This window comes from Phytobacter sp. SCO41 (genome assembly GCF_003073275.1).
GTDB lineage: Bacteria > Pseudomonadota > Gammaproteobacteria > Enterobacterales > Enterobacteriaceae > Phytobacter > Phytobacter diazotrophicus.
Genome location: NZ_CP027225.1, coordinates 4,830,932 through 4,887,867, shown reverse-complemented (window position 1 = coordinate 4,887,867; position 56,936 = coordinate 4,830,932). Strand labels below are relative to the sequence as shown.

Sequence of the window (56,936 nt, the reverse complement as noted above, 5' to 3'; positions counted from 1 at the left end):
TGAGATTTCCCATCGTGATTTCGAGCACGAACGGATGGCGATGATCGTCGAAGCGATACAGGAGCCCACCGCTGTGGAGGGAGAAGCCGCCGCACTGCCCGAAACGCCTTCGCAAGCGGTTAACGAGGGCTAAGGAATGGGTGTATTCAGATTTCCATCCGTGTTTTTTGTGGCTACAATGTGGCTACAAAATGAATGGGGGGATATATGGATTCTGTTATCCGATCGCGTATCGACAAAGAGTTGAAAGAACGAGCTGCTACCGTGCTGGAAGAGTGTGGACTGAGTTGGAGTGTGGCTATCCGCTTGTTTGCTGAGCAAATCGTAAAACATGAAGGGCTACCTTTTGAAGTAACCCGTAAACCGACTGCCCGTCTGCGAGTAGCAATGAACGAAGCAGATGAAATTATTACGCACCGGCATGGACGCTTTGAGAGTGCAGAGCAGCTTATGGACAGCCTGAATCATGGTAAAAAGCAAACGGACTAACTTGCCATTCCGATCTGATTACACCCGTTCTTTTATCAAAGCCTGGGAGCGCTATAACAAAGCCGGGCGGCGGGATATGAACGAAACTGCCGCCATCATGGCTATGGTTCTTTCCGGTAACCCGCTTCCTGCGCAATACAACGACCATGCACTGACCGGGAATATGCAAGGTTTCAGGGAGCTGCATATCGGTGGGGATTATTTGCTGGTCTATAAGCTTGAGTCCGAAAAGCACTTGATCGTGTTCACTGATTTGGGGACGCATGCCGAACTGTTCGAATAACAAACAACCTGAAACTACCTTAAACGTCAGCCATCATCCGACATATGATGTTCCCTCGATTGACTCTGGGTGAAAAGAAACCATGAGCGCTATTTCTGCTAATTTGTCCCGCTTTCGCGACGCTATCGTCACTTTTTCCGGTCGCAAAACGCCCGGTGAGTTACCTGCGGAATTTTTGCTGGCGCAGGAGGGAAACCTCGCGCAGTACTACATCCCTTTTGATGCGGTAAATACCCGTGCGCTGGTGGTACTGGTAGGGATAACACCGGGATATGTACAGTGGTATAACGCGGTGACGACAGCGCAGAAAGTGCTGCGTGAGGGCGGCGATGACGCGCTGGCGTTACGTGAGGCGAAAAAACACGGGGCCTTTAGCGGGCCGCTGCGTAATAACCTGGTCAAATTGCTGGATGGTATTGGCCTGGCACAGATGCTCTCGCTGGATTCCACGGCGCAGCTTTTTACCGACCATACCGGGTTGGTGCATTGCACGTCGCTGTATACCCAGCCGCTGTTTGTTAAAGGCGTCAATTACAACGGCACGCCGCATTTTTCCCGCTCCGCGTTATTGAGAGCGTCCATTGATGAAGGGTTTGCCCAGGAAGCGGCGGCGCTGAAAAAAGCGGTATTTATTCCGCTGGGGCCGGTGGCGACCGAAGGGGTAAACCTGCTGGCCAGTCGGGGCGTGCTGGACGAGGCGCGGATATTGTCGGGATTGCCGCATCCGTCCGGGGCCAATATGGAGCGGATTAGCTATTTTCTGGGGCTTAAAGCGCGCGATACGCTGTCGAGTCGCACCAATGCGGACCTGCTGGATCAGGCAAAAGCCAGTTTACTGGCGAAGGTCGGTAAACTGGCTTTTGTGTAGTATGACGTCAGGCTTTCAGCCCGGCAAAGGCGTCGCGGATTTCCTGTTCCGGCAGTTGAATGCCGATAAACACCAGCGTGCTGTGCGGCGGCTCGTCGCCCCACGGGCGGTCCCAGTCGGCGCTGTAAAGCCGCTGTACGCCCTGGAACAGCAGGCGGTTGGGCTCGCCATCAATCCACAACATGCCCTTATAGCGTAATAACTTGTCGGCAAACGACAGCAGCAGGTTTTCCATTACCCGGGAAACGTCGCTGATATCGACCGGATAATCCAGCTCCACCACAATCGATGAGACGTCGTTCTGCTTGTCCGCAATAAAGTGGAAGCGTGGTCCTGAGGTGATGTTCTCTTCCAGCATAAAACCGTTGGTGTTAAACAACTGGCCGAGATTGATATCGCCATGGGTGACGGTATAAATCGGCGCGCGGGCATTGATGCGGCCCAGACGTTCGCGCAGTTTTTCACTTTCACCGGCGACATCGGTTTTGGTCAACAGAATACGGTCGGCATAGCCCACCTGCGACTGGGCGATGGTGAACTGATTCATCTGCTCATCCGCATGGACGGCATCCACCAGCGCGATCACGCCATCTAACAGGTAACGCTGACAGAGGATCTCATGGGAAAAGAAGGTCTGGATAATCGGACCGGGATCGGCCATACCGGTGCACTCGATCACCAGGCGATCAAAGGCGACGTCACCGCGATCGAGGCTATCGAGTAAATCCAGCAGCGCGTCTTCCAGCTCGCTGGAACGGGTACAACAAATACAGCCGTTAGTGAGCGTTTTGATCTGCGTGGCGCGGTCGCCAATCAGTTGATCGTCAACCGAGACTTCACCGAATTCATTTTCGATAACGGCGATTTTGAAGCCGTGCTGCTCGTTGAGGATATGACGCAGCAGGGTGGTTTTGCCGGCGCCAAGAAAACCGGTTAACAGGGTGACAGCAATCGGTGTCATGTTCTCTCCTTTAGCAGCAGCGCACGCCACCTTCTCCACTTCCGCCGTAGCGCGCTTCCTGACGTTCGCGGAAAAACTCAGTGTACGTCATCCAGGGTTTATCCGGATGATTGGTTTTCATATGTTCGACGTAGTTGTCGTAATCCGGGATGCCAATCAGCATTTTTGCCGCCTGGCCGAGGTATTTTTTGGCCTGACCTAAGTTACCAAACATAACGCATCCTGATAAGAAAAAGCCCGGTGGCGCTACGCTTTACCGGGCCTACAGAACCTTGTAGGGCGGGTAAGCGCAGCACCACCCGCCGTTTTTTTAGTGATGTGAAGAGGTCTTCACGCCGCCTTCCGGTACCGGGACATACGGGGTTTCTTTGTCGGTACGCACGGTGTTGTTACGCACGTTCAACCAGGTTTTGATGCCGTAGAAGATGATGCTGTACACGACCACCAGGAACAGAATACTCAGACCTGCGTTGGTGTAGTTATTCACCACGATATGGTTCATGTTGGCAATCTGCTGTGCGGTCAGATCAGAGCCACCGGCAGCAATCTTCTCTTTGTACTGGTTAGCCATGTACAGGAAGCCTTCCAGTTGCGGGTTGGCGCTGAACAGTTTCAGACCCAGCGCCCAGGTAGTGCACAGCAGCAGCCACAGCGCAGGAACCACGGTGACCCAGATGTATTTGGTGCGCTGCATTTTCACCAGCACCACCGTACCCAGCATCAGCGCGACAGCCGCCAGCATCTGGTTAGAGATACCGAACAACGGCCACAGACTTTTCACGCCGCCCAGCGGGTCAACCACACCCTGATACAGCAGGTAGCCCCACAGCCCAACGCAACCTGCGGTACCGATAATACCGGCGACCAGTGAGTCGGTTTTCTTGAGGAACGGCACGAAGTTACCCAGCAGATCCTGCAGCATAAAGCGGCCAGCACGGGTACCGGCGTCCAGCGCAGTCAGGATGAACAGTGCTTCAAACAGGATACCGAAGTGGTACCAGAAGCCCATGTCCGCCATCGGCATGATTTTGTGGAACACGTGGGCGATACCCACAGCCAGCGTCGGTGCGCCGCCTGCGCGGTTCAGTACGGACGGTTCGCCGATATCTTTAGCCGTTTGCAGAATCTGCTCAGGGGAGATAACAAAGCCCCAGGAGCTTACCGTTGCCGCCGCGTGCGCGGTGACATCTTTCAACTGCGCCAGAATCATCGGTGCGTTGTCGCCGCCCAGCTCATGCAGGTTCGGCATTGTGATGCCAAGGCCAGCAGGCGGGGTGTTCATTGCAAAGTAGAGACCCGGTTCAATGATGGATGCCGCAACCAGCGCCATCACCGCAACGAAGGACTCCATCAGCATGGCGCCGTAACCGATAAAACGCGCGTCGGTTTCATTCGCCAGCAGTTTCGGCGTGGTACCGGAAGCGATCAGCGCATGGAAGCCAGAGACCGCGCCACAGGCGATGGTGATAAACAGGAACGGGAACAGCGCACCTTTCCACAGCGGGCCGGTACCGTCGATGTACTGCGTGACCGCAGGCATTTTCAGTTCCGGGTTGAGGATAACAATACCCAGCGCCAGACCCACGATAACGCCGATTTTCAGGAAAGTTGCCAGATAGTCACGCGGTGCGAGGATCAGCCATACCGGCAGTAGCGCAGAGATGAAGGCATAACCAATCAGCGCGAAGGTGATGGTGGTGTCTTTGAAGGTCAGCGCCGGGCCCCAGTACGGGTCGTGGGCGATGATGCCGCCGAAGTAGATGGAGGCCACCAGCAGCACGATACCAATGACCGACACTTCACCCACGCGGCCTGGGCGCAGGAATCGCATGTAGATACCCATGAACAGGGCAATCGGTACAGTGGAGCAAACGGTGAACACGCCCCACGGGCTTTCTGCGAGGGCTTTTACCACGATCAGCGCCAGCACGGCGAGGATGATGATCATGATTAAGAAGCAGCCAAACAGGGCGATAGTCCCTGGCACGCGGCCCATCTCTTCTTTCACCATCTCACCCAGAGAGGCGCCGTTACGGCGTGAAGAGATAAACAGCACCATAAAGTCTTGCACCGCACCTGCCAGCACAACGCCTGCCAGCAGCCACAGGGTACCCGGCAGGTAGCCCATTTGCGCTGCCAGCACCGGGCCGACCAGCGGACCAGCGCCTGCGATAGCGGCAAAGTGGTGACCAAACAGGACGTAACGGTTGGTGGGTACGTAGTTCAGGCCATCATTATTAATAACAGCCGGGGTAGAACGTGTCGGATCGAGCTTCATCACCTTTTGCGCGATGTACAAGCTGTAGTAGCGATACGCCACGAGGTAAACAGAAACGGAAGCGACCACGATCCACAGCGCACTGACGTGCTCACCGCGTCGTAAAGCAATGACGGATAAGCAGAAGGCGCCGAGGATGCCGAGGAGCACCCAGGGTATATGTTTGAATAGCTTTTTAGTATCCATGTCAGACCTGATTATCAAGAAAAATGAAATCGGAGTTGATGTGTTAAAAGACGGCCTTGCTGGTGACGATCATGGCAAATTACAAGCGTAAAAAGGGCGCGATCTGATTGAGTGGTATGAATAGCGGGGTAAGCGGTCAGCTAAGCGGATAAGCGGTTTTATACGGCGCTAAGCGGCTGAAAATATGTGATAAGGATCACGTGGAGCCGCGGGCTCGCAGGCGTTGATAAAAAGGGCCTGCGAGCAAACGGTCAGATCACGATATAGCAGTAGGGAGTATTTTCGATAGGGGCCAACAGTACGTGCTTCTCTCTGCTTTTGGTCTGGTAATATTTATCCTGGAGGTAATTATCAATCAGTGCGTCTAACCGCTCAGCGTCAATGGTTCGCGTAATACCTAAGGTCCAGAAGCTGCGCAGATCGATCTCAGAACGCCTTATTTTTGCTGATTTTTCAAGGTCGAGGATCATATTTCTGACGCAACTGGTGGGGTCAATATTTTGCTTTATTTCCAGAGCGATGTAGCTATCCACCGTCCAGCCTTTTTTCCTCAGCAAGAAGTCAGTGCGCAGTGAATCGCGCTGCGGATTCATGCGTTTGTCGCACTCCAGGCTGATCTCGCGCCACCATTCATGGTCGGTGGAAGCCAGCAGGTTAGCGAACTCAATTTGCATCCAGATTTCCCAGCCAGAGATATGGTACTGGTCGATTATATTCAATTTTTGCTGGATATCCTGGCGAGTGAAAAACAAATGTAACAGAGTTGATAAATGATCAAAATCGCGGTTAATCACTTTTAAGTCCTTGAGTTAAAAGAGCTAACCTATTAAAGCAGTGAGTCGCTTAAGGGGGAAGATTATTCTTAATGTCGTCGGGGATTTTCCATATTTCTGGTTGTTTAACTGAAATTTTTAGCGAAACGTATTATTCCATGCTCGTTTATTTCCTTTATATCGACGTTTTAGACTAAATACTGTGGATGCTTACTGTTTTCTCGACGTTCGTCTTTAGACAAATGCTCAATACGATCCACCATAAAGTTTTCTCTGGTCAAGCCGAAAAACTGTTACCTGGCTAATGGAAGATAGAAAACATGTTGAATCGTATGAAACTTGTCACCAGTTTACTTTTTGTACTGGGACTTTTTGGTCTTTTGCAGCTCACATCTGGCGGCTTATTCTTTAACGCACTTAAGCACGACAAAGAAAACTTCACTGTGTTGCAGACTATTCGTCAGCAGCAATCCACGCTCAACGCCAGTTGGGTGGCGCTTTTGCAGACGCGTAACACGCTCAACCGCGCCGGGATCCGTTACATGATGGATCAGAACCAGATTGGTAGCGGTGCAACGGTGAACGATCTGATGCAGATCGCCAGCAGCTCGTTAAAACAGGCGGAAACGCACTGGAAAGAGTATCAAGCTTTACCTCGCGATCCGCGCCAGAACGAGGCTGCGGCAGCGGAAATCAATCGTACTTATGATATTTACCACAATGCGCTGGCTGAGCTGATTCAGTTGCTGGGCGCAGGCAAAATCAACGAGTTCTTTGATCAGCCGACGCAGGGCTATCAGGACGCCTTTGAGAAGCCGTACCTTGACTACTTGCAGCAAAACGACCGTCTGTATGCTATCGCGGTCGAAGAGAGTAACGGCTCTTACTCCACTGCCGTATGGATAATTATTAGTGTCCTGTTGGTCGTACTGGTGGTGATTGTCGCTGTATGGCTGGGCATTAAGCGTGGTGTTATCGGTCCGATGAATCATCTGATTGAAAACATCCGCCATATTGCCGGTGGCGATCTGGAACAGACTATCGATGTGCACGGTAGCAACGAAATGGGCCAACTGGCCTCCAGCCTTCGTCATATGCAGGCTGAGCTGGTGCGTACCGTAGGCGATGTTCGTAACGGTGCCGATGCCATTTACAGCGGCGCAAGCGAAATCTCTGCAGGTAACAACGATCTCTCTTCCCGTACTGAACAGCAGGCTGCTTCGCTGGAAGAGACTGCCGCCAGTATGGAAGAACTGACCGCAACGGTGAAACAGAACGCCGAAAACGCCCGTCAGGCCAGTCATCTGGCGAAAAGCGCATCCGATACCGCGCAGAAAGGCGGTAAAGTGGTGGATAACGTTGTGCAGACAATGCGTGACATTACCGCCAGTTCGCAGAAAATTGCCGATATTATCAGCGTGATCGATGGCATTGCTTTCCAGACCAACATTCTGGCGCTGAACGCCGCGGTAGAAGCCGCACGTGCTGGCGAGCAGGGGCGTGGCTTTGCGGTGGTTGCTGGGGAGGTTCGTAACCTGGCCCAGCGCAGTGCGCAGGCGGCGCGTGAAATCAAGAGTCTGATTGAAGACTCTGTCGGTCGTGTTGAGCTGGGCTCTACGCTGGTGGAAAGCGCCGGTGAAACGATGGACGAGATTGTCAGTGCGGTAACCCGCGTCACCGACATCATGGGCGAAATCGCCTCTGCCTCCGATGAGCAGAGCCGTGGTATCGATCAGGTGGGTCTGGCTGTAGCAGAAATGGACCGTGTGACCCAGCAGAACGCCTCACTGGTAGAAGAATCTGCCGCTGCGGCTGCCGCGCTGGAAGAACAGGCCAGCCGTCTGACGCAGGCGGTTGCCGTGTTCCGTACCCGTCGCGTATCCCGCGAAGCACCGGTTGCGGCATCCACGCTGAAAACCCCATCTGCAAGCCCAATGCCGCGTAAAGCGGCGGTTGGCGACGAAAACTGGGAAACCTTCTGATAAACCTCGCGCCCTGCTGACGCGGGGCGCACTTTATCTTTTTTCATCGTGCTATCCTTGGTTTTTCCGCCCGGAGGAGCACTATGAATCTGACCGCCGTTTCTGCCCTTCACTACAGTAGCGAGCAGCTTTCTGCTTTTTTAGGGGAGTGCTTTGAAGGCTACCGTATTCCCATCTCGCTTACCCCTGAGCGTTTTGCGCTGCGTTTCGGCGCAGAAGATATTAGTCTGACCGACTCTTGTGTCTGGTGGGAAGGCGAAAAGCTTGTGGCTATTGCCCTTATCACCCGGCGTACCGAATCCGCGCGGCTGGCCGCCTTTGCCCTGCGCCCGGCATACAGGGGGAATGGGGTAAGTAAGCGGCTGTTGGTGCCCTTAATTGACAGGTTGAAGGCAAAGGGCGTTCAGCAGATATGGCTGGAGGTGCTTGCAGACAACCAGGCGGGGATCGGTCTGTATCGGTCAGTGGGTTTTGAGCAACAGCGGGTGCTGCGGGGCTATCAGGGCAATACGTTTACCGCTATTCCAGAGAACCTGTTGCGGGAGTGCAATCCTCTTGAGCTGCTCTGGCGCTCCGTGGCTGAGGTAAAGAACACGCTACCCTGGCAGCTTGATCCTCTTTGCGTCATTACCCTTCCTTGCCGGGCTTTTGAGTATCGTAAGCATGCGTATGCGGCCATTTCAACGCTGATGGATGCTCCGCAACTGCGCTTTCTTTATGTCGAGCCGGAGTACCGCCACAAAGGTTTTGCCCGTGAGATGCTGATCACCCTCAATCATCACTTCCCTGGATTAACGACCAGTGTGGCGGTGCCGGAATCCTTCACCCCGCTGTTTTCCTCAGCGGGGTATTGCACGATGAACATCAGTCAAATTGAAATGCGGGCGATGTTGTAATCGCCCGTTTGTTCGTTAGTTTTGCTTCGGATCGCTGATCGGTTGGCGAACCAGCACCACATAAGCAATGGCGCCCAATACTGTCACGCAGCCGCAGATAATCAGCGCCAGACGGAATGACTGGGTCGTATCGACGATAAACCCGGTGACGATCGGTGCAAATGAGGCGCAGATAAAGCTCGCGAAGTTCTGGATACTGCCTACTGAGGCGGTCATTCTTGATGCCACTGCGACGTGGATCAATCCCCAGCATGATGTGCCCGCAAAGTGGATGCAGAACAGCGCCATGCCAATCAGCAAGACGGCGGCCATGGAGGTTGTGGCCTCCGGTACGACGAAAGTAAAAGCGGCGGAGCAGAGCATCCCGGTGATGATACTGATTTTGCGGCTTTTGATCGGCGCCATGCCGCGCTTTACCAGCCAGTCGGTGACGTAACCGTTGGTCAGCATCCCGGCGGCGCCAAACAGGAAGGGGATCGCGGCCATCATGCCGGTACTTTTCAAATCGAGATTGTAAGAGGTTTGCAGATAGCCAGGCAGCCAGGCAAGGTAGAGCCAGGCGGTGTAGTTGATACCGCTAAAGCCAAGCATCATGCCCCACATGGTTCGGTTACGAAACAGGCTGCGCCATTCTGCGAAACTCAGCGGATCGCGTCGGGCATTGACACTACCGGCATTCAGATAGGCCTGTTCAACCCCGGTTAGCTGCAAATCTTCGCGGTTGCGATAGAGCATATACCAGCCAATAGCGAGAAAAATCCCCAGTACACCAATCACGATAAACATGCCGCGCCAGCCGATCATTAGCATCATTGCAGCAAGAATGGGCGGGCTAATGGCGACGCCAATGGTCGATGCGGCGTTAAAGAAGCCCATCGGGCGGCCACGCTCTTTAATGTTGAACCAGTCGTTGATGACTTTGACGCCGCACGGATTCATTGGCGCTTCACCCAGTCCCATGCCGATACGTACCAGTACGAATTGAGTAAAACTGTGCACCATGCCGGAAAGCGCCTGGAAGAGCGACCAGAAAAACATGCCTAAGCCGAGCATGATACGCGGACCTTTGCGGTCAAGCAGAGGGCCACACGGGAGCTGTCCGATACCATAAGCCAGTGAAAAGACGGAAAGCAGGGCGCCAATTTCGGTTGCACTTAGCCCTAACTCCTGGCGAATGGTTAAATTCGCGACCGATAATGAGCTTCTGTCGAGATAATTGATAACCGCAGCAAAAAATAATAAAAGCATCGCTGTGGTTTGGATTCGCTTAATTCGGGCGCTACGTTTTAATAAGCCATCTGGCGGAACAGGAATATCCGCTTCGGTTGTTTTATCAAACGTTGTCCGTGGGTCGAGGGTAATATCGTTTTTTTCCACGCCTGACTCCAAAATGTTACTTATCTCTCTTCGCGCTTTATCAGTGAAGGAGAAAATATCAATCCCGATGCCAGATTAATAAATCTGACACCACTCACTTACATCCAGTTAATTCAGTCGACTTAATCAAAGGATAGGAGCGGTGTTATTTTTAGTGCTTTGCCTTTTAGCAGAAGCGTGCTCCCGATTGAAATTTGCTGTTTTTAATTGGTACTTAATAGTGAGCGGCAAGGGATTGCTGAATAGAACGGATCATGGATTCTTTAGCGGTATGCAGATGGTTGCGCAACGCACATGTGGCATCAAGATCGCTGCGGCAAAGCAGGGCGCTGAGGATGGTCATATGTTCATCAATGGCGATGATATTGCGCTGCTTCAGGTCACTTTCATCCCACTGATAATGAAAATGGAAGATAACGGATATGATTTCAAGTGATTGATTAAAAAAGATATTATCGGCAGCGGAAAGCAATAACGCGTGAAAATCCCGATCCAGTTGCGAAAACATGCGAAAGCTATCGCCGATACTATCGCGCAGCATACGGTGGCGTTCGAGCAGCGTTTTAGCACTCAGCCAGCGAGGGTCATCTGCGGGCAGATTCAGGAAATGCTGCAGGGCATGGGTTTCCAGCATCTCCCGCAGTTCAAAAAGCTGTTCGGCGTAGCGCTGGTCGAACTGTTTCATGCTCCATTGGCCGCGTTTTTCATTCTCAATGAGATTATAACGGCCAAATTTGAGCAAATATTCCCGTACCACCACCGGGCTGACACCTGCCGCACGCGCCAGTTGTAGCTCGGAAAAAGATTCGCCTGCGCGCAGCTGCCGCTGGTTAATCATGGTGAAGAATGCTTGCTCAAAGAGACGATTCTGCTCGGCCAGCGGCGCGCTGATGCAGTTGAAGCCATCGTCCTGCGTCGGTTTGCGGATAATGCACCAGGCGCCTTCGGACTTGACCAGAACCCCGCACTCACACAGATGCGACAGCAGGTGCCGTACGGTTGTGCGGCTGATGTTATACATTTCTGCCAGCGCGTTTTGCGTGGGCAGCGGGGATGGAATATGACCACGCGCCATATCATCAATCACCTGGTTAATTACGTTATGGCGTAAGTTTTGCGAACGGCTCATCGTGTCTCCTGTTTTTTATTATTAAAAACCTATTTAAAACATTTTTATGGGCTGAGTTTCACAATTCAGCACGCCGGTTTCGTTTTGTTTCTGCTTTTCCCTGATATCTGGAGCAACAAGAAATACGGGAGAATGAATAATGACCACAATGAATACACTGGTATGCCAGGAACCAAAAGTAATGATTTGGAAAAAACGTGAAATTCCAATGCCTGGCGATAATGAAGCGTTAATAAAAATAAAAACAGTAGGGATATGTGGAACGGATATTCATGCCTGGGCAGGTAATCAGCCTTTTTTTAGTTATCCACGTGTTTTAGGCCACGAAATATGTGGCGAGATTGTTGGTCTGGGGAAAAATATAAACCATTTACATAATGGTCAGCAGGTTGCGGTTATTCCTTACGTTGCCTGTCGTAAATGCCCGGCCTGCCGTAGTGGGCGCACCAACTGCTGTGAGAACATCTCGGTGATCGGTGTGCATCAGGATGGCGGCTTTAGCGAGTTCCTGAGCGTGCCGGTGGCAAACCTGCTGGTGGCCGAGGGCATCGACCCGGAAGCCGCCGCATTGATTGAACCTTATGCGATCAGTGCCCATGCGGTGCGCCGTGCCGCGATCCAGCCAGGGGAACAGGTGCTGGTTGTGGGGGCGGGGCCAATCGGGCTGGGGGCGGCGGCTATTGCCAACGCCGATGGCGCGCAGGTGCTGGTTGCCGACACCAGCGCGGCCCGCCGTGCACATGTCGAAAAACATCTGGATCTGGTGACCCTCGATCCTTCCTCAGCAGATTTTGAAGCCCTTTTGCGCGCCGCCTTTGGCGGTTCGCTAGCGCAAAAAGTCATTGATGCAACGGGTAATCAGCAGGCGATGAATAACACGGTGAACCTGATTCGCCACGGCGGCAGCATCACCTTTGTGGGGCTATTTAAAGGGGATTTGCAGTTTTCCGATCCGGAATTCCACAAAAAAGAGACCACCATGATGGGTAGCCGTAACGCGACGGAGGAGGATTTTGCCAAAGTCGGGCGTTTGATGGCGGAAGGCAAGATCACCGCACAAATGATGCTGACACACCGCTATGCGTTTCACGCGCTGGCAGAAATCTACGAACAGCAGGTGATTAACAACCGCGAATTGATCAAAGGGGTTATTCATTTCTGAGTGCCTTTCGGCACTCAGGTGTTGTGGCTTGAGGCAGAGGCTGTCGCGGGGTATTCATCCGCCAGCGGAGGATAGGTTGCAAAGACAGGCAGCAATAACGATTGCTATTCAGCGCCCAGGGTATTTCGGGCGCATTTTTTTATCCTGCGGATTCAACGACTTTGATTTCCACCATCCCGATACCGAGTTTACGTGGAGAGTGGCCGAGAATATTCCCCTCATTGGTCGACTCGGGTTCCGGCGGCACAATTACCAGCGTATTGCTGCGTGTCGGGTTGTTGAAACGTAACGTGGTGGTGGAAACATCGTTGCCCAGCATCAGCGTTTGTTCCTCATCGCCTACTCTTACCGGAATAGGGCGGTTGGCGTTTGCACCATAGGCTTTTGCGGTGATCACCAGGTCAAAGGATGCTGGCAACGGGTCATTAAATTCAATTTCGACTTCGTTGCCGAGCTGCGCATTCGACCAGCGTCCCCAGCTTTCCGGGCGAGAAATACCGCTGAATTTTTTCACTTCCTCAGGCGCGCCTGCGACGTTGAAGACAAAGCTGTCGGCTTTGTAGCGGATGTCGTCATCGACAATTTTGAGCATATCCACATTTTGCTTGTAACGGTCGGTGCTGATGACGGTGTCTTTGAAGGCGGTTTTGCCTTTCCACTGATCTTTGTCGACCGCCTGGACTTTCTGTTCACCGCCAAGCTGCCCTTGCGATACACACCAGTCGGTGGAAAGCACCAGTTCCGGCGCCCACAGGCGGGCCATCTTGTAGCATTGATCAACCCAGACAAAGTTATCGCGGGGGGCGAAATCGGCGAGCTGGAAACGCAGCGGCGCAGAGTATTCGCTTTCCGGGATAGGTTCGATGCGTTTTGATGACACGCGTACCAGTAGTGGAAGGCGGAAATTACTGCCGGAGAAGGCGATCATCTTTTTATCGCGATCGATAGTGAAGTCTTTCATCTGTTTTGGGAAATTCCACAGACGAATGATATCGGGCTTCCAGGCGACGATTTTCTCTTTCATATTCAGGAACTCGCCGGAAAGCGACTGCCCGGACAGGCTGCTGCGCCCAAGGCCGAGGTAGTTATCGCCACCGAGAATGTCCAGCACCGTAGCGCCGTTATCCATGGTGCTGCGTTTCACGGCCAGCGTGTCCTGCTGTGGCTCATCGCCACGCAGAACGAAAAACAGGTTCTTACGATCCTCTTTGTTCAGGTATTTCCAGGCGGTGTTGTTCATGGCCAGATGATCGGAAGAGACCACAATGACCGTATCTTTAAACCAGGGCGAGGCTTTGATTTTGTTAATCAGCGCGGCAATATGCTGTTGGCTACAGGTTACGGCGCTAAACGACTGGTTTGGTTTACCGTCATAGCTATAGCTTTTACGGCTACAGGTTCGGGAGATAAAACCGTCCGGGTGGTGGGTATCGACAGTTAACGCAAACAATGAGAAACGTTGCCCGGAACGGGATAGCGCCTCGTACTTTTTCCACACTTCATCCAGCACGGTGTCGTCGTAAAAGCCCCAGTCATTGCGGTATTTAGGATCGCTTACTTCGCCTTTTAACTCTTCTGCGCCGACTAAATAGTCAAAGCCATGTGATTTAAGAAACACATCTTTACCGGCAAAGCGCAGGTTTGCGCCCTGAACAAAATAGTTCTGGTAGCCGGAGTTTTTCAGGATATCGCCAAGGCAGGTGTTCTGCGGGAAAAAGCTGGAAACGGACGCAGATGCGTTACCTTCAAACGGCGCAAACAGGGGGATACCGCACTGAGAGGCGACCATTCCGGCAATGGTGTAATCCGTACCGGGCAGTTGTTCCGTTTGCGAGAAATCCAGACCTTCTTCTTTTAATGCGCCCAGTTCAGGCGCCAGGCCGGGAAACGCCTCATCATCGAAATAGGTGCGTTCCAGACTCTCGCCGTAGATATAGACCAGGTTCAGCTTTGGATTGGGGATCTTTTTCGCCGGTTCGCGATAATATTCTGCGAAATCAGGATCGCCTTCACGAGACTGCGATTTTACGAGTTCAGTAATCTGATGAAATGCCGGGCTGGCGTCTACGGAGGCCAGTGCCATCAGCAGTGCCAGCAGGCTGTAACCGAAGTGATAAGGGCGGTGGCGCCGACGGCGTAGTATCCAGGCCAGCGCGCCAAAAACCGCCGTCAGGGCGAGAACCAGAACTGCGCCGGGCAGCAGATATTTGCGCACCCCCGCGCCCGTGAGGCTATTGGTCAGGGTGTAGATAACCGCATCATTGATCCCATCGCCTGTGAAGTAGTTACTGGCGTAGAGGGTGATGTTTAGCAGGACAAAGAAACCCAACACCAGCAATATTGCAGTGAACCACCAGGTATTACGGCCCGCTTTAGAGGCGTAAATCGCCACGGACGCGAGAAATAGAACAATAGAAAGTAACTCGGACAACCGTCATTCCTCTACGACACCAGCATCCTGCTGGCATAAATCCTTTGGGGATACAATTTAATTGCGATGTAACATAGCTGCAATTGTAGTGTCATCTTTATACAGATTTATTCGGAATTGGTTTAGAAAGATTTAAGTATGACCGCTGTCGCTTTCTTTATGGAGAGGGAAGGTACGCAGGTAAAAGGCAGGCGCCGCGTCTGGGCCCGTGGGGCGACAAACGCGACGTTTTTTAACTCAGGAGAGGAAGTTTACGCCCTGTTTCAGGACAATGTCACAGGCTTTGGTTTTCACTTTCTCCGCCAGCGGCGTGCTGCCAATATTGTTCAGATTGAGCTGCTCGCCGTTTTTGGTGTTTAACATTCCCTGCAGGCCTTCAAGATAGTTAGTGTCTTTCTGCTGTTCTGTCTGGGAATTCAGGCCAAGCTTATCCAGCACCTGATTTTTAATGTTATCCGTGTTAGTCAGTGAGGCGAGCTTATGTTTGGCACAGTAAGACATTACGCCTGCTGCATTATTCATGGTGCTTGAGCTGAGTGACTGGTTGCCACCGTTGAGCAGGCCCGTCAGTGAAGACAGGGACATACCACCTTGTTGCTGACCGCCAGAACCGCTCTGCTGGCTAAGCTGGCTGGCTGCGCTGGAAAGACTGTCCTGCCAGGAAGAGGCATAACTGGCGTGAGTGAAAAACGCGCCGCCGGCGAAGGCGACGCAGAGAAGGTGTTTAGCAAAGGACATGGCGTAATCCTGGGGTGGCCTGAAAGCGCACATTATACACCTGCCCGCGTCCGGATTAAGGAGTGGAAAACTCTCAATACTCTTTGCCGGTGACGCGGCTACGGTAGCTGTCCCAGTTAAAGATGACCCACAAACTGTTGCCCAGGCGCATCCTGTCCATGACACGCTCGCCCAATAGCTTGTTCATCTCTTCCAGATTGCTGTTGGTGAGCATACCTGTCGGGCGTTTTGAGGAAGATCGACGATCGACAATCTGATTAATGATCACTTTTTCGTAGCGTGATTCGGTTTGCATGCCGATCTCATCGATAACCAGCAGATCCACGCTGCTCAGATCGTTAAGCAGTTGTTCTTCGCTGTTATCACGGTTACCAAATGTCTCTTTCATGGCGGACATGATGTCAGCGACAGTGATAATCAACACGGATTTGCCGTGCAGTAGCAGTTCATTGCAGATAGCGGCCGCGAGGTGGTTTTTACCGGTACCCGGTTTGCCGGAGAAGATAAAGCTGGCAATATTTCCATCGAACTCAGCCACATACTGCCGCGCCTGGCTCAGTGCGCGCATCTGGCCTTCGCATTCCACTTTGTAATTATCGAAAGAGCAGTTCTGGTGAAGCGGACGGATACCTGAGCGATTAAACGTGCGCTGCATTTTCATCGCCCGATTTTCGCGGGCAATCGCGGCGGCGCGGATCTTACCCTGTTCCTTCTGCCAGGCCATAAGTTCCTCGCCGTTTTTAAACGCGGGCTGAGTATTGGCTGGCATCATCCGTTGCAGACGTTTCATCAGTTCAGCGACGTTTTTCATCGTTATCCTCTAAAACCTGGTGGAATTTGGCTGTCAGGCTGGGAAATCGCGTTAATGTCGCGTTTCACCGTGCCGCCCTGATTGGCGCGATTTATCTGGAGGCTTCGCGCCAGTTTTTGCTGCCATTGCACATGGTGGAACACTTTCCCTTCGGCTTGCCAGTAGGCAATAAACGCCGCCAGCTCTTCCGGCGCAACGGGGTGGGCAAGGGCGATGCCCCATAGCGCCGCAAGGCGTTGAAAATCCGCATCCGGTTGCCAGCCCGCATACATGGCAAATTTCCCCATAGGAACATTTACCGGTGCGGCGGCTGGCTCTTCATAGAACTGGTTATCCAGCGTGATATCACTGGCCGGACGCGCCAGACGTGACTCCAGCGCCAGCAATTCTGCCAGACGTTCGGGGGTAATGGCGTAAAACGCAGGGCTGTTATTGGCAAAAACAGCGACCGCGCCCCCTTCCGTTCGCGCCAGAACGCTTTCGTGATCGCGCATAAAATCATCAATGCCGATAACTGTAGAAGTCAGAATTCTGGAAGACATAGCGCGTTCTCAAACAGGGCAATAACAGAAAGACATTCTGCGAAGATTTTCGCAGACATAATGACACATAGTAACACAGTGGAGGCGTGGGGGAGCAGAGACGAAAAAGCCGGGTTGCCCCGGCTGTGTGTTTTCCCAATGGTGCTGGCTGCCGGATCTTTGGCTAATGCCCGTCCGGCTTAGTATTACGCGATGATGTTTAACGTAACATCGACGTTGCCACGAGTGGCGTTAGAATAAGGGCAGACAATATGGGCGGCATCGACCAGTTTCTTCGCCTCTGCGGCATCCATTCCTTCCAGGTGGATATTGAGTTTGACCTCAATCCCAAACCCGGTCGGTAGCGGACCGATACCCACTTCTGCTTCGATAAAGGCGTCTTTTGCAATTGCGATCTTGTCGCGACCAGAGACGAACTTCATCGCACCCAGGAAGCAGGCTGAATAACCTGCGGCAAACAGTTGCTCCGGGTTGGTGACTTCACCGCCTGCGCCACCCATCTCTTTCGGTAAACCCAGTTTGACGTCCAGTACGCCGTCAGAAGAGGTTGCGCGACCTTCACGGCCACCGGTGGCTTTGGCTTTGGCGGTATAAATCACTTTTTCTAAAGACATAACAGGTTCCTTTTCATAATTGTCGTTTACTATAAAATAGCACGCTATATATATGGTCGCATAAAACCGTCCACAGTCGGGCTTATGCTTGCTGAAACTGTTGGCGCAATACTTCGAGCTGCTGTTTTAGCTCCATCAGATGCTTGTGGTCACAATCGAACGAGCACATGACCGCATTCGGTATCGCTTTTGCCTGTTGTTGCAATTCCCGACCTGCCTCGCTCAGGGTAATGACGACCTGGCGTTCATCCTGGCGGGAACGTTGGCGAATAATAAACCCGGCGCTTTCCAGCCGCTTCAACAGCGGGGTAAGTGTTGCCGAATCCAGAAATAAGCGTTCACCAATCTCCGACACCGTGACGTCATCTTGTTCCCACAACACCAGCATCACCAGGTATTGCGGGTAGGTCAGATTCATCGGTGCCAGTAACTGCCGATACAGCTTATGCAGCGCCAGGTTTGTTGAGTACAACGCAAAACAAAACTGGTTATCTAACGCGAGCTGCGCATTCGCGGGTTCAGTTGATTTCGTTTTCATGTTTCTGAATATAGATAGTGCACGATTTAATTGCAAGTTATTTTTTTAGGGGCAGATATAACGCAGTACAACTTGTACCGCCATCCGGCGATAATGCTGACGTTGTTGCTGTTGATCTTCATCCGCTTCGAAGAGCATGGAGAATGAATAACTATTGGCAACGTAATGAAAACTAAAGCTACTGATCAGTCGATGCAGGTCGCGCGCGCAGACGCTTTGGTTGAATAACTGCTTTTGCTGACCACGACGCAAAATATCTTCCAGCAGCGTCAGGGCGCTGAGGTTGACATCCCGCAGCCAGGCCGATTGCTGAATGAAGCGGCCGCGTTGCATGTTCTCCATGCAGATGATGCGAATAAAATCGGGGTGGTCGGCGTGGTAATCGAAGCTACTTTCTACTAACTGTACCAGCGCCTCGACAGGCGGCAGGGTGGCGAGTTCGAGGGATTTTTCGTTGGCGCGAATAGCGGCATAAACATACTCGATAACCTGCAAATACAGGTTTTCTTTGGTTTTATAGTGGTACACCACCATGCGCTTTGTGGTGCCGGCTTTTTCAGCGATTTGCTCCATGCGGGCGCCATTGAGCCCATATTCCGCAAACAGTGTAATCGCGCTGAGGAAAATTTTGTCCTTCACTCGGGTATCGTCAAAACTGTCCGGTGAATAAATGCCATGGTGTTCCACATCCGCTCCTCGTCAGTCACAATCGGTTCGGGGGATTATCACCATGGCAAAGAAATAACTCAAATTTCACACGCGCGGACGTTTGCGGTAGATCCACAGGCCAGGGATAGACAGGCCGATTGAGAGCGCGCCGACAATCGACGACGCTTTGAGAAAATTGGTCAGCAAAAGAATCATCAGGTCTTCGTTATAACCGAGGTGACTGATCTTTACGGCGGAGATCATTGCGGTATAGGCTGATATCCCCGGAAACATGGGGATTACTGCGGCAACCGTAAAGACTTTTGGATGCGCGAGATACCAGCGTGACCAGTGAATCCCAATACTGCCGACCAACATCGAGGCGATAAATGTCGACCACTCGATGTTAAAGCCCCAGGAGACCATGGCGAAGCGCGTACCGTGACCAATTGCGCCGAGCAGAGCGCACCAGGGCAGGGCGCGGTGCGGAACGTTAAACACCATTGCAAAGCCTACGGCCGGAATGGCAGCCAGCAACATGTCTTGTATCAGATTAAGCAAAAACCAGATTACATCCATCCGCGCAGCCCCCACATGGTCATAGCCAAAACGACACCAATACAGGTAGCGAGTGTTAACAGGCTGGCGATAGCCCAGCGTGCGAGGCCAGTATTGATATGGCCTTTAAACATATCTGCGACGGAATTAATCAGCGGGAAGCCGGGGACCAGCAATAAGACACTTGCGGCCATAGCGACCGTAGGCGTATGCAGGAAAACCGGTAGCGTGAGCATAAGCCCGGAAATGGTGGTCGCCACGAATGCGGTGATGCAGAAATTGATTTGCGGGTGCATATGACGGTTCGCCAGCAGCAGTCGGACGTACATCGCCATACTGCTGGCGCAGAACGTAATAAACGCGCCATCCCAGCCGCCATTGTTAAGCCGACAAAAACAGGCGCAGGACAGGCCAACCATCACCGTGACCAGCCAGCGTGGGTAACGAAGGGGTTTTACCTGAGAAAAACGCTTTTCGACATCTTTGGCGTCCAGCAATTTATGTTCTGTCATGATGACAATATGCTGAACCTCAGTCACCACATGCATATTGATGCCGCGATCGCTGTTTTTTCGGGTCGATGTCAGGCACTGGCCATCTTTAATGGTGGTCAGCACAATGGCGTTTGATGAGATGGAGCTTTCGACGCTATCCATGCCCAGCGCCAGTCCGAGGCGCGTGGATAATTCATCTACCAGTGCGCTTTCCGCACCGTGTTGCAATAAAAAAAGGCCGCATTGGATACACAAACGTGTAATGGCGCGTTGTGATGACTGGTCTTCTTGCATGATAGCCCTGGTAATGTTGCACAAGGTCCACAAGGCGTGGCACGAAAAGGTAATTTTTAGCACAGGAGGCCCTGTGTATGGCGTGGTGATAGATCAAGATTCGCGCAATAAATCACAAAATGGTGCGGTTTTGCTGCTCACTGGCAGGATTGTGCACCGTTTTCAGAAAGGGGAAGGGAAACCTACGCCACGTGAGAGATAAAAAGATAGATTCATTTTTCTGGTGTATTTATTTTCAATAAATATATATTTTGTGATTAATTAATTTATGTTTCTCTTTTTATCTTCTACAGAGTACGTAGCAGGTATCATTATTGGCTTGTTAGATATATTGACACCCCATTAAGCTGTTTTTATAATCACTAATTGTTACAACCGAATATTGACAAACACTCTCGTCATATTTTCATTTTATATTTATTAATGGGTGGTATCCGCTGACACGGTGGTTGGCGTTATTAGTAAATATTCACATAACTTATTTTATAAGGCTCGCGAATGGATGCGGAGGTTACATGTTATCGAGAAGCTGTAAATATGGGATAGTTGTCAGTAAAATTCCCGTAATGACTGTTGGGCTGGGGGACATTCTGGAACGTCATTTCCCCGAATATGAATTAACTTTTTGCCGCTCTTTAGAAGAGATAACACTATTACAGTTACGCCGCGCCTCTCTGGTCATCGCAGATCTTTCTGGTGAGCAGCGTCAGATGCGCAATGCCTGTGAACAATATTATTCCCTTCTTTCTCAATACACTGATATCCATTGGATATTCTTTGTTTCACGTACGATTTATCCTATGGCCGTTGAATTACTGATGCGACCTTGTAGCACCTTACTTTCAGACAGAGAACCGGTGGACGGTGTTATTAATGCTATTCGCGCTGGTGATGAAAGTGCAGAAAGAATTAGCCAGACTTTATTATCAGCAGATTTCTTTGACGCAGATGAGGCTGTAAATAAGCTGGAGTCATTAACGCTTTCTGAGCGAAAGGTATTCCGTCTGTTGGGTAAAGGGTGGGGTATTAATCAAATTGCGATGCTACTTAAAAAAAGCAATAAAACAATTAGCGCGCAAAAAAACAGTGCCATGCGTCGGCTGTCATTACGGAGTAATGCGGAAATGTATGCATGGATTAATAGTGCGCAGGGGGCTAAAGAGCTGAATCTTGTGTCGGCGTATGGAGAGCAATCAGAATGGAAATCAGTGCCGGGAAAAAGCATGTTGCCGTCATCGAGAGATGCATGATGAGTGAGGCTGGCCTGCGCCATCTGTTCGCATCACCAGCCATGAAATCATATCACTTTCATTTTTTTAACAGTCACAAAGCATTTGTTGAAGCGCAGAAAAAGACGCCTTTCTTTTCAGTCATTTATTCGCTATCAAGTATGCGAGAGCTCCGACGGGAATGTCTGCTTTGCTTGCATGCGTTGTCACTGACAAACCCTGGCATCCAGCGGATCGTACTGGCGGATGACGATCGCGAAGCGCGCCTTGTCAGCCGTCTTTCTCCGTCACGATTGCATGGCGTTTTAAGTAAATCAGCTTCGTTACCCATTTTACTTGGGCATATTTGTACCCTGTTGGGGGAGACCCGCCGTGTCAATGAAAACGTGGTCAATCACTGGTATGTCAGCCAAAACCGCACGTTGAGTCCGACTGAGCGCGCCATTTTGCAATGTATGACGCGTGGTTTGTCGATGCCGGAGATAGCCGTACATCTGGAGCGCAACATTAAGACTATCCGGGCGCATAAATTTAACGCCATGGCTAAGTTAGGGGTGAATTCCGATGTGGGGCTGCTGAATGCGGCAGATATTTTAACCTGGGTTCCTGCCGCAGCAGCATTGAAAGGGGCTCAATCCTTAGCATAACCCGCTTACTCAGTGCCAGGTTCGCCTGGCACTGCCTTGATTACTCACAAACATCAATCCATTTTGCGTCTGTTAATTGCGCCATGCGCTCCGGGGAAATACGCACTGCGCTATGGATGGCACCCGCTGCCGGAAGTACTTCCTCGTAGTGTTTCAATGAAACATCACAATAAACAGCCAACGGGTTTTCCAGCCCGAACGGACAGACACCGCCAACCGGATGGCCGGTAAGGGTGACCACTTCATCACTACTGAGCATTCTCGCTTTCGCACCGAAGGTGGACTTCAGTTTTTTGTTGTCCAGGCGGGCATCGCCTTTTGCGACAACTAACACCACGTCGTTTTTGATTTTGAGAGATAACGTTTTGGCTATCTGACCGGGTTCAACATTATGGGCAGCGGCAGCCAGTGCGACGGTTGCGGTACTTTGGTTGAGCTCGATGATGTCAATATCGGGGGCGTGTTCGGCAAAAAATTGCCTGACAGACTGCAAACTCATTTTCTTCTCCTGAACATAACCTTCAATAATCTGTCACAACCCTGTGATCCCTGTAAATATCTTGTCAAAACAATCCCGTTACCACGCGTTTCACGATCACCTTCACAATCGTGGAAACCGGTTTCAGTAACCGGTTGCAGTGTTTTTCATCGGGGTTAATACTGATTTTGTCACTTCCTCTGTCCCGATAATCAATAAGAGCCGTCTATGAAACGTATCCTGCTTCGCTGTAATGCTGGTTCGTTAGCCAGCATGGTCTTAAACCCTACAAATGGATTGCTGCACGGCAGAACATTCGCTGTTGCGCTGAATTATATAGACTGACAGGAGAGCCGCTATGTCTGCCAACCATGCAGTGTTTAACGTGATTTTTCGCTTCATCGAAAACTACGTCAGCCCTATAGCCGGGCGGATTTCTTCCCAGCGTCATGTCATGGCCATCCGTGATGGTTTCATTTCGGCCATGCCGTTTATGATAGTCGGTTCTTTCCTGCTGGTCTTCGCCTATCCACCGTTTTCGCCTGACACGACGTGGGGTTTCGCCCGTGCGTGGCTCGATCTGGCAAAGCAGTATGAAGGGCGTATCCTGACGCCGTTCGACATGACAATGGGCATTATGTCTATCTACATCTGTGCGGCCATCGCCTATAACCTGGGCAAGCATTATGTGAAGTCGCATCAGCTCGATCCCTTTATGTGCGCCATGCTGTCGCTGATGGCCTTTCTACTGGTTGCGGCACCCAAAACCAACGGCACATTACCGGTAGATAGCCTGGGGGGAACCGGGATTTTTACCGCGATTCTGGTCGCCGTGTACTGTGTGGAGATGATGCGTTTCCTCAAGGCGCACAATATCGGCATCCGCTTGCCGGATCAGGTGCCGCCGATGATCAAAAACTCATTTGACCTGTTGATTCCGGTGCTGGTGGTTGTGTTGACGCTCTATCCGCTGAGTCTTCTTATTCAGTCACATTTCAATGTATTAATTCCGCAAGCCATTATGGCGCTCTTTAAGCCACTGGTGTCGGCTGCGGATTCACTGCCTGCGATTTTACTGGCGGTGCTAATCGGACATTTACTGTGGTTTGCCGGGATTCATGGAGCGGCGATTGTGTCTGGCATGCTGCAAATGTTCTGGCTGACTAACCTGGGGCTGAACCAGACGGCACTTGCGCAGGGGGCGCCGTTACCGCACATCTTTATGGAGGCCTTCTGGACATTCTTTATCGTTATTGGGGGCTCCGGTGCAACCATGGGGCTGGTGTTCTGCTATCTGCGCAGCCGCTCGGTGCATCTACGCTCCATTGGTCGTTTGAGTATTGTCCCCAGTATGTTCAATATTAACGAGCCGGTTATTTTCGGTACGCCGATTGTCATGAACCCGGTGTTCTTTATTCCTTTCCTTCTGGCGCCGTTAGTGAACGCCATTATTGCCTGGGCGGCGATGAAAATGGATCTGATTGGACGCGTGATTTCTGTCGTTCCGTGGACCGCTCCTGCACCTATTGGCGGGGCGTGGGCGCTGGGTTGGGATTTCCGTGCCGCCGTGCTTGTCGTTATCCTCGCGGTTATCTCCGCCATCATTTACTACCCATTCTTTAAAGTGTACGAGAAACAGTTACTGGAACAGGAAGCGGAAGAGGCGCAACGCGCAGAAGAAGGCCAGCAAGTGGCCTAAATAAAAGCATAAAGGCAACGAACGTTGCCTTTTTAGTATTTACGTTCTCTCCCTGTGGCAGAGAGCCGGGGTGAGAGCATCAAGCCGCACAACTTCACAAGCGTGAGGTATCTGGTCGCATGACGCTATTTTTTTAGTGTGCAGTCTCCGCATTGCTGGACATCCGGCAAGCGATATCGCTGGCAGCAAGTACGTCTGACCAGCGCACCATCACGGGTGACGACAGTCCGCCATAAAGGGTTGTCGTTACCGCTCGAAAGCTGCTTCTCGAAGAAGCAGAACTGGCGCAGCGCGGTGACCCGTTCATCGCCCAGCAAGGGCTTCATTTCGCCCAGACACCAGTTAATCAGATAACCCGTATTGCTCCAGATAAGCTTACCGTTGATCTCGCCGGTCGCTTCCAGTGCCGCTACGACGGGGGCCATCGCCCGAACGATTAATGCCTCAATACGCGGGATGTCACCCTGCGCCGTCAGAGCCTCATCCCGCTCTACATCCATCCAGAAGCAGGCGGCACGGCCAGTTTCATGAAACTCGACATGCAGATGCTCCGGGGAAAGATCCAGCGCAATTTTTTGCGTTAATAAGGCTACCAGCAGCGGCGGCACCATCAGGCCGAGGTACCACTGTGCCCATAATGACAGAAGCGGTTTGCCTTCATACGGCAGCGTCGGCTGCTTTTGGTAGATATGGTTTGTGTAAGTTGTCCGCAGTGATTGCAGATGATCCGGTCGCGCCCATTCCGCCAGCGTTAGCGCCTGTTGTGGCGGAAGTTCGTTCAACTTGATGAAATCGAGAAGATGAGGGCGCAGGCGAGCAAGGATATCGCGCACCTCATTCGCCAGGGTGTCGCTCTCAGTAAAAAGCCTCGCCTGACGGATCACAAATTCATTAACGGGTGCGTAACGATAAGCCATAGTGTCAGAAAGATAGAAATCTAAATGATAATGATTTCCAATCCTAGCCAGAGGCCAGGCCTATAGCAAGATGTTTATCGTAAAGTCAGCCTGGACAGGCCGAATTATGCGACCTGGACCTGTAAGTCGCTGCTGACGAGAATACTGTTCCGTCCCTGGTGTTTGGCTTCGTACAGTGCTTTATCTGCTTTATCGAGTGCGTCTTCAATGTCGCCATCTTCCAGCGGGGCAATGCCAATGCTCACAGTGACGTTGGTCGCGACACTCTCATTAAACATATGGGGGATCTTCAGGTCGTAAACATGCTGACGAATCCGTTCCGCTGCAACACGAGCACGTTCCAGATCAACGCTGTTTAATAAGATCAGGAATTCTTCGCCGCCAAAGCGGGCGACAATATCTCTGGATCGCACGGCATTACGAATGGCGGCAGAAACGCGAATTAACGCCTGATCACCCATCATATGACCGTAGTGATCGTTGTAGGCTTTGAAGTGGTCGATATCCAGCAGTAGCACAAAACGCGTACCGTCATCAAGCGCCAGCAGATTATCGAGCTTGTTTTGCAGACCACGTCGGTTGTAGAGCCCCGTAAGCGGATCCAGCATACTTAAATCGTTCAGCGTTTTGCGCTCCTGCATCAGGCGATACATCAAAGCCTGTGAGAAGTTGTCGTTACGCTTTTGAATCACATGCTGAATAGCAATCCCGATCATGGGCAGCGCAAAAGCGTAGACAATCCGCAATGTTATTTCACCGCTGCTTAACAAGACGCACCCCATGAAAGCAGGTAAAGAGTGCAGCATAAATGCGATGATATTATTAGAGAAAGCGAGCGAGCCAATAAATAAAACACTTAATAGGGCGATAAGTAGATAGGTTGAACCATTATCTCCTAATGCTGCGGATTTAATAATGATATCCCACGCCCACATACAGCCAAATAAAAACGAGATCAGCGTTATATTTATTTTCTTTTTTGGAAATTTCCAGTGACCGAACAAGCCAGCAAGGCTTGAGCCCAGGATCAGGCATACGGGCAATGTAAACGCATGCAGGTTATAAAGTGGCAGTGCGATAGAAAAAAGAGCCGAGATGGTATTAAGTAGCAAGAAGAGTCGCACGGATAAGCGATATTTCTTGTTACAAAGGGATTGCCAGGAGTGTGGTGTCATATTTAAAAAAGTCGTTATTAATCTGCAATGTATAATTGAACTGGTTGCCAAACTGAAAAATAACGCGAAGAAAGATTACCGCGAAAAAAGCAATTTTTTAGATTTAATTAAGTGGTGCTTAATTTATCACCTTCGTGAATCCCTGTCACCAGAAGATGCGTAAAGTTCATACCGATTCGCTAAGGCATGCTGACAAATGAGAAAACCTATCATATGATATTGGTTATCATTATCGTTGTGAGAGTCTAAAGCATGCTGCAACGCGCACTGGGTAGTGGATGGGCTATCTTGTTGTCAGGGGTTATCGTCGCGGTGATGGCCTTTGCGGATCTTTCCGTGGGTGCCTGGCGCTCGGTGATTGTCATTGGCTTGTTGCTAACGTCCGCGATGCTTTATCACAAAAGATTACGTCATTTTGTTTTGCTGCCGTCAGGGATTGCGCTTGTCGGGGGGATAATGCTGGTGATGCTGAATTTGAAGCTGATGATGTAACAGGGAGGTCATACAGGGAGGCTGTAAGATATTTGGTGCGAGGGGGGGGACTCGAACCCCCACATCCTAAGGACACTAACACCTGAAGCTAGCGCGTCTACCAATTCCGCCACCTTCGCACATCTATCTTACTGTTTTGATATCGCCTCGTTGGTGCGAGGGGGGGGACTCGAACCCCCACATCCAAAGGACACTAACACCTGAAGCTAGCGCGTCTACCAATTCCGCCACCTTCGCCCGGTGAGAGCAATATCAACGTGGATTATGGTGCGAGGGGGGGGACTCGAACCCCCACATCCAAAGGACACTAACACCTGAAGCTAGCGCGTCTACCAATTCCGCCACCTTCGCATACCATCGATACCCAATAAGTATCGTTACCACGGAGGCGCATTCTAGATGTTTTCCAGGTTTCGTCAATAGTTAATTGCGTGTCGATTTTATAACTGCTTTAAAAACCAACACCTGGAATTTGCTGCGGAATTGCCCGGTAACGAAATGCTACCGGGCCGGAAAAGATCAGCGTTTTGCCTGACGAGTCATCACGGTACGGTAGACTTTAAAACGCCCTGTTTGCGCGATCACTTCGTGGAAACCAAAGGTTTCGTCCAGCACCGCCGGGTAGGGCAGGAAGGCGTTAGCGACGATACGCAGCTCGCCGCCACTGTTCAGATGACGCACCGCGCCGCGAATCAGCGTTTGCGCGGCTTCCAGGCTGGTTTGCAGGCCATCGTGGAAAGGCGGATTTGAGATGATCATATCGAAACGGCCCGTCACCTCAGAGAAGACATTGCTGGCAAAAACGTCACCTTCAAAGCCATTCGCCGCGAGGGTTGCTCGGCTGGCTTCAATAGCCGGCGCCGAGACATCGCATAGGGTCAGACGTACTTTCGGCGAGTGGCTGGCCAGTACGGCTGCCAGTACACCCGCGCCACAGCCCACATCCAGTACCTTGCCCTTAGTATGCGGGGTCAGCGTAGAGAGCAACAACTGGCTACCCACATCCAGACCGTCGCGGCTAAAGACGCCCGGCAGCGTTTTAATAGACAACCCGTCCAGGTGATATTCATCCCAGAATGCCTGAGCATCAAACGTTGGTTGTTTTTCCAGACGTCCATGATAAAGCCCGCAGCGACGCGCACTGTCGACTTTGTTCAGCGGCGCAAACTCCGCCAGCATTTGTTCCGCACTGCGAACGCCGCTGCGGTTTTCGCCAACAACAAAAATATCCGTGCCAACCGGCAGCAGCGACAGCAGATTCATTAACTGAAACTGTGCTTCCGGCTTATTCTTCGGCCAGTAGTAAATCAGTGTATCGCTCTCGCCAGTGGCAGCCTTGTCAAGCGTAAGCCCGAAAACGGCCTTGTCACCCATCTGACGGCTGAGTGTCTGCCACTGATGGTACTGTTGAGTCCAGGCGCGGCTTTCAACCGACTCCAGCCTTGCAGGCAGGTCATCCTGTAAATCACCGGCAAAAAGAATGCGGCTCTGTTCGAAATCGTCACTGTGGCGCAGCAAGACTTCACTTGCCGGAGTTAAAGCAGACATGAATGGTTCCTCATTAAACTTAGGCGGGGATTATACACGTTATCCTTCACGCTGCCTCTTTGTTGGCAGCGTCTTCGTACCCCGGTCACTTACTTGTGTAAGCTCCCGGGGATACTCATCCTTGCCGCCTCGACGCATCATGAATGATTTTGTGTAAGACAACGTTATCCTTCACGCTGCCTCTTTGTTGGCAGCGTCTTCGTACCCCGGTCACTTACTTGTGTAAGCTCCCGGGGATACTCATCCTTGCCGCCTCGACGCATCATGAATGATTTTGTGTATGACAACGTTATCCTTCGCGCTGCCTCTTTGTTGGCAGCGTCTTCGTACCCCGGTCACTTACTTGTGTAAGCTCCCGGGGATACTCATCCTTGCCGCCTCGACGCATCATGAATGATTTTGTGTATGACAACGTTATCCTTCACGCTGCCTCTTTGTTGGCAGCGTCTTCGTACCCCGGTCACTTACTTGTGTAAGCTCCCGGGGATACTCATCCTTGCCGCCTCGACGCATCATGAATGATTTTGTGTATGACAACGTTATCCTTCGCGCTGCCTCTTTGTTGGCAGCGTCTTCGTACCCCGGTCACTTACTTATGTAAGCTCCCGGGGATACTCATCCTTGCCGCCTCGACGCATCATGAATGATTTTGTGTATGACAACGTTATCCTTCACGCTGCCTCTTTGTTGGCAGCGTCTACACCCTATTAATACCTTTAATAGAGACAGTGAGAGGACAGAGACCAGATGGCGAAAATTCGTCGGGTTTGTTATATTTGCGCGCCTGACAGACAGGAGTGTTTCGCTATGACTTCCCGACGCGACTGGCAATTACAGCAACTGGGCATCACCCAGTGGTCCCTGCGCCGTCCGACGGCGCTGCAAGGAGAAATCGCAATTTCCCTACCCGCGCACATCCGGTTAGTGATGGTAGCTCCTGATCTTCCTGCATTGACTGAGCCGCTTGTTGGCGATGTGCTACGTGCGCTTGCCGTCAGTCCGGATCAGGTTTTACAGCTCACCCCGGACAGGGTAGAGATGTTACCGCCGGACAGTACTTGCAACAGTTGGCGGCTGGGCATTGACGCGCCCCTCTCGCTCAAGGGGGCGCAGGTAACGACGCCTGGCCTCGATGAACTACGGGGCAACCCTGCGGCACGCGCCGCGCTATGGCGACAAATTTGCAATTATGAACACGATTTCTTCCCTCACGACGACTGATTTAGCCCGCGCATACGAGATCGAAACCCGGGCGCACGCGTTTCCCTGGAGTGAGAAGACCTTCGCCAGTAACCAGGGCGAGCGCTACCTTAATTACCGTTTACTGGTGGGTGATGTGATGGCGGCTTTCGCTATTACTCAGGTAGTGCTGGATGAAGCAACCCTCTTTAATATTGCCGTCGATCCCGCCTGGCAACGTAAGGGGCTGGGTCGCCAATTGCTTGAGCATCTGATCGGCGAACTGGAAAAACGTGGCGTGTTGACGCTGTGGCTGGAAGTGCGGGCCTCCAATACCGCTGCCATCGCGTTATATGAAAGCCTGGGGTTTAATGAGGCGACAATTCGCCGCAACTATTACCCCACAGCGCAAGGACGTGAAGACGCCATCATCATGGCGCTGCCAATTTAATAAATGAAAGGTGATGTAATGAAATGGGACTGGATCTTTTTTGACGCCGACGAAACGCTGTTTACCTTTGATTCGTTTGGTGGCCTGCAGCGAATGTTTCTGGATTACAGCGTGACATTTACTGCCGAGGATTTTAAAGATTATCAGGCCATTAACAAACCGTTGTGGGTGGAATATCAGAACGGTGCCATCACCGCACTACAATTACAGCATCAGCGCTTTCAGGGATGGGCGGAGCGTCTGCGCGTTGCGCCAGGCGACCTGAACAACGCGTTTCTCAATGCGATGGCAGAGATTTGCGCACCGTTGCCGGGGGCGGTTTCGCTCCTGTCGGCGTTAAAAGGGAAAGTGAAGCTTGGCATTATCACCAACGGTTTTACCGCATTGCAGCAGACGCGTCTGGAACGTACCGGTTTTCGCGACTACTTTGATTTATTGGTGATTTCTGAGCAGGTCGGCGTGGCGAAACCCGATCCGCGTATTTTCGACTACGCGCTGGAACAGGCACAAAATCCGGACCGCTCGCGGGTGTTGATGGTTGGCGATACCGCTGAATCGGATATCCTGGGCGGCATTAATGCGGGGCTTTCCACCTGCTGGCTGAACGCTAACGGCCGCGCGCTGCCCGAGGGGATCAACCCGAGCTGGACCGTGACATCGTTAACCGAACTGGAGCAACTCCTGTGTAAACATTAATTGTCTGCACTCAGCCGTTGAGTACAATAGCCGCATTTTTCGAATTTCATAGCGTGGCCGAGGCCGCGCATTTTCACAGAAGAATTTTACTATGACGTTGTCTCCTTATTTACAAGAGGTGTCGAAGCGACGCACGTTCGCCATCATCTCGCACCCCGATGCCGGTAAAACCACGATCACAGAAAAAGTGTTGTTGTTCGGACAGGCTATCCAGACTGCCGGTACGGTTAAAGGTCGCGGCTCTAACCAGCATGCAAAATCTGACTGGATGGAGATGGAAAAGCAGCGTGGTATTTCTATTACCACCTCTGTGATGCAGTTCCCTTACCATCACTGTCTGGTCAACCTGCTCGATACCCCCGGGCACGAAGACTTCTCCGAAGATACCTATCGTACGCTGACGGCGGTTGACTGCTGTCTGATGGTTATCGATGCCGCAAAAGGCGTTGAGGACAGGACCCGCAAGCTGATGGAAGTTACCCGTCTGCGCGATACGCCTATCATCACCTTTATGAACAAACTCGACCGTGACATCCGTGACCCGATGGAGCTGCTGGATGAAGTGGAAAACGAGCTGAAAATCGGCTGTGCGCCGATCACCTGGCCGATTGGCTGCGGTAAGTTGTTCAAAGGCGTTTACCACCTCTATAAAGATGAAACCTATCTCTACCAGACTGGTAAAGGCCATACGATCCAGGAAGTCCGCATCGTTAAAGGGCTGAATAACCCGGATCTTGACGCCGCTGTCGGTGAAGATCTGGCGCAGCAACTGCGCGACGAACTGGAACTGGTTCAGGGCGCCTCTAACGAGTTCGATAAAGACCTGTTCCTGGCAGGTGAAATCACGCCGGTCTTCTTTGGTACCGCGCTGGGTAACTTTGGCGTTGACCATATGCTGGATGGCCTGGTGGAATGGGCCCCTGCGCCGATGCCGCGTGCGACCGACACACGTGAAGTGGAAGCGGCGGAAGAGAAATTCTCCGGCTTCGTCTTTAAAATTCAGGCCAACATGGACCCGAAACACCGCGACCGCGTGGCCTTCCTGCGAGTGGTATCGGGTAAATATGAAAAGGGCATGAAGCTTCGCCAGGTGCGTCTTGGCAAAGATGTGGTGATCTCTGATGCGTTAACCTTTATGGCTGGCGATCGCTCGCACGTTGAAGAGGCTTATCCGGGCGATATCATTGGTCTGCACAACCACGGCACCATCCAGATTGGCGACACCTTCACGCAGGGTGAAATGATGAAGTTCACCGGTATTCCGAACTTCGCGCCGGAACTGTTCCGCCGTATTCGTCTTAAAGATCCGTTGAAGCAGAAACAACTGCTCAAAGGGTTGGTTCAGTTGTCAGAAGAAGGTGCGGTTCAGGTCTTCCGTCCCATCGCTAACAACGATCTGATCGTCGGTGCAGTCGGCGTGCTGCAGTTCGACGTTGTCGTTTCGCGTCTTAAGAGCGAATACAACGTGGAAGCGGTCTATGAGTCCGTTAACGTCGCTACCGCCCGTTGGGTGGAGTGCAGCGATGTGAAGAAATTTGAAGAGTTCAAACGCAAAAACGAAGTACAACTGGCGCTCGATGGCGGCGATAACCTGACATACATTGCCCCAACGATGGTTAACCTGAACCTGGCGCGTGAGCGTTACCCTGACGTTCAGTTCCACCAGACCCGCGAACACTAATCTCCTCTACGGAGCGCGGCAGACGCCGTGCTCCGTCACTTTACCTGTCTTTTTAGCCCCTTGCGGAAAGTTCTTAAATAGCCGCATTTCCCTCTTCTCTGGTCACTTTTTAACCGCTTTCGCAAGCGTTTCTGCGATTGTGTTCTATATTTAACAAAGTAATGACATTTTGACTGGATATAAATCCTATTCAATGCGTGTTTAGCGGTTTTTTGTTCAGGAAAATAGGCATTACATAATATTAATTACTGACTTAAGTCTAATGAGTTAGCGTTAATAACCTAACTTATTGATTTGTCAGACTGGTGATTCACCACAGCAGGAAAAGCGGCCTTCATTGCTGCTTACCGCCCAAATTGTGGGCAAACCAACAGGATATAGATCGATGACGATGACAAGACTGAAGATTTCGAAAACTCTGCTGGCTGTCGTGCTGGGTTCTACCCTGGCAAGTGGTTCCGTAATGGCGGAAAACACGACGACCAATAAGGCGCAAAACGCGGCCGATAACGCAGGGCAAAAAATCGATAGCTCTATGAATAAAGTCGGTAATTTCATGGATGACAGCGCGATTACGGCGAAAGTCAAAGCAGCGCTGGTCGATCACGAAGATATCAAGAGTACCGATATCTCCGTAAAAACTGAGAAAAAAGTGGTGACGTTAAGTGGCTTCGTTGAAAGCCAGGCACAGGCAGAGCAGGCGGTAACCGTCGCGAAAGGGGTGGAAGGCGTTGCTTCAGTAAGCGACAAACTCCATGTTCGTGATGGTAAAAACACCTCTGCGAAAGGCTATGCCGGCGACACCGCGACAACCAGTGAAATCAAAGCAAAATTGCTGGCCGACGACATCGTTCCTTCCCGTAAGGTGAAAGTTGAAACGACCGATGGCGTTGTACAGTTGTCCGGTACCGTAGATTCACAGGCGCAAATTGAGCGGGCCGAAAGTATCGCTAAAGCGGTAGATGGCGTCAAAAGTGTGAAAAACGATCTGAAAGCTAAGTAACGAATTCCTGAAATGTGCAATCCCGGCGCTTTGCCGGGAGTCAGTAGAACGCACCTGGAAAATATCGCCAGTGAGCATCCTGAGCGCTCACATTAGCGGTCGACATTAACTATGGTTAAGGAGAGTCTTATGTTTCGTTGGGGCATTATATTTCTGGTTATCGCGTTAATTGCCGCCGCTCTGGGCTTTGGTGGTCTGGCAGGTACGGCAGCGGGTGCCGCGAAAATTGTCTTTATCGTCGGTATCATTCTGTTCCTCGTCAGCCTGTTTATGGGCCGCAGACGCCCGTAGCGCGAGCTACCCTCTTAAACGAATCATCAAGCCAGTCCTCGTGACTGGCTTTCATTGTTTCTACGAGAGGAAAATTGCGTTACTTTGTTAAAACCTAACATCGAAAGGAAAGCAGGGTGGGGCAATATATTCCGGTAACGCTTGGCAACATTGCGCCATTGGCGTTAACGCCATTTCGCCCAGGCCGACTCGCTCTGGTATGTGAGGGAGGCGGTCAGCGGGGCATTTTTACGGCCGGCGTACTGGATGAGTTCATGCGCGCTGACTTTAACCCCTTTGACCTTTTTCTTGGCACCTCCGCCGGGGCGCAAAACCTGTCGGCATACCTGTGTAATCAGCCCGGTTATGCGCGTAAGGTCATTATGCGCTACACAACCACTCGCGACTTCTTTGATCCCGTACGTTTCGTGCGTGGCGGCAACCTGATCGATCTGGACTGGCTTATTTCTTCTACCTCAACTCAAATGCCGCTGGCGATGGACTACGCCGCGCGTGCCTTCGATACAGGCAAAGCCTTCTATATGTGCGCCTGCCGTCAGGATGACTACACGCCGGAATACTTCTCCCCCGACAGTCGTTCCTGGCTGGATATCATTCGCGCATCCAGCGCTATTCCCGGGTTCTATCGTCCGGGCGTTACCCTTAACGGCGTCAATTACCTTGATGGCGGCGTCAGCGACGCTATACCTGTTCAGGAAGCGGCGAAACGCGGGGCGAAGACCATTGTGGTTATCCGTACCGTGCCGTCGCAAATGTATTACACCCCTCAATGGTTTAAGCGAATGGAACGCTGGCTGGGAGAAAGCAGCTTGCAGCCTTTCGTTAATCTCGTTCAGCATCACGAGAAGACCTATTCGGCGACGCAGAAATTTATCGAAGCACCGCCCGGTAAGTTGCGCATTTTTGAAATCTACCCGCCGAAGCTTCTGCACAGCATGGCGCTGGGAAGCCGTTTACCTGCGCTGCGGGATGATTACAAACTGGGAAGACTCTGCGGGCGTTATTTCCTGGCGACGGTGGGTAAGCTGTTGGCAGAAAAGCCGCCATTAATTCGTCATGCGCCGCGCGTGGCCACGACTTCTGCCACCATCGTGGTGCCGCCAGCCGCCGTCGCCAACGATGCGGTCGATACGCCGCTTGTCAGCGCGGTTCAGGCCAACGATTTGCCTTTTAATAATGAGGATACTGCGTGACGTTCCGCTTTATCGATACTCACTGTCACTTCGATTTTCCCCCCTTCCAGGATGATGAATCGAACAGTATTACCCGCGCCAGCGCCGTTGGGGTCGAACAGATTATCGTCCCGGCGATTGGCTCACAGTACTTTGCCCGCGTTATCAAACTTGCCGGGGATTACCCGGCACTCTATGCCGCGCTGGGGCTGCATCCGATCATCATTGAAGAGCATACGGCGAGCTGCCTGGAGCGCCTTGAGCAACTGCTCGCAACCCGTCCGCAGAAGGTGGTGGCGATTGGCGAAATTGGTCTGGATCTGTATCGTGATGATCCGCAGTTTGAACGTCAGCAGGCGGTGCTGGATGCGCAGCTTAAGCTGGCAAAGCGCTTTGATCTGCCGGTGATCCTGCATTCGCGCCGTACGCACGACAAGCTGGCGATGCACCTTAAACGCCATGACCTGCCGCGAACGGGGGTGGTACATGGCTTTGCCGGTAGCCTGCAGCAGGCGGAACGTTTTGTCAGCCTGGGATATAAAATTGGCGTTGGCGGTACCATTACCTACCCGCGCGCCAGCAAGACCCGCGAAGTGATGGCGCAATTGCCGCTAAACGCTCTGCTGCTGGAAACCGATGCCCCGGATATGCCATTAAACGGTTTTCAGGGCCAGCCTAATCGCCCGGAACAGGCGGCTCGGGTCTTTGACACCCTCTGCGAATTACGCCCGGAAGCGCCAGACGTGATTGCTCAGGCGCTGTTCGACAATACCCACGCCACGTTTTCGTTAAGCTGATTTACAGATACAACGCCGGAAGGATCACTGTGTTCACGCCTCGGGCAGTCAGCGCCTGCGCCAACGGTTCCACATCCCCGGCGGTGGCGCTACGCCACTGCTTTGCTTCGCCATACACGCCATGGGTTTGAAAGGCGTTAATACGCACCGGCACATCGCCTAACTCGCCGATAAATTCGCACAACTCATCAATGTGTTGCAGGTAATCACACTGGTCGGGGATGACCAATAAACGTAACTCCGCCAGCCGCTGATGCGCCGCCAGAAGACGGATGCTGGCCTTTATCTGCGCATTATCGCGCCCGGTCAGAAATCGATGACGGTCGCTACCCCAGGCTTTGAGATCGATCATCGCCCCGTCACAGACAGGCAGAAGTCTGTGCCAACCCGTTTCGCTAAGCAGACCGTTGCTGTCGACCAGACAGGACAAGTGTTGAAGCGACGGCGTCGATTTGAGCGCACTGAACAGCGCAACCAGAAACGGCAACTGTGTTGTTGCCTCGCCGCCGCTGACGGTGATCCCTTCGATAAACATTGCCGCTTTGCGGACGTGGGTCAGCACCTCTTCCACACTGAGCGTTTGCGCCATGGGCGTGGACTGCTGTGGGCAGAGATGTAAACAGGTATCGCACTGCTGGCAGGCGCTGGCATCCCAGTTAACCCGTCCATCAACCAGTGTTAATGCGTTATGCGGGCAGGCGGGAACACATTGTGCACAGTGGTTGCAGCGTCCGATCGTCCACGGATTGTGGCAATTTTTACAGTTCAAATTACAGCCCTGTAAGAACAGCGCCAGACGGCTGCCTGGCCCATCGACGCAGGAGAACGGGATAATCTTACTGACTAAACACTTCATCCTTCGTGCTGTCTCCTTGTTAGCTGTTTAGCTGTCCCTTCGACGTCTGAGCGCAACCTGTATTGCTACGCTCAGGCTTCTCCATCATGGTGCCTTGATTCAATCTGAATCACGTTGCGTGTTGAAGCGCATCTGCTGTTCATGGCTGACCACGCGCGCTTGTCTTTCAAGGATGTGGGTATTTCGGGCGGCTTCCTCTCCAAGCCAGGTTGTGTTGGTGCGTGACCCCTCGGCACGGAATTTTTCCAGGTCCGACAGGCGCACCATATAACCTGTTACGCGCACCAGATCGTTGCCGCTGACATTGGCGGTGAACTCACGCATACCGGCTTTAAAGGCGCCGAGGCAGAGTTGCACGACGGCCTGCGGATTGCGTTTGACGGTCTCATCGAGGGTCAGAATGTCGCTGATACCCGCCGTGTACCAGGCATGATGTGGGGCAACCGTCAGCAGGTGAGTAATGGGATCCGGCTCATCGCCGTAGGGTAAACGCGCCCCCGGCGTGGTGTCCGTATCCGAACTGATCCCCGATTGCGCATGCAACATCGCTCTGTTATTCCAGCCATGTTTTACCGGCGTGTTAGCGACAAATGTCGCCAGTTGTTCACTGATTCTGTAACCCAGCGCGTTGGCTTCTTCATTTTTGCCGTAGCGGGCGCTGAGCCCTGCACGTTCGCAGAGGGTATTCACCGCTTCGGCCAGACCGTACATACCAAACATGGGCGCAAAACGTTGCGGGTCTATCAGCCCTTCGGCCACCAGGAAGTTATTCTCGAAGAAGCCGGATTGCGAATAGAGGAAGTCGCAGCGTGCATCAATGATCGCGATTTGCTGCTGGCAGTAGTGGGGAAGCTGGCGTGTGAAGAAATCCTCAATACTGCTGCTGCGTTCGGCGATGGCTTTCAGGTTAAGTCGCACCAGCGTACTGCCACCGCCGCTGAGCGGCAGCGAGTTGTAACAACTGACGACGCCATAGCCACCTTTTGTGAAAATTTTATCATTTTGGGGGCCGTTAGCGATATGGGGCTTACTGCACTCACAAATGTTTTTTGCCACTTCAAGCAGTAAGTCATCCGGCGTCATCTCCGGGTCATAAATAAAGGTCAGATTAGGCGCAACCTGCTTAAGCTCTGCGTCGGCGCGTAAAATGGCACGGGTAACTGGCGTATCGGCAGGGCCTATATTGGCGTGCATAAACGCATCCGGCAGGGTTCTGTCCAGATAACGCCAGAAACGTTTTATTCGAATATCGATCTCTTCTTGTGTTAGAATTCTAACATGCGGTTGCAGTATCACATCCAGTTGGCCCAGCCAGACGGGCATAGATGTGACTGACGGAACATGGTGATAAAGGATGGTGAGCATCGATAACGCGTCGTCGAGATCGGTTGCCCCTTCGAGTTCCAGCCATTGCGAGCCATTCGCGAGGAATTTTGCATAGTCTGGCAAGACATAGCGTGGTTTGTAGGGCGCATGCCCTTCGAACATATCGCAAATGGCGCCCTCATCAAGCGCAGCGCGCGCCTCTTTAGCCAGTGGGGGATAAGGCAGACTGTTCTCGGCCTCAAGCGCAAGAAAATGGCGTTTTTGTGCGGGAGTCAGGGTGCTGCTTGTCGCAATCTGCTGGCAACGAGCCAGATATGCTGAATCATTTGGCGTGGACATATTCGTTCCTCTTATTCCTTGAGCATCTGGCCCAGTGTAAGTAACCGAACGGAGCCCGCCTTTGATCCACACCCCTAAATATCCGGGTATGGGGCTATGTTAAGGCTAAAAATTTGATGAACGTCTCATTACGGTTTTGCAAATATGAATGTGGTTTTCATTAACTGTGATGAGTGTCGAAGTGTGATGGTGGGTTAATGTTAGAATAATAACAGACCCGTATTTAACCGGCTTATGCCGACGGAGAGAGAAATGACTGATTTAACTGCAAGCAGCCTGCGCGCGTTGAAACTGATGGACCTGACTACCCTGAACGACGACGACACGAACGAAAAAGTGATCGCGCTGTGTCATCAGGCGAAAACCCCGGTTGGCAACACGGCCGCTATCTGTATCTATCCGCGTTTTATCCCGATTGCGCGCAAGACGCTGAAAGAGCAGGGCACGCCAGATATCCGCATCGCAACGGTCACTAACTTCCCGCACGGTAACGACGATATTGAGATCGCGCTGGCGGAAACGCGCGCGGCGATTGCTTACGGCGCTGATGAAGTCGATGTGGTATTCCCGTACCGTGCGCTGATTGCAGGCAATGAACAAGTGGGCTTTGATCTGGTTAAGGCCTGTAAAGATGCCTGTGCAGCGGCCAATGTTCTGCTGAAAGTGATTATCGAAACCGGCGAATTGAAAGAAGAGGCGCTGATTCGTAAAGCGTCTGAAATCTCTATCAAAGCGGGGGCTGATTTCATTAAAACCTCTACCGGTAAAGTGCCAGTAAATGCCACACCGGAAAGTGCGCGCATCATGCTGGAAGTGATTCGCGATATGGGTGTAGCGAAAACCGTTGGTTTCAAACCGGCTGGCGGCGTGCGTTCAGCAGAAGATGCGCAGAAATTCCTCGCGATTGCCGACGAACTGTTTGGCGCCGACTGGGCGGATTCTCGCCACTATCGCTTTGGTGCTTCCAGCCTGCTGGCAAGCCTGCTCAAAGCACTGGGCCATGGCGACGGTAAGAGCGCAAGCGGCTACTAATTCTACTTTGCGGCGGCGCGTCCGCCGCAACCAACCTTGATTTTCAGGGGGTTACCTTGTTTCTCGCTCAAGAAATAATTCGTAAAAAACGCGATGGCTACGTGCTCAGCGATGAAGAGATTCGTTTCTTTATTAATGGGATCCGTGACAACACCGTGTCCGAAGGGCAAATTGCCGCGCTGGCAATGACCATTTTCTTCCACGACATGGCAATTGAGGAGCGCGTTTCGCTGACCATGGCGATGCGAGACTCAGGGACTGTCCTCGACTGGAAACACCTTAATCTCAACGGACCTGTCGTCGACAAGCACTCCACGGGCGGCGTGGGCGATGTCACTTCGCTCATGCTTGGGCCGATGGTTGCGGCCTGTGGCGGCTATATCCCAATGATTTCCGGGCGCGGGCTTGGTCATACCGGCGGTACGCTCGACAAACTGGAAGCCATTCCAGGGTTTGATATTTTCCCCGATGACAAACGCTTTCGCGACATCATTAAAGATGTGGGCGTCGCGATTATCGGACAAACGAATTCTTTAGCCCCTGCTGACAAACGCTTTTATGCCACGCGTGATATTACCGCGACGGTCGATTCTATTCCTCTGATCACCGCCTCGATCCTTGCCAAGAAACTGGCGGAAGGACTGGACGCGCTGGTCATGGACGTCAAAGTGGGCAGCGGGGCCTTTATGCCGACGGCAGAACTTTCTGCGGAACTGGCGCAGGCGATTGTTGGAGTGGCGAATGGCGCGGGTGTGCGTACGACCGCACTGCTCACTGATATGAACCAGGTACTCGCCTCCAGCGCCGGTAACGCTGTTGAAGTGCGCGAAGCCGTCCGCTTCCTGACTGGCGATTACCGCAATCCGCGTCTCTTTGATGTGACGATGGCGCTCTGCGTAGAAATGCTGGTCTCCGGCAAACTGGCGAAAGATGACGCCGAAGCGCGCAGACAATTACAGGCGGTGCTGGATAACGGTAAAGCGGCAGAAATCTTCGGGCGTATGGTGGCGGCGCAAAAAGGCCCGACCGATTTCGTCGAAAACTATGACAAATACCTGGCAACCGCGACGCTCAGCAAGGCCGTGTATGCCGATACCGAAGGGTTTATCGCGCAGATGGACACCCGCGCGCTGGGTATGGCGGTGGTCTCTATGGGCGGCGGTCGTCGTCAGGCGTCCGATACCATCGATTACAGCGTCGGCTTTACCGATATGGCGCGTCTGGGTGATGCGATCGACGGGCAGCGTCCTTTAGCGGTGATCCACGCAAAAGATGAAGCAAGCTGGCAGGAAGCGGCAAATGCGGTCAAAGCCGCGATTGTGATTGCCGATAAAGCGCCAAAAGAGACGCCAACAGTCTGGCGACGCATTACCGATTAACGATATACTGATCTGATCGCTATTTTTTGAAGCACTACGTACGGAGAACAATATGAAACGTGCATTTATTATGGTGCTGGACTCCTTCGGCATCGGCGCAACAGAAGATGCCGAGCGTTTTGGTGACGTGGGTTCCGATACCATGGGTCACATCGCAGAAGCCTGTGCCAAAGGCGAAGCGGACAATGGTCGTAAAGGCCCGTTGCATCTGCCAAACCTGACCCGCCTGGGCCTGGTGAAAGCACATGAAGGTTCTACCGGTAAAATTGCAGCCGGAATGGACGGCAACGCGGAAGTGGTGGGCGCATACGCCTGGGCGCATGAGCTCTCTTCCGGTAAAGATACCCCGTCTGGCCACTGGGAAATCGCTGGTGTACCGGTACTGTTTGACTGGGGCTATTTCTCCGATCATGAAAACAGCTTCCCGCAGGAATTGCTGGATAAACTGGTCGAACGCGCAAACCTGCCAGGCTACCTCGGCAACTGCCACTCTTCCGGTACGGTCATCCTTGACCAACTGGGCGAAGAGCACATGAAAACCGGCAAACCGATTTTTTATACCTCTGCCGACTCCGTGTTCCAGATTGCCTGCCATGAAGAGACATTTGGTCTGGATAAACTCTACGAGCTGTGCGAAATCGCACGCGTTGAGTTGACCGAAGGGGGTTACAACATTGGTCGCGTGATCGCCCGTCCGTTCGTTGGCGATAAAGCCGGTAACTTCCAGCGCACCGGTAACCGCCATGACCTGGCCGTTGAGCCGCCGTCAGCGACCGTGCTGCAAAAACTGGTCGAGGAGAAAGATGGTCAGGTGGTTTCCGTGGGTAAAATCGCGGACATCTATGCCAACTGCGGTATCACCAAAAAAGTGAAAGCAACAGGCCTGGATGCGCTGTTTGACGCAACCGTGAAAGAGATGAAAAGCGCGGGTGATAAGACAATCGTCTTTACCAACTTCGTTGATTTCGACTCATCATGGGGCCATCGTCGCGATGTCGCCGGTTATGCGAGTGGTCTGGAGTTGTTCGACCGTCGTTTGCCGGAGCTGATGGAGCTGGTGGGGGAAGATGACATTCTGATCCTGACCGCTGACCACGGCTGTGACCCGACCTGGCAGGGCACCGATCATACCCGCGAGCACATCCCGGTGCTGATCTACGGTCCGAAAGTGAAACCGGGCTCACTCGGTCACCGTGAAACTTTCGCCGATATCGGCCAGACCATTGCGTCGTACTTCGGTACGTCACCCATGGACTACGGCAAAAACATGCTTTGATTTGGGAACGGGCATCGTTTGATGCCCTTACCCCGACTCTCTCCTGCGGGAGAGGGGGAAAACACAACGAATAAAAAGGAACTGAAGATGGCTACTCCTCACATTAACGCTGAAATGGGTGATTTTGCTGACGTTGTGCTGATGCCTGGCGACCCGCTGCGCGCAAAGCACATTGCTGAAACTTTTTTCGAAGATATCCGTGAAGTGAACAACGTGCGCGGCATGTTGGGTTACACCGGTACCTATAAAGGCCGCAAAATCTCTGTAATGGGCCATGGTATGGGTATCCCATCCTGCTCTATCTACGCGAAAGAGCTGATCACCGATTTCGGCGTGAAAAAAATCATCCGTGTGGGCTCCTGCGGCGCGGTACGTATGGACGTGAAACTGCGTGATATCGTCATCGGTATGGGCGCGTGCACGGACTCTAAAGTCAACCGTATGCGTTTTAAAGACCATGATTTTGCAGCCATTGCTGACTTTGGTATGGTGCGTAACGCTGTTGATGCTGCTAAAGCGCTGGGTGTAGATGCCCGCGTTGGTAACATCTTCTCTGCGGATCTGTTCTATGCACCGGACGGCGGCGAGATGTTCGACGTTATGGAAAAATACGGCATTCTGGGCGTGGAAATGGAAGCGGCCGGTATTTACGGCGTTGCCGCAGAGTTCGGTGCGAAAGCGCTGACCATCTGTACCGTTTCTGACCATATCCGTACCCACGAGCAGACCACCTCTGCCGAGCGTCAGACCACGTTCAACGACATGATCAAAATCGCGCTGGAATCTGTTTTGCTGGGCGATAAAGAGTAAATCTTTTTCAAAACGGGCGGCTTTTATGCTGCCCGTTTTATCTATTCATAAATCTATTCGCACATGAGCGCCTTAACCGATTTACTCTTGCAAGGGGCGCGCTCTGTCTCTGAACTGGCCATCAGGCAGGCCACGTTCTCGCGTCTTGTGTCAGCACATGATGAGGTGGTGCCGTTTGGTAAAGCCCGGGCAACCCGATGCTGGAAAAATTAACGCTCGCCGCCTCGATTATCCAGCGACTTGCATAAAAAGGTCATCTCACCGCCCCGGCAATCCACGCCGACAGCTCCCGCAGCTCTTTTTCCTGCTCAGGGAAATCACCTAAGAGCGCATCACACTCCTGTGCCAGCATATCCGCCCGGTACAAACAACCCTGCAGGCGTGCCGCCAGTGCCTCCAGCGGGGCGGGATTCAGGCTGTCGGTGAACACCTGTGTGCGGGTGATATGCCCTTTCTCCACGTCAAAATGCAGCTCCACACCGCCCCAGCTAAAGCGCTCATCCAGCAAGTGGCTGAACGCAGGCGCCTGACCAAAGTTCCACTCCCAACTGCTCTGGCGGGCAAAGGTTTCCGCGAAATTGGGGAGGTCCGGGGTCTTATCCGGTGAAATCACCTCGGCTTGCACGCGCTCACCGTAGTGGGCGAAGAAGGCTTCCGTCACCGCCTCGCAGATACGCTCATGGCTGATCCCCGGCAACAGATCGACCAGATTCGCCACGCGCCCACGCACAGAGGTAATGCCTTTGGCCTGGAGCTTCTTCTTATCCGGGTTGAGATAGTTGGCCAGGCGGCTGAGGTCGGCATTGAGCAACAGTGTGCCGTGATGGAAACCGCGATCTTTGGTCTCGCGGTAGGCGGAGCCTGAGACCTTACGATCGCCCTCCGGCGTTTTGACCACCAGATCGTTACGCCCGGACGCTTCTGCCGTCACGCCCAGCGAGTTCAGCGCCTGCAACACAATCGCGGTAGAAATCGTTTTGTCGTACTCCGGCTTGCCTGCCATAAAGGTGAAGCAGGTATTGCCTAAATCATGGAACACCGCGCCGCCGCCGCTACTGCGCCGCGCCAGACGCACATTGTCTTCTTCCATGCGCCGGGTATTGCACTCCTTCCACGGGTTCTGTGCCCGCCCGATAACTACCGTATCGGCGTTACGCCAGAGAAAAAGTACCCGCTGGGTGGCGGGCATCTGACGGAAAATACACTCTTCCACCGCCAGGTTAAACCAGGGATCATAAGAATCAGAGATAAGCAGACGCAGTGTGGACATGGCAGATTTCCTTTCCTGAAAAAGCGCCGTTTTTCACGTTGCTACCGCGCGGGCTGCAACGTGAAATCCGTAGGGTGCAGGTAGATTACACTTTCTTTTCGTTCTCTTCCTCTTCCGGCACCGGCTTGCTGGCGGTAAGCAGGAAGGGAGACTGTTGCCAGCGGGTACGCTTCCCCTGCAACAGCGTACGGGTCAGCACGACGCCTATCGCCAGTGAAAGTAGCAGCATCAGGCGTAAAATATTGGTGGTGTTGTCGACCTGTTTGGCGTCCGTCGCCAGCGTATGGGTATCCAGCGTTAAACGCAGGTAGCCCAGCGGACTGCTTTTGCCCTGAATCGGCTCGACGATCTGCTGGTTGAAATAGCCCCCGGCTTTTTTGCCGTCCAGCGCCAGCCTGTCGCGCACATCAATGCTTTCGCCAGACCGGGCAATCAGATCGCCGCGTTCGTCATAGACGCCCGCATCGAGAATTCGGCTCTCCTCGGTCAATTGCCGCAGCACAACGCTGATACGCTTATCGTCAGGCGTCTCCGCGCGCATCAGTGGCGCAAGGTTTAGCGTGACCTGTTTCGCCAGCGTGCGGGCCAGCTCTTCAAGCTGCGGGTTGCGCTGACGCTGGTGATTCTGACTGAACCAGGATGCGCCCTGCATAAGGGCGACCAGCAGCGCCAGACAGAAGAGCACGATCACGGCACGATGAAGCCGGAATTTGAGTTTTGCGCGAGCCATATTCCACCTGTTGAAAATTTGCGGCTTAATGTTGCCAGAAGCGCTGGTTACAAGGTAGCCTCATGCGTTATTTTTACCTCAGCACATACCCCTACAGGAGCTGTAATGCCGAATAATTTGACCTGGTGCGACCTGCCCAACGACGTTTCTCAGTGGCCTGGGTTGCCGCTCTCTTTAAGTGGCGATGAGGTCATGCCCCTGGATTATCACGCGGGTCGTAGCGGCTGGCTTCTGTATGGACGCGCCCTGAATAAAGAACGTTTGACCGCCTGGCAACGTAAACTGGGCGCGGCAATGGTGATCGTGGCCGCCTGGTGTGTGGAAGATTATCAGGTTATCCGCCTTGCCGGTTCACTCACCCCGCGTGCTACCCGCCTGGCACATGATGAAGGGCTGGACGTTGCGCCGCTCGGTAAAATTCCGTCTCTGCGTCATCCGGGCCTGATGGTGATGGATATGGACTCAACTGCGATTCAAATTGAGTGCATTGATGAAATCGCTAAACTGGCCGGTACGGGCGAAATGGTATCGGAAGTGACGGAACGCGCCATGCGCGGTGAGCTGGACTTCACGGCCAGCCTGCGTCAACGTGTGGCAACGCTCAAAGGGGCTGACGCAAACATCCTGCATCAGGTCCGTGACAGTCTGCCCCTGATGCCAGGCCTTACGCAACTGGTGTTAAAACTGGAAGCGCTGGGCTGGAAAGTGGCGATTGCGTCTGGCGGCTTCACCTTCTTTGCCGATCACCTGCGCGAAATGCTGCGCCTGACAGCGGCGGTAGCCAACCATCTGGAAGTGGTTGACGGTAAGTTCACCGGCAACGTGCTGGGCGACATTGTGGACGCGCAGTACAAAGCCAATACCCTCAAGCGTCTGGCGCAGGAACATGAGATTCCGGCGACTCAAACGATCGCCATTGGCGACGGTGCTAATGATCTGCCGATGATTAAAGCCGCCGGGTTAGGTATCGCCTTTCACGCGAAACCGAAAGTAAATGAAAAAGCCGAAGTCACCATCCGTCACGCTGATTTGATGGGGGTGTTCTGCATTCTCTCAGCCAGTCTGGCGAAGAAATAACGAGGTCTCTGTGGCGAAAGCTCCAAAACGCGCATTTGTCTGTAATGAATGTGGTGCCGATTATCCCCGCTGGCAGGGGCAATGTAGCGCCTGCCATGCCTGGAACACGATTACCGAAGTGCGAGTGGCCGCCTCGCCTGTCGTGGCGCGTAATGAGCGCTTAAGCGGGTATGCTGGCAATGCGGGCGCGTCGAAAGTACAGAAACTTTCCGATATCAGCCTGGAAGCCTTGCCGCGTTTTTCGACCGGTTTTAAAGAGTTCGACCGCGTGTTGGGCGGCGGCGTGGTGCCGGGAAGCGCTATCCTGATTGGCGGTAACCCCGGCGCAGGTAAATCGACGCTTCTGCTACAAACCCTGTGCAGACTCGCGGAACAGATGAAAACGCTGTACGTCACCGGGGAAGAGTCGTTGCAGCAGGTGGCGATGCGCGCGCACCGTCTTGGCCTGCCGACTGCCAATCTGAATATGTTGTCGGAAACCAGCATTGAGCAAATCTGCCAGATTGCCGATGAAGAGCAGCCGAAGCTGATGGTTATTGACTCCATCCAGGTCATGCACATGGCAGATATCCAGTCTTCTCCCGGTAGCGTGGCGCAGGTGCGTGAAACGGCGGCTTATCTTACGCGCTTCGCGAAAACGCGCGGGGTGGCGATTGTCATGGTCGGGCACGTGACCAAAGATGGCTCGCTGGCGGGGCCGAAAGTCCTTGAGCACTGTATTGACTGCTCTGTGTTACTGGATGGTGATGCGGACTCTCGTTTCCGTACGCTGCGCAGCCATAAGAACCGCTTTGGCGCGGTCAACGAGTTGGGCGTCTTTGCGATGACCGAACAAGGGCTACGGGAAGTGAGTAACCCGTCCGCCATCTTCCTTAGCCGTGGCGATGAAGTGACTTCCGGCAGTTCGGTGATGGTGGTCTGGGAAGGCACGCGTCCGCTACTGGTAGAGATTCAGGCGCTGGTGGATCACTCGATGATGTCCAATCCCCGGCGTGTTGCTGTCGGGCTTGAGCAGAACCGCCTTGCCATTCTGCTGGCGGTGCTGCATCGCCACGGCGGCCTGCAGATGGCCGACCAGGATGTGTTCGTCAACGTTGTCGGCGGCGTAAAAGTGACGGAAACCAGCGCGGACCTGGCGTTGTTACTGGCTATGGTGTCGAGCCTGCGCGACCGGCCTCTGCCTCAGGACCTGGTGGTCTTTGGCGAGGTGGGGCTGGCGGGTGAGATCCGCCCGGTGCCCAGCGGGCAAGAGCGTATTTCCGAAGCGGCGAAACACGGCTTCCGACGCGCCATTGTACCTGCCGCGAATGTGCCGAAAAAACCACCAGAAGGGATGCAGGTCTTCGGTGTTAAAAAACTCGCAGATGCACTAAGCGTCTTTGACGACTTATAATTACATTCCCGTCGTCTTTCTGGCGGCAGGTGTGATGGCTGCGTTTATTCCCCGCCTCCTGCCCCGAAATGCATAGGGAATTTTGCATAATAGGCCTGGCACGTTGATGCTGCCAGGCAGGTTCAGCCAGCAGGAGGCACTCGTGTCGTCATTCGACTATCTCAAGACCGCAATCCGTCAAAAAGGCTGCACGTTGCAGCAGGTGGCCGACGCCAGCGGCATGACCAAAGGCTATTTGAGCCAACTCCTGAATGCCAAAATCAAAAGTCCCAGCGCGCAAAAACTCGAGGCGCTGCACCGTTTCCTCGGATTGGAATTTCCGCGTCGGCAAAAAAGCGTTGGCGTGGTGTTTGGTAAGTTTTACCCGCTGCATACCGGGCATATCTACCTGATTCAGCGTGCCTGTAGCCAGGTGGATGAGCTGCATATTGTGATGGGGTATGACGAGAAGCGCGACCGCGAACTGTTTGAAGACAGTGCGATGTCCCAGCAGCCGACCATCAGCGACCGCCTGCGTTGGCTGCTGCAGACCTTCAAATATCAGAAAAACATTCGTATTCATGCGTTTAATGAAGAGGGAATGGAGCCTTACCCGCATGGCTGGGATGTCTGGAGTAAAGGCATTAAAGCCTTTATGGATGAAAAGGGCATTCAGCCTAACTGGATCTACAGTTCGGAAGAGGCGGACGCTCCCCAGTACCTTGAGCATCTGGGTATTGAAACGGTGCTTATCGATCCCAAACGCACTTTTATGAATATCAGCGGCGCGCTCATTCGTGAGAATCCGTTCCGCTACTGGGATTATATTCCGACCGAAGTGAAGCCGTTTTTCGTGCGCACCGTGGCGATACTGGGAGGGGAATCCAGCGGGAAATCGACGCTGGTCAATAAGCTCGCGAATATCTTCAATACCACCAGTGCGTGGGAGTACGGGCGGGATTATGTCTTCTCCCATCTTGGCGGCGATGAGATGGCGCTGCAGTATTCCGACTATGACAAGATAGCATTGGGGCAGGCGCAGTATATTGATTTTGCTGTGAAATATGCCAATAAAGTGGCTTTTATCGACACGGACTTTGTCACTACGCAGGCATTTTGCGTGAAGTATGAAGGGCGTGAGCACCCTTTTGTGCAGGCGATGATCGATGAATACCGTTTCGACCTGGTGATTCTGCTGGAAAATAATACGCCATGGGTTGCCGACGGGTTGAGAAGCCTGGGCAGTTCAGTGGATCGCAGCGAGTTCCAGCAGATGCTGGTGGATATGCTCAAAGAGAACAATATTACCTGGCGGCATGTGGAAGAACCTGATTATGACTCCCGGTTTCTGCACTGCGTGGAACTGGTAAAAGAGTTGATGGGGGATTAGCAGCCGGGTAAGGCGTTTACGCCGTCATCCGGACATGCCCCGGCTGGCGTTTCACTTAGCCGGGCTACTTGCTTTGACCTTGTGCGGTCTGATGCCCTCACCCACGTGGAGAGGTAGCAAACATTAAAAAAGGCAGCTTACGCTGCCTTTTTGCGGTTTATTTTGAAATACGTTTGTACTTGATACGCTTCGGCTCCAGCGCATCGGCGCCAAGGGTGCGTTTCTTATACTCTTCGTACTCGGTAAAGTTACCTTCGAAGAACTCCACCTTACCTTCATCCTGATAATCCAGAATGTGGGTCGCGATACGGTCAAGGAACCAACGGTCGTGCGAGATAACCATCGCGCAGCCCGGGAACTCCAGCAGGGCGTTTTCCAGCGCGCGCAGGGTTTCGATATCCAGGTCGTTGGTCGGTTCATCGAGGAGCAGTACGTTACCGCCAACCTGCAACAGTTTCGCCAGGTGCAGACGACCACGCTCACCGCCGGACAGCTCGCCAACGCGCTTGCCCTGGTCAACGCCTTTAAAGTTAAAGCGGCCCACGTAGGCGCGGCTCGGCATCTCGGTATTACCGATCTTCATGATATCCAGCCCGCCGGAAACTTCTTCCCATACGGTTTTACTGTTATCCATGGCGTCGCGGAACTGATCGACGGAGGCCAGCTTGACGGTTTCACCCAGGGTGATTGAACCGGCGTCAGGCTGTTCCTGACCGGACATCATACGGAACAGGGTCGATTTACCCGCGCCGTTCGGGCCGATAATCCCGACGATAGCGCCTTTCGGTACGGAGAAACTCAGGTCGTCAATCAGCACGCGGTCGCCGTAGGACTTACGCAGGTTGCTGACTTCCACCACTTTATCCCCCAGACGTGCGCCTGGCGGAATAAACAGTTCGTTGGTCTCGTTACGTTTCTGATATTCGACGTTGTTAAGCTCTTCAAAGCGCGCCAGACGGGCTTTGCCCTTAGACTGACGGCCTTTCGCGCCCTGACGAACCCACTCAAGTTCTTTCTCGATGGATTTACGACGCGCCGCTTCCTGAGAGGCTTCCTGCGCCAGACGCTGATCTTTCTGCTCCAGCCAGGAGGAGTAGTTGCCTTCCCACGGAATACCTTCGCCGCGGTCCAGTTCGAGGATCCAACCGGCAACGTTATCGAGGAAGTAACGGTCGTGGGTGATTGCCACCACGGTACCTTCGAAGTCGTGCAGGAAGCGTTCCAGCCAGGCGACAGACTCGGCGTCCAGGTGGTTAGTCGGTTCGTCGAGCAGCAACATGTCTGGTTTTTCAAGCAGCAGACGGCACAGCGCAACGCGGCGGCGCTCACCACCGGAGAGGTTAGCGATTTTCGCGTCCCAGTCCGGCAGGCGCAGTGCGTCAGCGGCGCGCTCAAGTTGCACGTTCAGGTTATGGCCGTCGTGCGCCTGGATAATCTCTTCAAACTTGCCTTGTTGTGCCGCGAGTTTATCGAAGTCAGCGTCCGGTTCAGCATATTTCGCATACACTTCGTCCAGACCTTTCAGCGCGTTCACCACCTCGGAAACCGCTTCTTCAACGGATTCACGCACGGTCTGTTCCGGGTTTAGCTGCGGTTCCTGCGGCAGGTAGCCGATTTTCAGACCAGGCTGTGGGCGGGCTTCACCTTCAATATCGGTGTCAATGCCAGCCATGATGCGCAGCAGGGTAGATTTACCGGCACCGTTAAGGCCCAGTACACCGATTTTTGCGCCAGGGAAGAAACTCAGCGAGATATTTTTCAGAATATGACGTTTCGGCGGAACCACTTTGCCGACACGATGCATGGTATAAACGAATTGAGCCACGTTGGACTTCGCCTCTTTTTATCCCTTCATCCGTCAGGTTGCTGATGCCGGGCCAGGATTCTTTCCTTTGCCGCCGCCTTGCAACCTGAATTATTCAGGGCTAATGAATGGTGATAGTTTTCAAAGGCGAAGTGTAGCCGTTTTCCGTGCTCAATCCCAGCCAGCAGCACCCGTAGTGTTAAATGACACAAGAAAGGTAAAAAAGTGTGCATTACGTGGCGCGTTACGGCGGGCGCGGTTAGCATTAAGGCATTATGCGGCATGACGCTGTAGGTATCGTTTTTATAAGGGGAATAAGCTGTGCAGAGAGCTAAACATGCCGCCTGGCGTTTTCTGGCGGCCAGTATTTGTTTGCTGTCCCTCAGCAATGTGGCGCGAGCGGACTCACTGGATGAACAACGTAATCGCTATGCTCAGATCAAACAGGCATGGGATAACAAGCAGATGGATGTGGTATCGCAACTGATGCCAGGGCTGCAAAACTATCCGCTATACCCTTATCTGCAGTACCGGCAGATAACCGATGATCTGATGAACCAACCCGCCGTAACGGTAACCAATTTTATTCAGGCAAACCCCACATTGCCGCCGGCCCGCACGCTGAAAACACGTTTTATCAACGAGCTGGCACGCCGGGAAGACTGGCGTGGTCTGCTGGCATTCAGCCCGGAAAAACCCACGACAACGGAAGCGCAATGTAACTACTACTTTGCGAAATGGAACACCGGGCAGGCAGACGAGGCCTGGCAGGGGGCGAAGGAGCTGTGGCTGACAGGAAACAGCCAGCCAAACGCCTGTGACCGGCTGTTTGGCGCATGGCGTGCGTCCGGTACGCAAGACCCGCTGGCGTTTCTGGAACGTATCCGCCTCGCTATGAAAGCGGGCAATACCCGGCTGGTTATTCTGCTGGCGGGCCAGATGCCCCCGGATTATCAGACCATCTCTTCCGCCATCATTACGCTTGCCAATAATCCTGGCAGTGTCATGACTTTCGCCCGTACCACGGGGGCGACCGATTTTACCCGCCAGATGGCGGCTGAAGCGTTCGAAAGCGTCGCGCGTGATGATGTGGAAAACGCCCGGCTGATGATCCCGTCGCTGGTGCAGGCGCAACAACTGAATGAAGATCAGACGCAAGCGCTGCGTGACATTGTCGCCTGGCGTTTGATGGGCAATGACGTGACCAGCGAACAGGCGCGCTGGCGCGATGACGCCATCATGCGTTCGCAGTCCATTTCGATCGTTGAACGACGGGTGCGGATGGCTATCGGCAACGGCGACCGCCGTGGGCTGAATACCTGGCTTGCGCGCTTACCGATGGAAGCAAAAGAGAAGGATGAGTGGCGCTACTGGCAGGCCGACCTGCTGCTGGAACGTGGGCGTGATGCCGAGGCGAAAGAGATCCTGCATGCGCTCATGCAACAACGTGGATTCTACCCGATGGCGGCGGCCCAGCGGCTGGGTGAAGAGTACACCATGAAAATCGATAAAGCGCCGGGCAACATCGATCCAGCGCTGGCAAACGGGCCTGAAATGTCCCGTGTGCGCGAGCTTATGTACTGGAATCAGGACAACACTGCCCGTAGCGAGTGGGCCAATTTGATCACCAGCCGCAGTGTGCAGGAGCAGGCGCAACTGGCGCGCTATGCCTTTAACCAGCACTGGTGGGACCTGAGCGTACAGGCGACTATTGCCGGTAAGTTGTGGGATCAACTTGAAGAGCGATTCCCGCTGGCCTACAGCGACTTGTATGCCCGCTATACGAGCGGGAAAGATATTCCGCAAAGCTATGCAATGGCGATCTCTCGTCAGGAGAGCGCCTGGAACCCGAAAGCGCGTTCCCCGGTCGGGGCAAGTGGGTTAATGCAGATCATGCCGGGCACGGCAACGCATACGGTGAAGATGTTTAACATTCCAGGCTACAGTAACGCGGCTCAATTGCTGGAACCGGAAGTGAATATCAACATCGGTACCAGCTATCTGCAATATGTCTATCAGCAGTTTGGTAACAACCGCATCTTCTCATCCGCGGCGTACAACGCCGGTCCGGGCAGGGTGCGCACCTGGCTGAACAACAGCGGTGGACGCATTGACGCGGTGGCCTTTATTGAGAGCATCCCCTTTTCCGAAACCCGTAGTTATGTGAAAAACGTGCTGGCCTATGACGCGTATTACCGTTTCTTTATCAATGGCAACAAAGGGCCAGTGCTGACGGACGCGGAGTGGCAGCGTCGTTACTGATTTCTGTGGTTTGTGTTATGCTGTGTACTCTCAAGCGAGTACATAGCATAACGGCGGCATATTATGACCCAGCAATCACCTTATTCAGCGGCCATGGCCGAACAGCGTCACCAGGAATGGCTTCGCTTTGTTGAACTCGTCAGGCAGTCTTACGAACAGGATCTACATCTTCCGTTACTTAACCTGATGCTCACCCCCGATGAACGTGAAGCGCTGGGTACCCGCGTACGTATTATCGAAGAGTTGTTGCGCGGAGAGATGAGTCAACGAGAACTCAAAAGTGAACTCGGGGCGGGTATTGCCACGATCACCCGGGGATCCAACAGCCTGAAAGCGGCGCCAGCCGACCTGCGTTTATGGCTGGAGCAGACGCTGCTTAACGATCAGCGATAGACCGCATTGTGAAAGGGGCTTAATGCCAGTATCACGGCCTGATGATAGACGCTGGCGCGCGTCAATTTTCCGGCGGTAAACACGCCAATTGCGCCGTCTTTGCGCCCAATTTCATCAATACCGGTATATGCCGACATCGCCGGACCAAGCGCTTGCCCGGCACGGATCTTTTGCAGAATCACCTCAGGCAAGGGCAGGGTGGCAGAGCGGGCTTCGCCGCGCTGGTCGCGACTTTCGATGACGACCCAGCTAAACGTGCTGCCTTCATCAATTCCGGCTTCGATAGCTACCCAAAAGTCCGCATTTGGACAGGCGTGGCGGGCATTTTCGACACGGTTACGTGCGCCTTCAAGCGTCTCTTTACTGCCCATAGGCTGTTCCGGTACACCGCTTTCAACAGCAATTGCGTCGATGCGGCTGGCGTTTTCACCGAAAATCTCATTAAAAGCGTGCAGAATAGCCCGAATTTTGGCGGGGTTTGTGGTAGCAGCGACAACATGGTGCATAATCAATAGCTGGCTGCCCGTAATGAGACCAGTTCTGTCTGCATGACGGGTAAGGCCTTCCTCATATAATAAACTTCATCGCAGTATAATGGATATAAAAGCATGTTACAGGTATACCTTGTCCGCCACGGTGAAACGCAGTGGAACGCCGAGCGTCGTATTCAAGGCCATTCAGACAGTCCGTTAACCGAAAAAGGCGAGCAGCAGGCATGGCAGGTGGCTGAACGCGCGAAAGCGCTGGGCATCACCCATATTATTGCCAGCGATCTCGGACGTACACGTCGCACGGCTGAAATCATTGCAGAGCTATGTGGCTGCGATATCACCCTCGACTCGCGCCTGCGTGAACTCGATATGGGGGTGCTCGAACAGCGCAATCTTGAAACCCTGACCGAAGAAGAAGAAGGCTGGCGTCGCCAACTGGTAAATGGCACCGCAGGGGGGCGCATTCCCGGCGGCGAGTCGATGCAGGAGCTTGCCGATCGTATGCATGCTGCCCTTGCGACCACGCTGGAGTTACCGCAGGGTAGCCGCCCGATGATCGTCAGCCACGGCATGGCCCTGGGCTGTCTGGTCAGCACCATTCTGGGTCTTCCGGCTTATGCTGAGCGCCGCCTGCGTTTGCGTAACTGCTCTATTTCCCGTATCGATTATCAGGATAGCGCATGGCTGGCGTCGGGATGGGTAGTGGAAACAGCAGGAGACGTCTCACATCTGGACGCCCCTGCGCTGGATGAACTGCAGCGTTAACGGCGGACGGGAATCAGATACTCGCAGCGGATATAAAGCGGTGGCTCTTGCGCCCGCGCATCTTCTTGCGGGTAGAAACGCTCAATATCCTGACCTTTACGGCGTGTCAGATTCAGCATCGGCATGCAGGTACCGTAGACGGTCAGGATAAACTCCTGCACGCCCGTGCCCGGCCCTTCGTAGAAGAACATGACATACTCACCACCTTCGAGCTTCACTGGCTGGGCATTATGCATGTAGCCGTTCGCCATCTCTGGTGTTAAAGCGGTGGTGTAAAACACCTCTTGCTCGTCATCTTTCTCAAGGCTTGGTCGCGGTTCATGCAGGCCATACATCTCAGCCGGAATGGTGGGCGAATTGCCTAAAAAGTCACGCCAGAACTGGATACGCATCTGGTTGCGGAAATCGGAAATTTCTTCCAGCGAGCAGGTATAGCTCTGCGTTGTACCGATGAGCTGCATATCCGGAAGGGTGATAAATTCATGTCTCGGCATGGCAAACTCACCTAAACGCAGCGGCGGACGAATGCCGAAGGCGCTCCAGTCAGGTGAACGGCGATACAGCGCGGGCGTCAGATTAAACTGCTTTTTAAACGCGCGGGTAAAGGTTTGCTGAGAGTCAAAGCGGTACTGCAGGGCGATATCCAGAATGGGACGCGAGGTCAGACGCAAAGCAACAGCAGACTTCGACAGGCGGCGCGCGCGAATATAAGCGCCAATCGCATGGCCCGTCACGTCTTTGAACATCCTTTGCAGATGCCACTTGGAATAACCCGCTTTTGCCGCCACATTATCTAACGACAATGGCTGATCCAGGTGGCTTTCCAGCCAGGTAAGTAGATCACGAATAATCCCAGCCTGATCCATAAAATATCCTCATCCTTAAAACGGCTTACGCCTGATACCAGGGGATGGATAATACCACTGTTTGGCGTTTTAGCATTCAGTGTTTTTTTTGTGCATTAGTGCTCATTGTGTCTGATTTTCATGATAATTTTTGTAAATTGGTGATCTATAAACCTTTTCCTCTTAAACCCGAGAATAGTCGCTCAACGTTATATTCAAAAATGGTAACAATATGAAATACACGCGTTTAATACTTTCCTCATTAGCGTTGCTGTGGGGTTCTGCGCAGGCGGAACAGATTGGCTCAGTGGACACTGTGTTTAAAATGTTCGGCCCGGATCACAAAATTGTGGTGGAAGCCTTTGACGATCCTGATGTGCAAAATGTGACCTGTTACATTAGCCGGGCAAAAACAGGCGGCATTAAAGGGGGGCTGGGGCTGGCGGAGGATACATCCGATGCGGCGATTTCCTGCCAGCAGGTAGGGCCAATCGAACTCAGTGATAAGATTAAAAATGGGAAAGCCCAGGGCGATGTGGTCTTCCAGAAACGTACTTCGCTGGTGTTTAAGAAACTTCAGGTGGTCCGCTTTTATGACAGCAAACGTAACTCTTTGGTTTATCTGACCTATTCCGATAAAGTGGTGGAAGGTTCCCCGAAAAACGCACTGAGTGCGGTGCCGATTATGCCGTGGAGTAAATAAAAAGGAATGGAGATGCCACAACCGCGAATCTGGCTGGTTGAAGATGAGGCAAGCATTGCCGAGACGCTGATTTATATGCTGCAGCAGGATGGGTTCGCCGTCACGTCATTTGAGCGGGGACTGCCTGTTCTTGACGCGGCGGCGCGGCAGTTGCCGGACCTGGCGATCCTGGATGTTGGGCTGCCGGACATCAGTGGTTTTGAGCTGTGCCGCCGTTTGCTGGCCAGGGCGCCGGGGCTGCCAGTGCTGTTTCTGACCGCGCGTAGCGACGAGATCGACAAATTGCTGGGGCTGGAAATGGGGGCTGATGATTATATCGCCAAACCGTTTTCGCCAAGGGAAGTTTGTGCCCGAGTACGTACCGTGCTGCGCCGCTTCCAGAAAGCCACGGTGCAATCTTCTCTTCTTCGTGTCGGGCAATTCGAACTGGACGAAGAGGCGGCTATCGTTCGCTGGTGTGGCGATATTCTCCCCCTTACACGCTATGAATTTCTGCTGTTAAAAACTCTGCTGCATGCACCGGGCAGGGTTTTCTCACGCCAGCAACTCATGGATCTCGTCTGGAACGATGCCGAAGAGAGCTTCGATCGCACTGTCGATACCCATATCAAAACGCTGCGCGCCAAATTGCGTGCGGTGAATAGCGAATTGTCACCGATTAATACTCATCGCGGTATGGGTTACAGCCTGGGCATCCGCTAATGCGTATCGGGATGCGATTGTTGCTGGGCTATTTTCTCCTTGTGGCGGTTGCCGCCTGGTTTGTGTTGTCGATTTTTGTCCAGGAGATCAAACCGGGCGTCAGGCGGGCAACCGAAGGCACGCTCATTGATACCGCCACGCTGCTGGCCGAGGTAGCGCACGATGATTTGCTCTCCGGACAGGCGCAAAATGGCAAGCTGGCAGAGGCGTTCACTTCGCTCAACCAAAGCAACATTAACGCCAATATCAGCGGCATTCGCAAAGTACGTAACGAATACCATGTCTATATGACGGATGCGCTGGGTAAGGTTGTTTTTGATTCTGCGGGCCAGGCCGTAGGTCAGGATTATTCCCGCTGGAACGATGTCTGGCTGACGCTGCGCGGTAAATATGGCGCGCGCAGTACACCTTCCGATCCTAACGATCCGGAAAGTACGGTGATGTATGTGGCGGCTCCCGTCACTGACCAGGGGCGCATTATCGGCGTTTTGAGCGTGGGCAAACCTAATAGTGCGATTGCCCCGGTCATCAAACGCAGTGAGCGGCGCATGCTCTGGGCCAGCGCGGCCTTACTGGGGATTGCTCTGGTGATTGGGTTTGGAGTGAC

At 53.0% G+C, this 56,936-nt stretch carries 58 protein-coding genes and 3 tRNA genes (2 of these 61 running past the window's edge); 32 read left to right on the top strand and 29 right to left on the bottom strand.

Translation table 11 applies throughout. The features are described 5' to 3' along the window. The 4 genes from rmuC to C5523_RS23760 form a co-directional block, all read left to right on the top strand. Nucleotides 1-133, top strand: partial view of a DNA recombination protein RmuC gene (gene rmuC / locus C5523_RS23775; protein WP_223878740.1) — the 3' portion only. It extends 1,406 nt beyond the left edge of the window; the window shows 133 of its 1,539 coding nt (coding positions 1,407-1,539); the start codon falls outside the window, past its left edge; the stop codon is at nt 131-133. A gap of 74 nt (nt 134-207) precedes the next feature. Then, entirely contained in the window at nt 208-489 is a 282-nt protein-coding gene (locus C5523_RS23770) for a type II toxin-antitoxin system RelB/DinJ family antitoxin (protein WP_052249220.1), read from the top strand. Nucleotide 490: 1 nt separating this feature from the next. Next, complete coding sequence (locus tag C5523_RS23765) at nt 491-772, top strand: type II toxin-antitoxin system YafQ family toxin (protein ID WP_223878739.1); 282 nt, start codon at nt 491-493, stop codon at nt 770-772. Between the two features lie 82 nt (nt 773-854). Continuing rightward, a complete protein-coding gene (locus tag C5523_RS23760; protein WP_108702078.1) occupies nt 855-1,640 on the top strand; it encodes a hypothetical protein in 786 nt (261 codons plus the stop codon). Between the two features lie 7 nt (nt 1,641-1,647). On the opposite strand, the gene yjiA is transcribed toward C5523_RS23760, so the two are convergent. The 4 genes from yjiA to C5523_RS23740 all read right to left on the bottom strand — a co-directional run bounded on the left by yjiA (nt 1,648) and on the right by C5523_RS23740 (nt 5,859). Beyond that, complete coding sequence (gene yjiA / locus C5523_RS23755; protein ID WP_071193571.1) at nt 1,648-2,601, bottom strand: GTPase; 954 nt, start codon at nt 2,599-2,601, stop codon at nt 1,648-1,650. 10 nt (nt 2,602-2,611) lie between these two features. Next, on the bottom strand, nt 2,612-2,815 hold the full coding sequence (locus tag C5523_RS23750) for a YbdD/YjiX family protein (RefSeq protein WP_039078221.1): 204 nt from the start codon (nt 2,813-2,815) through the stop codon (nt 2,612-2,614). Between the two features lie 96 nt (nt 2,816-2,911). Further along, nucleotides 2,912-5,065, bottom strand: a complete 2,154-nt coding sequence (locus tag C5523_RS23745; RefSeq protein ID WP_071193572.1) for a carbon starvation CstA family protein — start codon at nt 5,063-5,065, stop codon at nt 2,912-2,914. 251 nt (nt 5,066-5,316) lie between these two features. Continuing rightward, nucleotides 5,317-5,859: a hypothetical protein gene (locus tag C5523_RS23740; RefSeq protein WP_108702077.1), complete on the bottom strand. Its 543-nt coding sequence runs from the start codon at nt 5,857-5,859 to the stop codon at nt 5,317-5,319. Nucleotides 5,860-6,158: 299 nt separating this feature from the next. On the opposite strand from C5523_RS23740, the gene tsr reads away from it, so the two are divergent. After that, nucleotides 6,159-7,820, top strand: a complete 1,662-nt coding sequence (gene tsr / locus C5523_RS23735; protein ID WP_108702076.1) for a methyl-accepting chemotaxis protein — start codon at nt 6,159-6,161, stop codon at nt 7,818-7,820. Nucleotides 7,821-7,903: 83 nt separating this feature from the next. Beyond that, nucleotides 7,904-8,716, top strand: a complete 813-nt coding sequence (locus tag C5523_RS23730; RefSeq protein ID WP_039078225.1) for a GNAT family N-acetyltransferase — start codon at nt 7,904-7,906, stop codon at nt 8,714-8,716. A gap of 15 nt (nt 8,717-8,731) precedes the next feature. Here the strand turns inward: C5523_RS23730 and C5523_RS23725 are convergent, their stop codons facing one another. After that, nucleotides 8,732-10,093, bottom strand: a complete 1,362-nt coding sequence (locus C5523_RS23725; RefSeq protein WP_039078226.1) for an MFS transporter — start codon at nt 10,091-10,093, stop codon at nt 8,732-8,734. Between the two features lie 214 nt (nt 10,094-10,307). After that, the gene (locus C5523_RS23720) at nt 10,308-11,222 is read right to left on the bottom strand and encodes an FCD domain-containing protein (protein WP_039078227.1); all 915 of its coding nucleotides are present in this window, start codon (nt 11,220-11,222) and stop codon (nt 10,308-10,310) included. A gap of 139 nt (nt 11,223-11,361) precedes the next feature. Between C5523_RS23720 and C5523_RS23715 the strand changes: the two genes are divergently transcribed. Beyond that, entirely contained in the window at nt 11,362-12,384 is a 1,023-nt protein-coding gene (locus C5523_RS23715; protein WP_071193576.1) for a zinc-binding alcohol dehydrogenase family protein, read from the top strand. Between the two features lie 139 nt (nt 12,385-12,523). Here the strand turns inward: C5523_RS23715 and opgB are convergent, their stop codons facing one another. The 9 genes from opgB to C5523_RS23670 form a co-directional block, all read right to left on the bottom strand. Continuing rightward, a complete protein-coding gene (gene opgB, locus C5523_RS23710) occupies nt 12,524-14,815 on the bottom strand; it encodes a phosphatidylglycerol--membrane-oligosaccharide glycerophosphotransferase (RefSeq protein WP_108702075.1) in 2,292 nt (763 codons plus the stop codon). Nucleotides 14,816-15,052: 237 nt separating this feature from the next. Next, on the bottom strand, nt 15,053-15,553 hold the full coding sequence (locus C5523_RS23705; RefSeq protein ID WP_039078230.1) for a DUF2501 domain-containing protein: 501 nt from the start codon (nt 15,551-15,553) through the stop codon (nt 15,053-15,055). A gap of 73 nt (nt 15,554-15,626) precedes the next feature. Then, nucleotides 15,627-16,364, bottom strand: coding sequence for a DNA replication protein DnaC (dnaC, locus tag C5523_RS23700; RefSeq protein WP_047371948.1), 738 nt, complete (start codon nt 16,362-16,364; stop codon nt 15,627-15,629). A gap of 2 nt (nt 16,365-16,366) precedes the next feature. Then, nucleotides 16,367-16,906, bottom strand: a complete 540-nt coding sequence (gene dnaT, locus C5523_RS23695) for a primosomal protein DnaT (RefSeq protein ID WP_071193578.1) — start codon at nt 16,904-16,906, stop codon at nt 16,367-16,369. Between the two features lie 185 nt (nt 16,907-17,091). After that, nucleotides 17,092-17,520 (bottom strand): organic hydroperoxide resistance protein, encoded by a 429-nt coding sequence (locus C5523_RS23690; protein WP_039078233.1) that lies wholly within the window; start codon nt 17,518-17,520, stop codon nt 17,092-17,094. 82 nt (nt 17,521-17,602) lie between these two features. After that, on the bottom strand, nt 17,603-18,058 hold the full coding sequence (locus C5523_RS23685) for a MarR family winged helix-turn-helix transcriptional regulator (protein WP_039078234.1): 456 nt from the start codon (nt 18,056-18,058) through the stop codon (nt 17,603-17,605). A gap of 45 nt (nt 18,059-18,103) precedes the next feature. Further along, nucleotides 18,104-18,745 (bottom strand): TetR family transcriptional regulator, encoded by a 642-nt coding sequence (locus C5523_RS23680; RefSeq protein WP_071193580.1) that lies wholly within the window; start codon nt 18,743-18,745, stop codon nt 18,104-18,106. Nucleotides 18,746-18,811: 66 nt separating this feature from the next. Continuing rightward, nucleotides 18,812-19,285: a threonine/serine exporter gene (locus tag C5523_RS23675; RefSeq protein ID WP_039078235.1), complete on the bottom strand. Its 474-nt coding sequence runs from the start codon at nt 19,283-19,285 to the stop codon at nt 18,812-18,814. Then, complete coding sequence (locus tag C5523_RS23670; RefSeq protein WP_039078236.1) at nt 19,276-20,052, bottom strand: threonine/serine exporter ThrE family protein; 777 nt, start codon at nt 20,050-20,052, stop codon at nt 19,276-19,278. Before C5523_RS23670 ends, C5523_RS23675 begins: the two co-directional genes overlap by 10 nt. A 515-nt stretch (nt 20,053-20,567) precedes the next feature. On the opposite strand from C5523_RS23670, the gene C5523_RS23660 reads away from it, so the two are divergent. Next, the gene (locus C5523_RS23660) at nt 20,568-21,302 is read left to right on the top strand and encodes a LuxR C-terminal-related transcriptional regulator (RefSeq protein ID WP_039078238.1); all 735 of its coding nucleotides are present in this window, start codon (nt 20,568-20,570) and stop codon (nt 21,300-21,302) included. Then, nucleotides 21,302-21,928, top strand: a complete 627-nt coding sequence (gene bglJ, locus C5523_RS23655) for a DNA-binding transcriptional activator BglJ (RefSeq protein WP_039078239.1) — start codon at nt 21,302-21,304, stop codon at nt 21,926-21,928. Before C5523_RS23660 ends, bglJ begins: the two co-directional genes overlap by 1 nt. 40 nt (nt 21,929-21,968) lie before the next feature. Here the strand turns inward: bglJ and C5523_RS23650 are convergent, their stop codons facing one another. Further along, nucleotides 21,969-22,427, bottom strand: coding sequence for a YbaK/EbsC family protein (locus C5523_RS23650; protein ID WP_039078240.1), 459 nt, complete (start codon nt 22,425-22,427; stop codon nt 21,969-21,971). A 337-nt stretch (nt 22,428-22,764) separates the two neighbouring features. On the opposite strand from C5523_RS23650, the gene C5523_RS23645 reads away from it, so the two are divergent. Further along, nucleotides 22,765-24,105 carry a PTS sugar transporter subunit IIC gene (locus C5523_RS23645; RefSeq protein WP_071193582.1) on the top strand — a complete coding sequence of 447 codons (1,341 nt, stop codon included), beginning with the start codon at nt 22,765-22,767 and terminating at the stop codon, nt 24,103-24,105. A 125-nt stretch (nt 24,106-24,230) separates the two neighbouring features. Here the strand turns inward: C5523_RS23645 and fhuF are convergent, their stop codons facing one another. Further along, nucleotides 24,231-25,022, bottom strand: a complete 792-nt coding sequence (gene fhuF / locus C5523_RS23640) for a siderophore-iron reductase FhuF (RefSeq protein WP_039078242.1) — start codon at nt 25,020-25,022, stop codon at nt 24,231-24,233. A gap of 104 nt (nt 25,023-25,126) precedes the next feature. Next, nucleotides 25,127-26,197 carry a GGDEF domain-containing protein gene (locus C5523_RS23635; RefSeq protein ID WP_071193583.1) on the bottom strand — a complete coding sequence of 357 codons (1,071 nt, stop codon included), beginning with the start codon at nt 26,195-26,197 and terminating at the stop codon, nt 25,127-25,129. A 252-nt stretch (nt 26,198-26,449) separates the two neighbouring features. Between C5523_RS23635 and C5523_RS23630 the strand changes: the two genes are divergently transcribed. Continuing rightward, nucleotides 26,450-26,689 carry a DUF1435 domain-containing protein gene (locus C5523_RS23630; protein ID WP_039078244.1) on the top strand — a complete coding sequence of 80 codons (240 nt, stop codon included), beginning with the start codon at nt 26,450-26,452 and terminating at the stop codon, nt 26,687-26,689. Between the two features lie 33 nt (nt 26,690-26,722). Here the strand turns inward: C5523_RS23630 and C5523_RS23625 are convergent. The 4 genes from C5523_RS23625 to rsmC form a co-directional block, all read right to left on the bottom strand. Then, nucleotides 26,723-26,808: transfer RNA gene (locus C5523_RS23625), tRNA-Leu, on the bottom strand. Nucleotides 26,809-26,840: 32 nt separating this feature from the next. After that, a tRNA-Leu gene (locus C5523_RS23620) sits at nt 26,841-26,926 on the bottom strand. 28 nt (nt 26,927-26,954) lie between these two features. Beyond that, a tRNA-Leu gene (locus C5523_RS23615) sits at nt 26,955-27,040 on the bottom strand. 168 nt (nt 27,041-27,208) lie between these two features. Beyond that, on the bottom strand, nt 27,209-28,237 hold the full coding sequence (gene rsmC / locus C5523_RS23610) for a 16S rRNA (guanine(1207)-N(2))-methyltransferase RsmC (RefSeq protein WP_079497306.1): 1,029 nt from the start codon (nt 28,235-28,237) through the stop codon (nt 27,209-27,211). A gap of 807 nt (nt 28,238-29,044) precedes the next feature. Between rsmC and C5523_RS23605 the strand changes: the two genes are divergently transcribed. From C5523_RS23605 to C5523_RS23570, 8 genes are all read left to right on the top strand, one after another. Next, entirely contained in the window at nt 29,045-29,458 is a 414-nt protein-coding gene (locus C5523_RS23605; RefSeq protein ID WP_075203559.1) for a DNA polymerase III subunit psi, read from the top strand. After that, on the top strand, nt 29,427-29,867 hold the full coding sequence (rimI, locus tag C5523_RS23600) for a ribosomal protein S18-alanine N-acetyltransferase (protein WP_039078466.1): 441 nt from the start codon (nt 29,427-29,429) through the stop codon (nt 29,865-29,867). Before C5523_RS23605 ends, rimI begins: the two co-directional genes overlap by 32 nt. Nucleotides 29,868-29,885: 18 nt before the next feature. Then, nucleotides 29,886-30,563 (top strand): pyrimidine 5'-nucleotidase, encoded by a 678-nt coding sequence (yjjG, locus tag C5523_RS23595; RefSeq protein WP_108702073.1) that lies wholly within the window; start codon nt 29,886-29,888, stop codon nt 30,561-30,563. Between the two features lie 91 nt (nt 30,564-30,654). After that, entirely contained in the window at nt 30,655-32,244 is a 1,590-nt protein-coding gene (gene prfC / locus C5523_RS23590; RefSeq protein ID WP_039078247.1) for a peptide chain release factor 3, read from the top strand. Nucleotides 32,245-32,629: 385 nt separating this feature from the next. After that, nucleotides 32,630-33,247 carry a molecular chaperone OsmY gene (gene osmY / locus C5523_RS23585; protein WP_039078248.1) on the top strand — a complete coding sequence of 206 codons (618 nt, stop codon included), beginning with the start codon at nt 32,630-32,632 and terminating at the stop codon, nt 33,245-33,247. Between the two features lie 129 nt (nt 33,248-33,376). After that, the gene (locus C5523_RS23580) at nt 33,377-33,538 is read left to right on the top strand and encodes a DUF1328 domain-containing protein (protein WP_007373037.1); all 162 of its coding nucleotides are present in this window, start codon (nt 33,377-33,379) and stop codon (nt 33,536-33,538) included. 116 nt (nt 33,539-33,654) lie between these two features. Further along, nucleotides 33,655-34,731 carry a patatin family protein gene (locus tag C5523_RS23575; RefSeq protein ID WP_039078249.1) on the top strand — a complete coding sequence of 359 codons (1,077 nt, stop codon included), beginning with the start codon at nt 33,655-33,657 and terminating at the stop codon, nt 34,729-34,731. Then, nucleotides 34,728-35,507 (top strand): metal-dependent hydrolase, encoded by a 780-nt coding sequence (locus C5523_RS23570; protein ID WP_108702072.1) that lies wholly within the window; start codon nt 34,728-34,730, stop codon nt 35,505-35,507. The genes C5523_RS23575 and C5523_RS23570 overlap by 4 nt, the downstream gene beginning before the upstream one ends. A 1-nt stretch (nt 35,508) precedes the next feature. Here C5523_RS23570 and C5523_RS23565 read toward each other — a convergent pair whose 3' ends face one another. Further along, complete coding sequence (locus tag C5523_RS23565; RefSeq protein WP_108702071.1) at nt 35,509-36,363, bottom strand: YjjW family glycine radical enzyme activase; 855 nt, start codon at nt 36,361-36,363, stop codon at nt 35,509-35,511. A 99-nt stretch (nt 36,364-36,462) separates the two neighbouring features. Next, a complete protein-coding gene (locus C5523_RS23560; protein ID WP_108702070.1) occupies nt 36,463-38,028 on the bottom strand; it encodes a YjjI family glycine radical enzyme in 1,566 nt (521 codons plus the stop codon). A gap of 252 nt (nt 38,029-38,280) precedes the next feature. Between C5523_RS23560 and deoC the strand changes: the two genes are divergently transcribed. The 4 genes from deoC (at nt 38,281) to deoD (ending at nt 42,525) form a co-directional block, all read left to right on the top strand. Then, nucleotides 38,281-39,060 carry a deoxyribose-phosphate aldolase gene (gene deoC, locus C5523_RS23555; RefSeq protein WP_197718598.1) on the top strand — a complete coding sequence of 260 codons (780 nt, stop codon included), beginning with the start codon at nt 38,281-38,283 and terminating at the stop codon, nt 39,058-39,060. Between the two features lie 56 nt (nt 39,061-39,116). After that, on the top strand, nt 39,117-40,439 hold the full coding sequence (gene deoA, locus C5523_RS23550) for a thymidine phosphorylase (protein WP_039078254.1): 1,323 nt from the start codon (nt 39,117-39,119) through the stop codon (nt 40,437-40,439). Nucleotides 40,440-40,491: 52 nt separating this feature from the next. Further along, nucleotides 40,492-41,715, top strand: coding sequence for a phosphopentomutase (gene deoB / locus C5523_RS23545; RefSeq protein WP_108702069.1), 1,224 nt, complete (start codon nt 40,492-40,494; stop codon nt 41,713-41,715). A gap of 87 nt (nt 41,716-41,802) precedes the next feature. Then, on the top strand, nt 41,803-42,525 hold the full coding sequence (gene deoD / locus C5523_RS23540; RefSeq protein WP_039078256.1) for a purine-nucleoside phosphorylase: 723 nt from the start codon (nt 41,803-41,805) through the stop codon (nt 42,523-42,525). Nucleotides 42,526-42,778: 253 nt separating this feature from the next. On the opposite strand, the gene lplA is transcribed toward deoD, so the two are convergent. After that, the gene (lplA, locus tag C5523_RS23530) at nt 42,779-43,795 is read right to left on the bottom strand and encodes a lipoate--protein ligase LplA (RefSeq protein WP_039078257.1); all 1,017 of its coding nucleotides are present in this window, start codon (nt 43,793-43,795) and stop codon (nt 42,779-42,781) included. Nucleotides 43,796-43,880: 85 nt separating this feature from the next. Beyond that, complete coding sequence (locus tag C5523_RS23525; protein ID WP_071193592.1) at nt 43,881-44,525, bottom strand: YtjB family periplasmic protein; 645 nt, start codon at nt 44,523-44,525, stop codon at nt 43,881-43,883. 105 nt (nt 44,526-44,630) lie between these two features. On the opposite strand from C5523_RS23525, the gene serB reads away from it, so the two are divergent. The 3 genes from serB to nadR all read left to right on the top strand — a co-directional run bounded on the left by serB (nt 44,631) and on the right by nadR (nt 48,364). Next, nucleotides 44,631-45,602 carry a phosphoserine phosphatase gene (gene serB, locus C5523_RS23520; protein WP_071193593.1) on the top strand — a complete coding sequence of 324 codons (972 nt, stop codon included), beginning with the start codon at nt 44,631-44,633 and terminating at the stop codon, nt 45,600-45,602. Between the two features lie 10 nt (nt 45,603-45,612). After that, complete coding sequence (gene radA, locus C5523_RS23515) at nt 45,613-46,995, top strand: DNA repair protein RadA (RefSeq protein ID WP_039078260.1); 1,383 nt, start codon at nt 45,613-45,615, stop codon at nt 46,993-46,995. Nucleotides 46,996-47,137: 142 nt separating this feature from the next. Beyond that, nucleotides 47,138-48,364, top strand: a complete 1,227-nt coding sequence (gene nadR / locus C5523_RS23510) for a multifunctional transcriptional regulator/nicotinamide-nucleotide adenylyltransferase/ribosylnicotinamide kinase NadR (RefSeq protein ID WP_039078467.1) — start codon at nt 47,138-47,140, stop codon at nt 48,362-48,364. 157 nt (nt 48,365-48,521) lie between these two features. Here nadR and ettA read toward each other — a convergent pair whose 3' ends face one another. Further along, nucleotides 48,522-50,189 carry an energy-dependent translational throttle protein EttA gene (ettA, locus tag C5523_RS23505; protein ID WP_039078261.1) on the bottom strand — a complete coding sequence of 556 codons (1,668 nt, stop codon included), beginning with the start codon at nt 50,187-50,189 and terminating at the stop codon, nt 48,522-48,524. Nucleotides 50,190-50,489: 300 nt separating this feature from the next. On the opposite strand from ettA, the gene sltY reads away from it, so the two are divergent. Together sltY and trpR are read left to right on the top strand one after the other, a co-directional pair. Beyond that, complete coding sequence (gene sltY / locus C5523_RS23500; protein WP_039078262.1) at nt 50,490-52,430, top strand: murein transglycosylase; 1,941 nt, start codon at nt 50,490-50,492, stop codon at nt 52,428-52,430. 63 nt (nt 52,431-52,493) lie between these two features. Then, nucleotides 52,494-52,823, top strand: coding sequence for a trp operon repressor (gene trpR, locus C5523_RS23495; protein WP_039078263.1), 330 nt, complete (start codon nt 52,494-52,496; stop codon nt 52,821-52,823). On the opposite strand, the gene yjjX is transcribed toward trpR, so the two are convergent. Continuing rightward, nucleotides 52,814-53,329, bottom strand: a complete 516-nt coding sequence (yjjX, locus tag C5523_RS23490; RefSeq protein ID WP_039078264.1) for an inosine/xanthosine triphosphatase — start codon at nt 53,327-53,329, stop codon at nt 52,814-52,816. The two genes, trpR and yjjX, sit on opposite strands and share 10 nt — an antisense overlap. Nucleotides 53,330-53,431: 102 nt before the next feature. Between yjjX and gpmB the strand changes: the two genes are divergently transcribed. Beyond that, on the top strand, nt 53,432-54,079 hold the full coding sequence (gene gpmB, locus C5523_RS23485; RefSeq protein WP_039078265.1) for a 2,3-diphosphoglycerate-dependent phosphoglycerate mutase GpmB: 648 nt from the start codon (nt 53,432-53,434) through the stop codon (nt 54,077-54,079). Here gpmB and robA read toward each other — a convergent pair. Continuing rightward, complete coding sequence (robA, locus tag C5523_RS23480; RefSeq protein WP_039078266.1) at nt 54,076-54,945, bottom strand: MDR efflux pump AcrAB transcriptional activator RobA; 870 nt, start codon at nt 54,943-54,945, stop codon at nt 54,076-54,078. The genes gpmB and robA overlap by 4 nt on opposite strands. A 211-nt stretch (nt 54,946-55,156) precedes the next feature. Between robA and creA the strand changes: the two genes are divergently transcribed. The 3 genes in view from creA to creC are tightly spaced (at most 12 nt apart) and all read left to right on the top strand, a layout consistent with a single transcriptional unit that may run on beyond the window. Then, nucleotides 55,157-55,627: a protein CreA gene (creA, locus tag C5523_RS23475; RefSeq protein WP_039078267.1), complete on the top strand. Its 471-nt coding sequence runs from the start codon at nt 55,157-55,159 to the stop codon at nt 55,625-55,627. 12 nt (nt 55,628-55,639) lie between these two features. After that, nucleotides 55,640-56,329, top strand: coding sequence for a two-component system response regulator CreB (gene creB / locus C5523_RS23470; RefSeq protein WP_108702068.1), 690 nt, complete (start codon nt 55,640-55,642; stop codon nt 56,327-56,329). After that, nucleotides 56,329-56,936: the 5' end (the start) of a two-component system sensor histidine kinase CreC gene (gene creC, locus C5523_RS23465; protein WP_108702067.1), read on the top strand. 817 nt of this gene lie beyond the right edge of the window; 608 of the gene's 1,425 nt are visible here — the first part of the coding sequence; the start codon lies at nt 56,329-56,331; its stop codon lies beyond the right edge, outside the window. Before creB ends, creC begins: the two co-directional genes overlap by 1 nt.

Excerpts from the sequence above, each read along its gene's own strand:
- C5523_RS23770 (WP_052249220.1), top strand. The coding sequence starts at position 208 with ATGGATTCTGTTATCCGATCGCGTATCGACAAAGAGTTGAAAGAACGA.
- C5523_RS23760 (WP_108702078.1), top strand. The coding sequence starts at position 855 with ATGAGCGCTATTTCTGCTAATTTGTCCCGCTTTCGCGACGCTATCGTC.
- yjiA (WP_071193571.1), bottom strand. The coding sequence starts at position 2,601 with ATGACACCGATTGCTGTCACCCTGTTAACCGGTTTTCTTGGCGCCGGC.
- C5523_RS23750 (WP_039078221.1), bottom strand. The coding sequence starts at position 2,815 with ATGTTTGGTAACTTAGGTCAGGCCAAAAAATACCTCGGCCAGGCGGCA.
- C5523_RS23745 (WP_071193572.1), bottom strand. The coding sequence starts at position 5,065 with ATGGATACTAAAAAGCTATTCAAACATATACCCTGGGTGCTCCTCGGC.
- tsr (WP_108702076.1), top strand. The coding sequence starts at position 6,159 with ATGTTGAATCGTATGAAACTTGTCACCAGTTTACTTTTTGTACTGGGA.
- C5523_RS23730 (WP_039078225.1), top strand. The coding sequence starts at position 7,904 with ATGAATCTGACCGCCGTTTCTGCCCTTCACTACAGTAGCGAGCAGCTT.
- C5523_RS23720 (WP_039078227.1), bottom strand. The coding sequence starts at position 11,222 with ATGAGCCGTTCGCAAAACTTACGCCATAACGTAATTAACCAGGTGATT.
- C5523_RS23715 (WP_071193576.1), top strand. The coding sequence starts at position 11,362 with ATGACCACAATGAATACACTGGTATGCCAGGAACCAAAAGTAATGATT.
- C5523_RS23705 (WP_039078230.1), bottom strand. The coding sequence starts at position 15,553 with ATGTCCTTTGCTAAACACCTTCTCTGCGTCGCCTTCGCCGGCGGCGCG.
- dnaC (WP_047371948.1), bottom strand. The coding sequence starts at position 16,364 with ATGAAAAACGTCGCTGAACTGATGAAACGTCTGCAACGGATGATGCCA.
- dnaT (WP_071193578.1), bottom strand. The coding sequence starts at position 16,906 with ATGTCTTCCAGAATTCTGACTTCTACAGTTATCGGCATTGATGATTTT.
- C5523_RS23690 (WP_039078233.1), bottom strand. The coding sequence starts at position 17,520 with ATGTCTTTAGAAAAAGTGATTTATACCGCCAAAGCCAAAGCCACCGGT.
- C5523_RS23685 (WP_039078234.1), bottom strand. The coding sequence starts at position 18,058 with ATGAAAACGAAATCAACTGAACCCGCGAATGCGCAGCTCGCGTTAGAT.
- C5523_RS23675 (WP_039078235.1), bottom strand. The coding sequence starts at position 19,285 with ATGGATGTAATCTGGTTTTTGCTTAATCTGATACAAGACATGTTGCTG.
- C5523_RS23670 (WP_039078236.1), bottom strand. The coding sequence starts at position 20,052 with ATGCAAGAAGACCAGTCATCACAACGCGCCATTACACGTTTGTGTATC.
- C5523_RS23660 (WP_039078238.1), top strand. The coding sequence starts at position 20,568 with ATGTTATCGAGAAGCTGTAAATATGGGATAGTTGTCAGTAAAATTCCC.
- bglJ (WP_039078239.1), top strand. The coding sequence starts at position 21,302 with ATGAGTGAGGCTGGCCTGCGCCATCTGTTCGCATCACCAGCCATGAAA.
- C5523_RS23650 (WP_039078240.1), bottom strand. The coding sequence starts at position 22,427 with ATGAGTTTGCAGTCTGTCAGGCAATTTTTTGCCGAACACGCCCCCGAT.
- C5523_RS23645 (WP_071193582.1), top strand. The coding sequence starts at position 22,765 with ATGTCTGCCAACCATGCAGTGTTTAACGTGATTTTTCGCTTCATCGAA.
- fhuF (WP_039078242.1), bottom strand. The coding sequence starts at position 25,022 with ATGGCTTATCGTTACGCACCCGTTAATGAATTTGTGATCCGTCAGGCG.
- C5523_RS23635 (WP_071193583.1), bottom strand. The coding sequence starts at position 26,197 with ATGACACCACACTCCTGGCAATCCCTTTGTAACAAGAAATATCGCTTA.
- C5523_RS23630 (WP_039078244.1), top strand. The coding sequence starts at position 26,450 with ATGCTGCAACGCGCACTGGGTAGTGGATGGGCTATCTTGTTGTCAGGG.
- rsmC (WP_079497306.1), bottom strand. The coding sequence starts at position 28,237 with ATGTCTGCTTTAACTCCGGCAAGTGAAGTCTTGCTGCGCCACAGTGAC.
- C5523_RS23605 (WP_075203559.1), top strand. The coding sequence starts at position 29,045 with ATGACTTCCCGACGCGACTGGCAATTACAGCAACTGGGCATCACCCAG.
- rimI (WP_039078466.1), top strand. The coding sequence starts at position 29,427 with ATGAACACGATTTCTTCCCTCACGACGACTGATTTAGCCCGCGCATAC.
- yjjG (WP_108702073.1), top strand. The coding sequence starts at position 29,886 with ATGAAATGGGACTGGATCTTTTTTGACGCCGACGAAACGCTGTTTACC.
- prfC (WP_039078247.1), top strand. The coding sequence starts at position 30,655 with ATGACGTTGTCTCCTTATTTACAAGAGGTGTCGAAGCGACGCACGTTC.
- osmY (WP_039078248.1), top strand. The coding sequence starts at position 32,630 with ATGACGATGACAAGACTGAAGATTTCGAAAACTCTGCTGGCTGTCGTG.
- C5523_RS23580 (WP_007373037.1), top strand. The coding sequence starts at position 33,377 with ATGTTTCGTTGGGGCATTATATTTCTGGTTATCGCGTTAATTGCCGCC.
- C5523_RS23565 (WP_108702071.1), bottom strand. The coding sequence starts at position 36,363 with ATGAAGTGTTTAGTCAGTAAGATTATCCCGTTCTCCTGCGTCGATGGG.
- C5523_RS23560 (WP_108702070.1), bottom strand. The coding sequence starts at position 38,028 with ATGTCCACGCCAAATGATTCAGCATATCTGGCTCGTTGCCAGCAGATT.
- deoC (WP_197718598.1), top strand. The coding sequence starts at position 38,281 with ATGACTGATTTAACTGCAAGCAGCCTGCGCGCGTTGAAACTGATGGAC.
- deoB (WP_108702069.1), top strand. The coding sequence starts at position 40,492 with ATGAAACGTGCATTTATTATGGTGCTGGACTCCTTCGGCATCGGCGCA.
- deoD (WP_039078256.1), top strand. The coding sequence starts at position 41,803 with ATGGCTACTCCTCACATTAACGCTGAAATGGGTGATTTTGCTGACGTT.
- lplA (WP_039078257.1), bottom strand. The coding sequence starts at position 43,795 with ATGTCCACACTGCGTCTGCTTATCTCTGATTCTTATGATCCCTGGTTT.
- C5523_RS23525 (WP_071193592.1), bottom strand. The coding sequence starts at position 44,525 with ATGGCTCGCGCAAAACTCAAATTCCGGCTTCATCGTGCCGTGATCGTG.
- serB (WP_071193593.1), top strand. The coding sequence starts at position 44,631 with ATGCCGAATAATTTGACCTGGTGCGACCTGCCCAACGACGTTTCTCAG.
- trpR (WP_039078263.1), top strand. The coding sequence starts at position 52,494 with ATGACCCAGCAATCACCTTATTCAGCGGCCATGGCCGAACAGCGTCAC.
- yjjX (WP_039078264.1), bottom strand. The coding sequence starts at position 53,329 with ATGCACCATGTTGTCGCTGCTACCACAAACCCCGCCAAAATTCGGGCT.
- gpmB (WP_039078265.1), top strand. The coding sequence starts at position 53,432 with ATGTTACAGGTATACCTTGTCCGCCACGGTGAAACGCAGTGGAACGCC.
- robA (WP_039078266.1), bottom strand. The coding sequence starts at position 54,945 with ATGGATCAGGCTGGGATTATTCGTGATCTACTTACCTGGCTGGAAAGC.
- creA (WP_039078267.1), top strand. The coding sequence starts at position 55,157 with ATGAAATACACGCGTTTAATACTTTCCTCATTAGCGTTGCTGTGGGGT.
- creB (WP_108702068.1), top strand. The coding sequence starts at position 55,640 with ATGCCACAACCGCGAATCTGGCTGGTTGAAGATGAGGCAAGCATTGCC.